Below are 57671 nucleotides of genomic sequence, written 5' to 3' on the forward strand. Positions count from 1 at the left end.
CTCGGGGTCTGGGTGTCGACGCCGGTCGGTCAGGCGGGGTCGGCCGCGCCGGCCGGGTCCCTGGTGGCGGCGTGCATGGTCTCGGTCAGCCGGTGCAGCGTCGCGATGAGCTCCGCGGCGGCCTGCTCGTCCGGCAGGCCCATGCCCGCGGCGATCGACGCCGGGACGTGCGCGAGCTCGCCGCGGATCGAGCGGCCGCGGTCACCGAGGGTGATCGTGACGACGCGCTCGTCGGGGCTGCGGCGCTCGCGGCGGACCAGGTCGGACTGCTCCATCCGGCGGAGCAGGGGAGAGAGCGTGCCGGAGTCGAGCTGCAGGTGGTCGCCGAGGCCCGAGACGGTCTGGTCGCCCTCGATCCACAGGGTCACGAGCACGAGGTATTGCGGGTACGTCAGGCCCCACGGTTCGAGCAGGGTGCGGTAGGCCTGCGTGGTCGCACGGCTCGCCGCGTAGAGGGAGAAGCACACCATCTCGTCGGTCACGGGCACGGCACAAGGATTGCACGCAACCGAGTTGTGCGCAACCTACTTGACGCCTCCCGCCTCTGCTCCGGACCTCGGCGTCGGCGTCTGGCCGGTGCGCCCGGATCGCCCAGCACGCTCGACGGCCGGGACGGTTAGGCTGACGTGACCCACGATGACCAACAGCGACCTCGACAACACCACGACCCCCCGGACCGGAACGGCGTCGTCCCACGGCAAGACGATCCTGATCGGTGAGCACGCCGTGGTGTACGGCGCACCCGCACTCGTCCTGCCGGTGCTCGACGCCCGGGTCGTCGCGACCGTCACGCCGGTCGCCGCGGACGCCGCACGACCGGGGCACTCCCTCGAGTCGACGGTGCACACCGGGCCGCTCGACCTGGCTCCGTCCGCCGTCATGCCGACAGTCACCGCCGTCACCGCCACCCTCGAGCACTTCGGGGTGACCGACCGCCACTTCCACGTCCGCGTCGACAGCGAGGTCCCGACCGCCCGCGGCATGGGGTCGAGCGCCGCGGTGGCCGCCGCCGTCACCGCCGCGGTCGCCGACGCCCTGGGCGAGACACTCGACGTCGAGGCCCACCACGAACTCATCCAGACCTGCGAGCGGGTCGCGCACGGCCGGCCGTCCGGGCTCGACGCCCGCGGGGTCGTCGCGTCCGCCCCGGTCTGGTTCGAGGGCGGCCACATCGGACCCGTCGCCCTCGGCGCGCGCTTCACGTTCGTCGTCGCCGACACCGGCGTCCCCGGGCACACCCGCGAGGCCGTCGCCGCGGTGCGCGCCCTGCACGACGCGGACCCGGCGCGCATCGGCGCCGTCGTCGACCGGATCGGCGACCTGGCGCGACGCGCGCGGGGGACACTCGAGGACGGCGACGCCCAGGCGCTCGGTGTCACCATGGACGCCGCGCACGGCCTGCTCGCCGCACTCGACGTGTCGAGTGACGACCTGGACCGGCTCGTCGACGCCGCTCGAGCAGCGGACGCCCTCGGCGCGAAGCTGACCGGCGGCGGCCGGGGCGGGTGCGTGCTGGCGCTCGCCACCGACGACGACCACGCGGACCGCATCGCGGCCGCACTCCGCGGCGCAGGGGCCGCAGCCACCTGGACCACCACGATCGGAGCCCGCGCTTGATGACCGCCACCGCCGTCGCGCACCCCAACATCGCCCTCGTCAAGTACTGGGGGAAGGCGGACGCGCGGCTCGCGCTGCCCGCCACGGGCAGCGTCTCGATGGGGCTCGACGTGTTCCCGACGACGACGACCGTCACGCTGGACGGCGGCTCCGGTGACGGTCAGGAGGCGCGTGATGCGTTCACGCTGAACGGCCAGGTCGTCGAGGACGGTGCGCTGGTGCGGGTGCAGCAGTTCCTCGACCTCGTGCGCGAGCTCGCCGGCTCGTCCGAGCGCGCCTCCGTCGTCTCCGAGAACACCGTCCCGACCGGTGCCGGACTCGCCTCGAGCGCGTCCGGTTTCGCGGCGCTCGCGACCGCGGCCTCGGCGGCGTACGGGCTCGACCTGTCGCCGCGCGACCTGTCCCGGCTCGCCCGCCGCGGCTCGGGGTCGGCCACCCGCTCGATCCCCGGGGGTGTCGCCGTGTGGCACGCCGGCGACGACCAGGGCTCGTTCGCCGAGCCGGTCCCGGCGCCGCCGATGGCCATGGTCGTCGTGACGATCGACGCCGGCCCGAAGTCGATCGGCTCGCGCGAGGCGATGCGCCGCACGATCGCGACGTCGCCCTTCTACCCGGCCTGGGTCACGTCGACCACCGAGACGGTCGGCGAGATGCTCGACGCCTGCGCGGCCGGCGACTTCACCCGCATCGGCGAGCTCACCGAGAGCAACGCCCTGCGCATGCACGCCACGATCGAGGGTGCCTTCCCGCCGATCCGCTACCTGAACGCCCGCAGTGTCGCGGTGTTCGACGCCGTCGCCGAACTGCGCGCCGTCGGCCTGCAGGCGTACGCCACGGCCGACGCCGGCCCGAACGTCGTCGTGCTGTGCCGGCCCGACGACCGCTCGGCCGTCGCGACCGCGCTCGCGTCCTTCGGCGACGTCATCGAGTCCGGCACCGGACCAGCCGCACGGGTCCTCCGCTCCGAACAGTCCGGGAGCAGTCCCGACCAGAAGGAGTCCGCCGAGTGATCGAGTTCCGCGCCCACGGCAAGCTGTTCGTCGCCGGCGAGTACGCCGTCGTCGAGCCGGGCCAGCCGTCCGTCCTCATCGCCCTCGACCGCGCCATCACGGCGAAGGTGTCCGAGGGGCACGGGTCGGGCAGCGTGCACTCCGAGGAGTACGGCCACCTGCCGCTGACGTGGACCCGCGGCGCCGACGGTCTCGCCCTGGACCGTGAGCGCCACCCGTACGACTACGTGATGGAGACGATCGACCTCGTCGAGAAGCTCCGCGCCGAACGCGGGATCGACCCCCGGTTCCACGACCTGCGCATCGAGAGCCAGCTCGACGACGCGAGCGGCCGGAAGTTCGGCCTCGGGTCGTCGGCCGCGGTGACCGTCGCGACCGTGGGCGCCCTCGACCGCTTCTACGGCATCGGCCTGACGCAGCGGCAGCGCTTCCAGGTCGCCCTGCTCGCCACCATCCGGGTGAACCCCCGCGCCTCCGGCGGCGACCTCGCCGCGAGCACCTTCGGCGGCTGGCTGCGCTACAGCGCGCCGGACCGCGAGCGCCTCGCCGCGATGCTCGACGACCACAGCGTGTCCGACGTGCTCACCGACGCCGACGCCTGGCAGGGCTTCGACGTCGAGCGGCTCCCCGCCCCGGAGAACCTGCGGCTGCTCGTCGGCTGGACCGGTTCGCCGGCGTCGACCACGAAGCTCGTCGACGTCGTGCGTCGGCACCGCAACGGTGGGTACCAGGCGTTCCTCGACGAGAGCCGCAGCTGCGTCGACGACCTGACCACGGGCCTCCAGACCGGCGACGCCGAGCGCACGCTCGACGCGCTCCGCCGTGCACGCGTCCTGCTGCAGCGACTCGGCGCGTCCGTCGGGTCGCAGATCGAGACCGAGCGTCTCGCCACCCTGTGCGACGTCGTCGAGGCGGCGGGCGGGGCGGCGAAGCCGTCCGGCGCCGGCGGCGGGGACTGCGGCATCGCCCTCGTCCCGCTCGACACCGACCCCGCCGGCATCCACCGCGCCTGGGAGGCGCACGACATCAGACACCTCAGCGTCGCGGTGCGAGCACCAGAAGGAGCCCTCGATGAGTGACCTGCTCACACCGATCCCCACCAAGTGGGTCGGCCCGATCCGCGTCAGCGGCAACGCCGTGCAGGGGGAGCACGAGGTGCCCCTCGCCACCTACGAGTCGCCGCTCTGGCCGTCCGTCGGCCGCGGCGCCCGCATCTCGCGCCTGGTCGAGGACGGCATCGTGGCGACGGTCGTCGACGAGCGGATGACCCGCTCGGTCGTCGTCCGTGCCGACAGCGCCGCCGCCGCCCACGTGGCCGCGGGGCAGATCCTCGCGCGCCAGGACGAGCTCGCCGCCATCGTGTCCGGGCAGAGCCGGTTCGCGAAGCTCATCGAGGTGCACCCGGAGATCGTCGGGGACCTGCTGTTCCTGCGCTTCGCGTTCACCACCGGCGACGCCTCCGGCCACAACATGGTCACCCAGGCGGCGGACAAGCTGCTGCCGGCGATCCTGGACTGGCAGCCGGGCCTGCGGTACGTCTCGGTGTCCGGCAACTTCTGCACCGACAAGAAGGCCACCGCGGTGAACGGCATCCGCGGCCGCGGCCGGAACACCATCGCCGAGATCGTGATCCCGGGCGAGGTCGTCGAGAAGCGCCTGCGGTCGAGCACCGCCCGCATCGTCGAGCTGAACATCGCGAAGAACCTCATCGGGTCGACCATCGCCGGGGCCCTGCGTTCGGCGAACGCGCACTACGCGAACATGCTGCTCGGCTTCTACCTGGCCACCGGGCAGGACGCCGCCAACATCGTCGAGGGCTCCCAGGGCATCACGAGCGCCGAGGACCGCGACGGCGACCTGTACTTCTCGACCTCGCTGCCGCACCTGATCGTCGGCACGGTCGGCAACGGCAAGGGCGGCGACCTGCCCGTCGTCGAGGACGCCCTGGTGCGCCTCGGCTGCCGCGAGGACCGCGAGCCCGGTGCGAACGCCCGACGCCTCGCCGCCCTGTGCGCCGCGACCGTCCTGTGCGGGGAGCTCTCGCTCCTCGCCGCCCAGACCAACCCGGGCGAGCTGATGGCCGCCCACGTCGCCATGGAACGCCGCGGCTCGCGCCCGGCCGGAGGTGCAGCATGACCGCGCAGCAGCCCGCACCGCAGCAGACCCTGATCGTCGGCATCCACGACATCGCCGTCGCGACCGGGCACCACGTGCTCGACCTCGACGACCTCGCCGCGACGACCGGCGTCGACCCCGCGAAGTACCACGTCGGCATCGGGCAGGACGCCTTCAGCGTGCCCGCCCCGGACGAGGACATCGTCACGATGGGCGCCGCGGCCGCGAAGGAGATCGTCGACCGCCACGGGGTGCAGGGCATCCGCACCGTGCTGTTCGCCACGGAGTCCGGCGTCGACCAGTCGAAGGCCGCCGGGGTCTTCGTGCACGGCCTGCTCGGCCTGCCGCAGAACGTCCGCGTCGTCGAGCTGAAGCAGGCCTGCTACGGCGGGACCGCCGCCGTGCAGCTCGCCCTCGGCATCGTCGCCCGGTCGCCGCACGAGCGCGTGCTCGTCATCGCGGCCGACGTGGCGCGGTACGACGTCGACACCGCCGCCGAGCCGACCCAGGGTGCCGGCGCCGCCGCGATCCTGGTGTCCGCCGACCCGGACCTCGTCGAGCTCGAGCCGGCCGCCGGTGTCTTCACCGCCGACGTCGACGACTTCTGGCGGCCGAACGACCGGTCGACCGCGCTCGTGGACGGGCGCCTGTCGGTGAGCGCCTACGTCGACGCGTTCGTCGGCGCGTGGGACGACCTGGCGGCGCAGGGCGGTCCGGCGTACCAGGACATCGCCCGCTTCGTGCACCACCAGCCGTTCACGAAGATGGCGCTCAAGGCGCACCGCAAGCTCACGCAGCACGTCGGCGTGCCGTTCGACGAGACCGAGCTCGCCCTCGGCTTCACGTACAACCGGCAGACGGGCAACACGTACACGGCGTCGCTCTGGATCGGTCTCGCGGCACTGCTCGACCTGGACGACGACCTGGCCGGGGAGCGGATCGCGCTCTTCAGCTACGGGTCCGGCAGCGTCGGCGAGCTCATCACCGGCATCGTGCGCCCGTCGTACCGCGAGCACCGGCGCACCGGCCGCGTGCGGCAGCTGCTCGAGGCCCGCGTGCCGCTCACCGTCGACGCCTACCGCGAGCTGCACGCCGCCGGGGCCGCCACCAGCGCGGACACCGAGCGGCCGCGGGTCACGGCGGCACCGTACCGGTTCGCCGGGGTGCGCGGCGGCGCACGGCACTACGAGGCCACCGCGACCGACTGACGACGGCAGGGCCGACACCGCCCACTCGCTCCGTGCGCCCGCTGCCGCTATCCTGGGCGCGGACGATGGAGGGGCGATGGCAGAGCAGCTCGGCGCGGGTGACGTGGTCGCCACGCTGGTCGACTCGCTGCCCCGTGCCCCGCGGCTGACCGACGTGGTCGACGGCGTCGGCCGCCTGGTCGGCAAGCCCACCCGCGTGGTGGACGTCGACGGACCGAGCTGGGGCCCGCTGACGGCCCTGGTGTCGCAGTTCGAGCACGAGAACCTCGTCCTCGTGCCGGCCGGTGCCCCCGCGCTCTACCGGATGCACTGCGTCCTGCACGAGCTCGGGCACCTCGCCAACGGCGACACCGGCGCCCCGACCACCTCGTCGATCGCCGCCTTCGCCTCCGGCGGGCACGTCTGCCGTCGGGCCCTCGACGGCGAGACCGGTCTGGTGAGCATCTCCGACGACGACGAGCACTTCGCCGAGCGGTTCGCGTACGAGCTCGCGACCGTCCTGCTCGGCGGCGCCTCGGGTGCCGACGAGCGGGCCTACGGCTGATGACCCTGCTGTACGCCGCCGCCTTCTGGTGCGCGGCGCTGATCTTCCTCGCCCGCACCCCGTACGTGCTGCGCAACCCACGGGGCCGCGCCGCCTGGGGCGCGACCGGCGTCGGGGCGCTCGGGCTGCTGACCCTGGGCAGCGTCGTGCCGCAGCCCACGCTCGACGGGTTCCTCGGCGGCACGAACGTCATCTACCTGGTGCAGAACGTCTGCGCGACCGCGGCGTTCTGGCTGATGCTCCGCGCGAGCACGTCCGACCTGCCGCGGCGCCCGCGCCTGGCGCACCCGCTGGCACTGCTGGCGATCGTCGTCGCGTTCACGGTGCCGTTCCTGCTGGTGCGCGACCGCGGCGGCACCGAGTTCCACTTCATCGTCGTCCAGATCCACCAGCCCGCGATGTGGGTCTGCGCATCGGTCTACCTGCTCGGCATCGCGGCGATCGCGGCGACGACGCTGCGGTACGGCGTGCTGCAGGACCGGGTCGCGCTCGTCGTGTTCCGCGTGGGACTCGCCCTCGTCGTGGTCGCCTGCCTCGACGAGGTCGCGTCGCTCGCCCTCGACCACTTCGAGGTCGGCCCGACGGCGTTGCGCGACGGGTTGCGGCTCGGGTTCGACCCGCCGTTCTACCTCGGCGTGGTGCTCATGGTGCTCGCGATGGCGTCGCTGACGTTCCGCCGCTGGGGCCGCGACGTGCGGTGCCGACGGCACAACCGACGGCTGCGGCGGATCACCCGTCGGCACGCCGTGCGCGCCGTCGAGCGCGGCGGTGACGCCCAGACCCGCACCTACGACCTCGTCATCGCGATCCGCGACGCCGAGGTGCAGGGCCGTGCGCTGGACGACGCCGAGCTCGCCCACGTCCGGTCGGCGGAGCGCACGCTGACCCGCAGTCTCGGCGGCTGAGCGCCGCCCCCTGGCGGCCGCGCCCCACCCGGGGCCCGCCCGCGCCCGGCTCGGGTCCCGCCCGGGTCCCGCTCGGATCCTGCCCGTGTTCCGCCCGCACGGCTCCGAGGGAGTACAAGGAGCCATGGGCCAGCTCATCTACGACGGCGAACCGCTCGACCTCCGCATCGACGACCGCGCACTCACGCACCTGCAGATCGTCATCGTGAACATGCTGCGACGCGACCACCGCTTCGCGTTCTCGTGGCGCGACGACGTGGTGCACGGCGACGGGCGCAGCACGATCTGGCTGCACCCCCAGGTCAGCCTGCACTTCAAGTTCACCGGCAGTCGCACGCCGTCGATCAACCGCAGCTGGCTCGAGGACCTGTACGCGGCGGCCACCTCCGGCTCCGGCCTCGTGCTGACGCCGGAGCCGTCCGACACGAGCACCGCGGCGGACTCGGCGTGGTCGCGGGCGGTGGCGGCGGGTGACGCCGGCGACGCGTCGGACCACACGGCGGGGAACACCGGCGGGTAGCACGGACGCGGTTCCCGGTCAACGGGTACCGGATCCGGATCGGTCGACGTACGGTGACGTCACCGCGGTTCGCTGCCGTCCCAGTGCCGGCATCCAGGGAGTCGGTACGGGCACGATCCGCGGCAGGAGGGGACCCGAACAATGAACACGAGGCGGTGTGCGCCCGGAGCCGACCAACCACCGGCAACCGCGCGACGCACACGGTGGGAGTCCTGGATCAGGGGACTCGCCACCCGGCAGGCCGGGCTGCGACGCCCGGTCGACCGCCTCGGGATCACGGGCTCGTCGGCCGGACCTCACCGGCCGATGCCCTCCGCGGGGACCACCTCGGCCGTCGGATTCGGGTTCCGCGGCCGGGGTGGCTCCCGCACGACCTCCGGGGCGGCTGCTCAGTAGACGTCGCGGACGTACCGCTTCGCCCGGCGCAGGTCGGCCAGGTAGGCCTGGGCGTCGTCGTCGTCCCGACCCCGGCCGCGCCGGATGACGTCGAGCAGCGCCGCCTCGACATCCTTCGCCATGCGCGAGGCGTCGCCGCACACGTACACGGAGGCGCCCTCCTCGAGCCAGGCGAACAGCTCGTCGGCCTGCTCGCGCATCCGGGTCTGCACGTAGACCTTCTCGGCCTGGTCGCGCGAGAACGCCAGGTCGAGCCGGGTGAGCACGCCCTGCTCGCGCAGGTCGGTGAGCTCGTCCTCGTAGACGAAGTCGGTCTCGCGGTGCTGGTCGCCGAAGAACAACCAGTTGCGTCCCGTGGCCCCGGCTGCGGCCCGCTCGTGCAGGAAGCCGCGGAACGGCGCGATGCCGGTGCCCGGGCCGATCATGACCATCGGCGCGGACGGGTCCGCCGGCACGCCGAACGACGCGTTCGGCTGCAGGTAGACGTCGACGGTGCCGCCCGGCGCGACCCGGTCGGCGAGGAACGTCGACGCGACACCGGCGTGCATCCGGTGCGGGTCGCCGTACCGGACGGAGGCCACGGTCAGGTGGACCCGACCCGGGTGCGCCAGCGGGCTCGACGAGATCGAGTACTGGCGCGCCTGCAGCGGCCGCAGGTTCGGCAGCAGTTCGTCGAGGCCGGGTGCCGCCGACCCCGCGTCGCGGAGCAGGTCGAGCACGTCGCGTCCCCAGAGCCACCGGTCGAGCTCGTGCTTGTCGCCGTGTGCCACGACGGCCGCGAGCTCGCTCGACGGTGCGCGCTGCACCAGGTCGGCGATCAGGTCCTTCGACGGCGTCCGGACCTCGCGATCGGTCCGCAGGACCTCGGCGACCGGGAGCCCGTCGACCGTCTCGCCGCCGTTCGCACCGACCTGCTCGAGCAGTTCGGCGACGAACACCTCGTCGTTCACCGGGACGACCGCGAGCGCGTCGCCGGCGGCGTACTCGATGCCCGAGTCGCCGAGGTCGAACTCGTGGTGGCGGATCTCCTTCGCGCTGTGCGGCGCCGACAGCAGCCGGTTCTCCACCAGCGTCGCCGGGAACGGGTTGCGCTTGGTCCACTGCGCCCCCGGCCGGGAGGCCCGCCCCGCCCCCGCCCCGCCGGTCGCGGTCGCGCCGTCGCCGGCTCCACCGCCCGTGGTCGCTCCGGGGGTGCCCGTCACGCCGGCCTCGGCCGCCAGCCGGTCGAGCACCGCCGCGGACCACAGCGCGGCCGGGTCCTCGAAGTCGACGTCGCAGTCCACCCGGTCGTGGATGCGGGACGCGCCGAGCTGCTCGAGGCGGGTGTCGAGGAGCTTGCCGGCCTGGCAGAACTCGTCGTAGCTCGTGTCGCCGAGCCCGAGGACCGCGTACTGCAGCCCCTCGAGCCGCGGCACGGTGCTCGCCTGGAACGCGTCCCAGAACAGGCCGGCGTTGTCGGGCATCTCGCCCTCGCCGTAGGTCGAGGTGACGACGAGCACGTGCGACATCCCGGCGAGCTGCTCGGGGGTGACGGCGTCGAGGGCGCTGGCCCGACCGCCGAGTCCGCGGGCCCTCGCGCCGGCGACGAGCTCGTCGGCCAGGAACTCGGCGTTGCCGGTCTGGGTGCCGAAGAGCACGTCGATCGTCGTCGTGGGCGCGTCGGGTGCGACCTTCTTGCCGGCGGCGGCGATGCCCGCGATGAACCCGGCGAGCCAGGACTCCTGGGTGGCCGAGAACGGTGCGTCGACCGGGATGAGCGATCCGGTCGGGGGCAGGGTGCTCACGCGGTGACCGCCTCGGTCGGCGCCTGCGGTGCGCGGCGGGCGATGTCCTCGAGCGCCGCGGTCGCGAGCAGCTCGTCGAAGCGCGCGGCACGCAGCCGGCCGGCGTTCTTCGCGTTCTGGTGCATGATCCACCCCGTCGTGCCGGGCGCGTCCATGCTGCGGTTGTTCCGCTGCGTGAGGGCGCGCTTGGAGTCGTCGAGCCGCTTGACCGCGATGAGCGTCGCGAGCTCGTCGTCGGCGAACCGGTCGAACGTGCCGCGCAGGTACTTCACGACGCGCTGCTTGACGGCGAAGTCCTCGGTCAGCACCAGGTTCCGCACCGCCTCGGTCACCCGCGGGTCACCGGCGCCGGCACCGGGCACCCGTTCCTGCGCCACGTCCTGGGCGACGCCGAGCACGGTGTACGACGCCAGGAGCGAGAACATGTCCTCGCCCTGGTCGCCGAGGGCGGGCGCGCGGCCGTCGAGCACGGTGCGCTGGTCGCGGTAGTCGACCTTGAAGGCGCGGAGCTTGTCCGTCGCGACGGAGGCCGCGAGTTCGTCGAGCAGCTCCGGTCGGGTCGCGGCGGCGAGGATCGCGTCCGCGTCCTGGCTGAGCAGGAGTGCCCGCGGCATGCCGACGTACACGTGCCCGCGGGTGGTCGCCCACGCGAGGAGCAGCCGCTCGGCGAGGGCCGAGCCGGTCGCCTCGAGGTGCCACTCGAGCAGCAGGCGGGCGGCGTCCTCGTGGAACGCGCCGCGCTCCGTGTCGGTGACGGGGAACACCAGGAGCGAGTCCGTGCTGGCGCGCTCGGCGACCTGGCCGGTCGGGTCGTACTGGTACAGGAACCCGCCGGACATGCCGTTGCCGAGGCCCTTGCCGAAAGCGCCGAGGTTGAACACGGCACCGCCGGTCATGTACTCGCAGCCGAAGTCGCCGACGCCCTCGACCACCGCGGTGGCCCCGGAGTTCCGGACGGCGAACCGGTCGCCGGCCTCGCCCTGCACGAAGGTGCGGCCGCCGGTCGCGCCGAACAGCGCGAAGTTGCCGACGAGCACGTTGCCGCCCTGCTCGGCGCTGCCGCCGCCGGGCGCGCGGACGACGATCCGGCCCCCGCTCTGGCTCTTGCCGACGCCGTCGTTGGCGGTGCCGGTGTGCTCGAGCACGATGCCGTCGTTGGTGAAGACGCCGTACGACTGCCCGGCCGAGCCGTGCGTGCGGATCGTGACCGCGCCGTCGACGAGCCGGCGGCGGCCGCGGTCGTCGGTGGCGATCGCCGGACGGGCCGACAGGTCGACGTCGCGCAGCTCGTGGTTGAGCAGGCGCTCGACGTCGATGCCGAGCTGGCCGCCGACCGACTTGTCCGCGTTGCCGAGGACCACGTCGTCGATCAGCACGGCGTGCTCGTGCCCGTCGACCAGCGCCGTCCGGACTCGCTCGATGAGCGCGTCGTCGGTGCGGTAGTCCTTCTCGAGGTACTCCGGGTCGGTGACGACCTTCTCGGGCACCTGGGCGAGCAGGGCACGGGCGTCGAGCCGGCCGACGCTCGCCGGGTGGTCGAGGAGCTGCAGCAGGTCGGTGCGCCCGCGGGCCTCGCGCAGGGAGCGCAGACCGAGACGGGCCAGGATCTGCCGCACGTCGTGGGCGATGTTGAGCAGGTACTGCGCGAGCGCGCGGGGGTCGCCCTCGAACGCCTCGGCGTTCGTGGTGAGGCCCGCCGGGCACTGCACGTTGCAGTTCTTCGCCATCACGCAGCCGAGCATCATGAGCGCGGTGGTGCCGAACTCGAACGAGTCCCCGCCGAGCAGGGCGCTCGTGACGACGTCGCTGCCGGTCTGGTGCGCACCCGAGCAGCGGAGTGTGACCTTCTGGCGCAGGCCGTTCGCGACGAGGGCCTGGTGCACCTCGGCCACGCCGATCTCCGCGGAGCGTCCGGCGTACTTCAGGCTCGTGACGGCCGCGGCGCCGGTGCCGCCGGTGTTGCCGGCGACGTTGATGACGTCGGCGCCGGCCTTCGCGACGCCGACCGCGATGGTGCCGATGCCCTCGGACGACACGAGCTTCACGACCACCCGGACGCGGGCGGCCTTGCAGTCGTGGATGAGCTGCGCGAGGTCCTCGATCGAGTACGTGTCGTGGTGCGGCGGCGGCGAGATGAGCTCGACGCCGGGCGTCCCACCGCGGGCCGCGGCGATGTCCACCGTGACCTTGGGCGCGGGCAGCTGCCCGCCCTCGCCGGGCTTCGCGCCCTGGCCGATCTTGATCTCGAGCTCCTCGAGCATGGGGTCGGCGAGGTAGCCCGCCCAGATGCCGAACCGGCCCGAGGCGAACTGCTTGATGCGCGAGCCGCGGATCGTGCCGTAGCGGGAGTGGTGCTCGCCGCCCTCACCGCTGTTCGACATGCCGCCGACCATGTTCGTGCCGTGCGCGACGGCCTCGTGGGCGGTGGCGACGAGCGCACCGTGGCTCATCGCGCCGGACGCCAGGGTCCGGGTGATCTCGTGGGCCGGCTGGACCTCGTCGAGCTCGACGCTCGCCGGGGCGCTCTGCAGCAACGCGAGCAGCGCGACGGCCGCACCGGTGGCGCGGAGCGTCACCTGGGTGTCGTCGACGGCGTCGACGTCGATCTGCCCCGGGTGGAGCAGCGCGAGGCCGTCCGCGAGGGCCTGGTGGCGCAGTGCGCCCGTGGGTCCCGTCGACGTGAGCTCCAGGCAGAAGCGAGCCGTGCCTCCCGGGAGACCGTCGGGGGACGCCGGACGCGAGCCGGAGAGCCCGCGCACGGTGACGCTGGCGTTGCCGCTCGTCGAGAAGCGACCGAGCTCGCGGGCGAAGTCCTCTGCCGTGTCGATGCCGGTGACGTCCGCGGGCAGCGCGAGGACGTCGCGGAGCGCGGCGGGACGACGGGACCGCTCGTCGTGGGTCGTCTGCAGGAACGTGACGTAGCCCGGCGTGATCCGGTGCTGGTCGATCTCGGCGTCGCTCAGCCGGTCGTACCCGGTGTTCCGGTACGCGGCGTCGGTGATGCCGAACGAGTCGTCGAGCTGGCCGAGCGTGAGCAGGCGCAGCGCGTCCGAGTCGCCGGAGCGCTCGAAGGCCGGGCGCTCCTCGGTCATGCCGCCGAACCCGCGGACGCTCGCGACGCCGAACGAGTGGCCGGCGCCGTCGGAGCGTTCCTTGAACAGCCCGAGCAGCGGGACCTGGCCCTCGGACGCCACCGAGCGGGCACGCTCGTGCCAGTCCGTCGCCGCCTGGGCGATGCGCGCGAAGCCGACGCCGCCGACCGGGGCCTGCATGTGCGGGAAGATCCGCGCGAGCACGTCGTCGCCGGTGTCGAGGTAGTTCGGCTCGAAGAACTCGCCACCGATGTAGCTCTCGGCGGTGCACAGGCCGACCCGGCCCATGGTCTTCGCCAGGGCCTTCTCGGCGGCCTTGCGGAACCGCTTGAGCGCCAGGTCGGTCGCGGTCAGCTCGCCGGCGGGGGCGGGTGCGGCGGGGTACTTCTCCTCCGCACGCAGCCGAGCGCTCAAGCTGTACACAGCGGCGGCACCGAAGCCCAGCGCGGTCGCGACGTGGTGTGACGACGGCAGCTGACCGCTCTCCGCGACGACGGACACCCGCAGGCGCAGACCGGTCTCGATGAGCCGCTGGTTGACGGCGGCCACGGCCAGGATCACGGGGAGGGGTGCACGGGTCGACGACACCGCGCGGTCGCTGACCACGGCGATGCCGCCGGTCGTCGCCGCGAACGCCTCGATCGCGTCGCACAGGGCGTCCAGCGCGCCGCGCACCGCGTCGGCGTTCGCCTGCTCGTCGTCGGGCACCGGCACGTAGAGCATGTCGAAGCGCTCGAGCGGCACGACGTCCTGGTCGCGCAGCCGCACCATGTCGAGGTGGCCGAGGATCGGCGACTCCACGACGAGCTGCCGGCTCGTCGAACCCGTACCGTCCGGTTTCGCGCCCAGTGCGACGCGCATCGACATGCCGTCGGCCTCGCGGATCGAGTCGAGCGGCGGGTTCGTCACCTGGGCGAAGCGCTGCGAGAAGTACTTCGCCATGCCGCCCTCGGTGTCGCTCAGGGCGTTGATCGCGTTGCCGTAGCCCATCGCCGAGATGCGCTCCGACCCGTTCTGCAGCATCGGGTCGAGCATGAACCGGAAGCTCTCCTGGTTGAGCGAGTACGCCACGTACCGGCCCGCGAGCGACAGGTCGCCCTCGTAGCCCAGGGTGTTCCTGGTGCGGTCGTAGGCGGGCGCGGGCAGGTCGTCGAGGTGCACACGCGCGGCGTCGAGCAGCGTGCCGTAGTCACGGCGGGCCGCGAGCATGCGCAGCACCTCGTCCGTGCGCATGCGGGTCCCGGTGCGGTGGTCGACGACGAGCATGCCGCCGGCCTCGATGCGGCCGCGGTGCACGACGTCGTCCGCGGGGAACTCCACCTGGCCGGCCTCGGACGCCACCATCAGGTACTCGGCCGTCTCGGTGGTGCGCAGCGGGCGCAGCCCCAGCCGGTCCAGGCGGGCGCCGACGACGTCGCCGTCGCTGAAGATCACGGCGGCGGGGCCGTCGTTCTTCTCCTCGTACAGCGAGAAGTACTCGAGCATGTCCCGGACGTCCGGGGTCAGCGTGCGGTCGTTCTCCCACGCCGGCGGCATGAGCGACACCACGGCCTCGACGATCTCGAGCCCGTCGTCGAACACACGGCTCTGCAGGGTCTGGTCGAGCCGGCTCGAGTCCGACTGCCCGGGCGGACGCACGATGCTCCGGGTGCGGGCACGCGCGAGCGCCTCGTCCGACAGGCGGTTCTTCCGGTCGGTGTTCAGCTCGCCGTTGTGCGCCATCAGGCGGAACGGCTGCGCCATCGTCGGGTGCGGCTCGGTGTTCGTCGAGAACCGGGTGTGGAAGTACAGCGTCCGGACCGAGTGCCGGGGGTCGCGCAGGTCGGTGAAGTACCCGATCACCTCGCCCGAGTTCAGCCGGCCCTTGAGGATCTGGGTCCGCGCGCTGAGCGACAGCGGGTACAGGGCGGCGTGGTCGGCGTGGTCGGCCGCGGCCTCGCCGTAGGACACCGCCTCGATCGCGAGCAGGGCGCGGTTCGCGGCGGCGTCGACCTCGGTGCGCTCCCACGACTCCGGCGCGCGGAAGACCCACTGCACGATCGGCAGCTGGTACTGCTCGGCCTCGGGCCGGGCGACCGAGTGGTCGACGGGGACGTCACGGACGAGCAGCAGCTCGAACCCCTGCTGCTCGATGGCGTCGGTGACGGTCTGCTGCGCACGGGCGCGCTCGGCGTCCGCCGTCGTGCCTGCGCCGCTCGGCACGAAGCAGTTCGCGACGCCGAAGTGACCCGCGCGGAGCTGCTCGCCGGTGATCGCGCTGAAGAACTCCACCGACAGGTCGATGCTGACACCCGCGCCGTCGCCGACGCCCTCGGCGGACTTGCCGCCGCGGTGCGGGATGGAGCAGAGCGCTTCGTCGCCCTTGCGGATGACGTCGTGGCTCGGCGTCCCGTCGAGACGGGTGATGAAACCGACGCCGCAGTCGCTCGACTCGCGGGCAGGGTCGTAGAGACCGAAGGAGGTGGGGTTCACGGGAGGGTCCAGAGGGGCGTTGCCGGCAGCGGACGGCGCGGGCTGCATCGGTGGAGCGCTCGCCGCGGGCAGACCGGTGGTGGCAGTCGGGCCCTGTGGGGTGGTGGTGCGGTAGGGCGATGCTACGGCTTGGTATACCGCGGCCGCAACAAACCGGCCGGACGGGTGGCGTGCGGGGCGTGGGCGGGGTGCGGGTGGGGTGCGGCGCGGGCGCGGCGCGGGGTGTGGGCACCGGGCGACCGGCGTGGGGCCGACGCCGTCGGCCGGTGCGAGGACGGTTCGCACGATCGAAGTGCGACGGCGCCACGGATCGGGGCGGTTCGGCACCACTGTGGTTGTGCGAGCCGACGATCCGACCAGCCGGCCCGGCCGTCCGCCGCCGCCCGCCGCACCCCGCCGCGGCGAACTCCTGGTGAACGAGCGAACACGACACGTGTTGCACGGATACGTTCGACGCACGATGACGACCGAGCGCGATGACGCACACCGATCGGCCATGCTGCTCCCGGGGGAGCTGCTGGGGCTGTCGCTCGACGAGCGGTGCGCCGAGTTCGAGGCGCTCCTGCTCGCACCACCGCTGCACGGCATCCGGCCGGACGGCCACGACTGGCTCCGGCAGCGGTACGCCGAGATCGTCCCGATCGTGCTGCCGGCGGCGCTGCGGGCCGTCGAGCGCGGTGAGCCCGTCGACCGCGACTGTCTGGCACGGCTGCGCGAGGTCGCCGCCGCACGGGCCGAGGACCCGCGGGTGGACGTCTCGGTGGTGCTCCGCGGGGCACTGCCCGCGATCCGGGTCTTCGCTCTCGTCATGCACACGGCGACGCGCGACCACGCGGCCACGGCGGACCGTGCCGCGCGGACCATGCTCGCGATGAGCCGGGCGTCGCTGGTGGCCCACGAGCTCGGCTCGTGCTGGGCCGAGTCCTGGTCGCACCAGCGTCGACGGGCCGCGGCCGATGCGTCGGCGACGGTGACGACGGGGGAGATCGACCTGGTCGCCGAGGCGCCCGGTCTCGACGACACCGAGGAGCGGATGCTGGCGCTCGCGGCCCACGGTCTGTCGAACGACGCGATCGCGCGCGAGACCTCGTACAGCCGCCAGGCGGTGGCGTGGCACCTCGGACGGCTCATGCGGACGTGGAAGGCGCCGAACCGGACCGCGCTGGTGTCGATCGCCTTCGTGAAGGGGTGGATCCGCGCGCGGTGCTCGGAGCGTCCGGATGCCGTCTGGCCGCCGTCGCTCGGCCCGGGGACGGACGCGCACGACGACGGCCCCTGAGACCGGGGTCCCAGGGGCCGGACGTCGTGCGCGGCGGGTCAGCCGCCGTTGACGCTGATGACGTTGTCGATGCGCTCGATGTTGCCGAACGCACCCCAGTTCAGCCAGCCGCCGTCACCGTTGTTGGTGATCCGGCCGGCTCCCTTGAACCAGTAGATGACGTAGTTGCCGCCCTTGATGTCGATCGACTGGGCGTCGGCGACGTCGCCCTCGACCGTGATGTCCTGGTTCTTGTTGACCACCGCGACGGTGAGGCGGTCCGGGTTGCCGGCGTTCCAGTAGCCGACGTCGAGTGCGGCCTGCACGGCACCGCCCCGGTCGCCCTGGTCGTTGACCGCGTCCTTGATGGCGTTGACGAGCGCCACCGGGTCGAGGTTGACGTTGACGTTCCCGCCGAGGTCGGCGGTGGAGGAGCTCGGCGCCGGTGCCGGCTCCGCGGCCTGGGCGGGAGCGGCGACGAGGGCGCCTGCGATGACCGCGCCGCTGAGGGCGGTGCCGGCGAAGAGCTTGACGGACTTGGACTTGAACGAGTTCATGATCGTGTTCCCATCTCTGCATCGGTGACCCGTGTGGGTCGTCTTGCTCGGACAGGAACCAGCCTGCGTCGGCTCCGGCCGGGATGCACGTGATCCGGCCCGACGTTGGACGATCGTCTGACGACCCGCCCGCGGCGGCGCACACGTGGCATGCTCCGCGCGCCTGGCCGCCCGGCGCAGGCCGCTCGGACCGGCGCCCGGTGCGAGCGCCGCTCGCACAACCGGAACGACCCCGCGCCGGGCGATCCCGCGGTTCGGGGTGACCTCGGTTGTGCGAACCGCGCCGCCGCGGCCGCCGCGCGCCGCACCCGCCGCGCGCCGCACCCGGCGCGCGCCGCACCCGCCGCGCGCCGCACCACGGCCGCAGCGCGCCCGCGCCGCGCCCCCGGTCAGTGCGGCAGCAGCACCTGCACGACGGCGACGATGACGAGCGCAGCGATCGGCACGCCCGCGATCCACAGGCCCGCCCGCACCTGCGTGCGTCTGATCGTCGGCGGGGCGTGCGAGGAGCGGGCGAACTCGGTGGCCGCCACGAGTTCGGGGGCGGCAGCCGGGGGAGCCGGTTCCGGCTGGGGGCGGTCGTCCTCGAAGGCCGGGACCTCGACGACCAGGTCGGCCGGGTCCGGTCGGCCGGGCAGCTCGTCGTACCGGTTCGTCATGCGGGCCTCCTCGTCGTGACCGTCCACCCAGTATCGCGCTCCGACACCGGCCGCGCACGGCCCTCCGCCCGCCGCGGTCAGGCGTACCGCTGTGCCGCGCGCAGCGCCGATCCGGTGTACGACCCGCCGAACAGGAACACGTGCAGCAGCAGCGGCGCGAGCTGGTGCAGTTCGACGCGCTCCTGCCAGCCGTCGGCGAGCCGGGACTCCCGGTCGTAGGCGGCGAGCACCGTCTCGAGCCGGGGCAGCCCGAACAGCCCGAGCAGCGCCAGGTCCGTCTCGGCGTGGCCGCCGTGCGCGATCGGGTCGATGAGCACCGCCCCGGTCGGCTCCGACGAGTCGGTCGGCCAGAGCACGTTGCCCGCCCACAGGTCGCCGTGCAGTCGCGCCGGTCGGTCGCCGACGAGCGCCGGCTGCGGCGACCCGAGGGTGCCGTCCTGCACCCGGTCGGCGACCCGGTCGAACACGGCGGCCTGGTCGTGGTCGAACCCGCCGGCGTCGACGATGCGGCGGACGAAGTCCCGGATGCGGTACTCGGCGAAGAACTCGCCCCACGTGGCCGGCGCGCGCTCGGCGCTGACGAACGGGGTGCGCGAGCGCCCCATGCGCAGCGGCGACCCGGCCGGCCAGCCCGCGGGCGGCGCGCCCCAGTGGTCCGCACCGGCGGCGTGGGTGTGCGCGAGGGAGCGTCCGAACCGCTCCGCCTGCGCGGCGGTGGGGGAGCCGTCGGAGACCAGTTCGAGGTCGAGCACCGTCCGGCTCGGCCGTCCGAGCACCCGCGCCGTCCTGGTGCCGCCGTCCGGCTCGGCAGCCGCGAGCCACTCGAGTCCAGCCGCCTCGGCGGCTGCCTCGTCGGGGGTGGTGAAGGTCTTCACGTGCGTCTCGGCCATCGCCCCATCCTGCCGACGACCGCGGCGTGCCCGTTCAGCGCCCGGTCACCCGGCGGCCCGCCCGCGCCGGGCCGCGTGCACGACCAGCGCGAGCTGCACCCGGTTCTCGACGCCGAACTTCTCGTAGACGTGGCCGATGTGCGTCTTCACCGTGGCGAGCCCGACGAACAGGTCGGCGGCGATCTGCGCGTTCGACGCCCCGTTCGCGACGGCGAGGGCGACCTCGGTCTCGCGCTCGGTGAGCAGCGCGAGCAGCCGCCGCTCCGCCGCCCCGTCGGTGTCGGGGCGCACCGGTCCGGCGTCCGGTGCCGCGGCGAAGGCGATGACCCGGTCGAGCACGGACGGCGACAGGATCGACCGGCCGGCGGCGACGGTGCGCACGGCCTCGACGAGCTCGTGCGGCGGGGTGTCCTTGAGCAGGAACCCGCGGGCACCGCTCCGGAGGGCGCCGAGCACGAGGTCGTCCCCCTCGAACGTCGTCAGGACGAGCACGGCGAGTTCCGGCCGACGCCGCAGTTCGCGAGCGGTCGCGACCAGGCCGTCGCAGCGCGGCATCCGGATGTCCATGAGCACGACGTCGGGTTCGGTCGCCGCGATGACGCCCTCGGCCTCGAGCCCGTCACCGGCCTCGCCGACGACGTCGATGCCGACATCGCCGCTGAGCAGCAGCCGGAGGCCGGCGCGCACGAGCTGGTCGTCGTCGACCAGGACGACCCGGACCGGTGCGGTCACGCCGTCCACGGCAGCACCGCCTCGACGGTCCAGACGCCCTCGGCCCCGGCCCCGGCGCGGAAGGTGCCGCCGACGAGCCGGGCGCGCTCGGCGAGGCCGCGCAGCCCGTGCCCGACGTCGATCGTGCCGGCGTCGGCGGCGTCGTCGGTCGACGCGACCGGGTTCGTCACGACGACCCGCAGGGCCGGGGTGGGGAGCAGGTCGAGCACCACGTCGACCGGCCGCCCGGTCGCGTGGCGGCGGGCGTTCGTCAGGGCCTCCTGCACGATGCGGTACGCGTGGCGACCGACGACGGCCGGCACCGTGTCGAGGTCGCCGAGCGTGGCCCGGACCGTCGTCCCCGCGGCGCGCGCCTGGTCGAGGAGCGCGGGCAGGTCGCCGAGCGTCGGCTGCGGAGGCGCGGTGCCGGTGACCTCGTCGCCCCCGGTGGACGCGGGGTCGCGCAGGACCCCGAGCACGTCGCGCAGGTCGGTGAGCGCGGCGTGCGCCTCGGCGCGCACCACGCCGGCCGCGGCCGCCGTCTCGTCGGGGGAGAGCGCGGGACCGCGGTACTCGAGCGCCCCGGCGTGCAGCGCGACGAGGGACAGCCGGTGTCCGAGCACGTCGTGCATCTCGCGGGCGATGTGCGCGCGTTCCTGCTCGCGGGCGCGGTCCTCGCGGAGCTGCTGGTCGCGTTCGAGCAGGGCCGCGCGTTCGCGGAGCGACACGACGAGGGCGCGGCGCTGGCCGACGCCGATGCCGATGGCCGCCAGCAGGGCGACGACGACGGCGGCGGCCACCACGACCTGCCACAGCGGTGTGGCGTCGTCCGGCACGAGCAGGCCCTCGTACACGATCGTGGCGACGACCATCACCGCGCTCGTCACGGCGATCTCGACGACGCGACGGCGGGTGGCGACCGAGACCACCGCGAGTGCGGCCGCCCCGATCGCCAGCGTCGAGACCGTGCTCAGCGCGACGACCACGATCGTCACCAGCAGGGGCGCACGGTGTCGGAACGGCACGAGCAACAGGGCGAGGACCCCGCACAGCAGGTCGGCGACGAGCAGACCGCCGACACGGGCGTCGCTCCACCCCGCGGTGTCGAGCGTCCACCAGACCAGGGCGAAGGCGGTCACGCCGGCCAGCGCGGCGACGGCCAGCCGCCAGGTCTCCGCCCAGATGCGTCGACCGACGGGGACGGCGGGCAGGGTCGCGGTCGTGGTCATGCTCCGAGCCTAGGAAGCCGGGGCGGTCGGCGGATCCACCGAAGGTCGTACGCGCTCAGACCGCGTCGACGAGCGCCCGGGCCAGCGGGTGCCACTCGCGCGACACCGGCCCGCTCAGCACGAGCGTCCGTTCCAGTCGTCGGGCCATCGGCACCATGACGAGGTCCGGCGGCAGCATCACGCGTCCGAGCGTCGGCACGATCGAGACGCCCTCGCCCCGTTCGATCATGCCGAACATGGTGCTCATCTCCCGCACGCGGTGGGCGTAGCGGAAGGGACGCCCCTCGAGCTCGTGCAGCTTCTGGATCTGGTACTCGCAGCCGCCACCACCGGCGACGAGGCCGTCCTCGTGCAGGTCGTCGAGCGAGAGCGCGGGCAGCTCGGCGAGCGGGTGGTCCCGACGGACGACCGCTGCCATCTCGTCCTGGGCGACGACGACCCCGCCGACGGGGACCGGCGAGGGGTCGACGAGCACGGCGGCGTCGACGGTGCCGGCCTCGAGCCACTCGGGCATCTCGTCGTCGTCCCCCTCGTAGACCTGGACGTCGACGTCCGGCAGGGTCACCGCCCACAGCTCGCGGAGTCGCGGCAGCAGGCCCTGGCAGACGGTGGGGACGGCCGCGAGTCGCACGGTGCCGCGGGCCGAGGCGGGCCGGACCACCGCCTCCAGGGCGTCGACGGAGGCGAGCACGCTGCGGGCGTGGGCCAGCAGACGCTCGCCGAGGGGTGTCGGGGTCGCGACGCCGCCGCGGCGGACCACCGGTCCGCCCACCTCGCGCTCGAACCCGGCGACGGCGTGCGACACCGCGGACTGGCCGACGCCGAGCTCGGCGGCGGCCGCCGTGAACGAGCCGGTGTCGAGCGTCGTGACGAACGCCCGCAGCTGCGGGACGGAGACGGTCATGCGTGCTCCTCATGTCGGTATGAGCGACATGCGTTCGCGACATGCCGCCCGGTTGTCGAGACTGTACCTCGTGAACGCCGCCCTCTACGTCCTCGTCGCCCTCACCTGGGGTTCGAGCTTCCTCTTCGCGAAGATCGGACTCGACGGCCTCGCGCCCCAGCAGGTCGCCACCGTGCGGACCGTGCTCGGCGCCGTCACGCTCGTCGTGGTGCTGCTCGCGACCCGGCGGCGCTGGCCGCGGGAACCGCGGGTGTGGGTGCACCTGGCCGTCGTCGCGGTGTTCCTCAACGCGCTGCCGTCGTCGCTCATGGCGTGGGCCGAGCAGACGGTGCCGTCGGGACTCGCGAGCATCTACAACGCGACGACCCCGATCATGACGCTGGCCGCCCTCGCGGTGCTCGTGCCGTCCGAGCGGCTGCGCGGCCGGCAGGTGCTCGGGATCGTGCTCGGCATCGTCGGGGTGCTCGTGCTCGTCGGCCCGTGGGACGTCCTCACCGACCCCGAGGTCCTGGCGAGCGTGCCGGGACAGGTCGCGCTGCTCGGCATGACGGCGTCCTACGGCGTCGGGCTCGCCTACCTGCGCCGGGTGGCGGTGGCGAGCGCGTACGACCCGGTCACGTTGGCGACGGTCCAGCTGACGCTGGCGTCGGGGATGCTCCTGGTGGTCGCGCCCGTCATCGCGACCGGTCCGGTGCAGCTGGACGGGAGGATCGTGGCCGCGATGGTCGCGCTCGGTTGCGTCGGGACGGGGCTGGCCTACGCCTGGAACACGCGCCTGGTGCAGGCGTGGGGCGCGGGTCGCGCGTCCACCGTGACCTACCTGACGCCGGTGGTCGGGGTGGCGCTCGGCGTGCTCGTGCTCGGTGAGCGGGTGCGGTGGAACGAGCCGGTCGGCGGCCTGGTCGTGCTGCTCGGCATCGCGCTCGCGTCCGGGGTGCTCGGGCGTCGCCGGACGGCGGTGCGGACCGCGGTCTGACGGCGGGGCCCCGTGGCGTGCGGCGCCGACGTCCGGTGCCGGGTCAGTCCTCGTCGAGGTGCGCCGACAGCGGCGGACCCGGGTGCAGCACGCCGTTCACGATCGCCTGGATCGCGAACTCGCTCGCCGCGGCGAGGTCGACGGCCGACGGGTCGAGCAGCCACTGCAGCTGCAGGCCGTCCATGACCGCGAGGACCGCCGCCGAGGCGTGGTCGACGGTGCGCAGGTCGGTCACGCCCTCGGCTGCGCAGAGCGCACGGAACGCGTGGTCGACGTCGGACCGCAGGGTCCGGTACCGCTGCTCGAAGTAGGCGCGCGCCGGGTGGTCGTCGGTCACGGACTCGGACGACAGGACCGTGTAGACCTGCACGATGCCGGGCCGGAGGCTGTTGCGCAGCACGGTCGACACGAAGTGCACGAACAGGCCGGCGCCGCCCGGCATCTGCTTGCCGTCGAGGTCGGCGACGTCGTCGCGGTCGCGGAACTCGATCACCTCGAGCAGCAGGGCCTGCTTCGAGCCGAAGTGGTGCAGGACGCCCGCGCGGGTGATGCCGACCTGGTCCGCGATGTCGGCAAGGGTGCCGTTCGTCGAGCCCTTCGCGCCGAACGTGTCGACCGCCGCCCGGAGGATGTCCTGCCGCTTGCGTTCGGTCTCGGGTCGTGGCGTGGCACTGCTGGCAGTCGTGGTCATCGCACCGGTCTCCCGCCTTCGAGTCGCTCGTCACACTACACCGGATCGTTACTTGCTTTCTGGTCAGTAAGTACGTTACGTTCTGCCGCAGTCGCCTGTTCAGCAGGCCACGGAAACGACGAAGTTCCCGAGGGAGAAGCAATGAGGCTCAAGAAACACCTGATCACGGCGACCGCAGTCGCCGCGCTGGGCGCCATGGTGCTCACCGGATGCTCGAGCGGCGGCCAGGGCGGCTCCGGCGGCTCGGGCTCGTCGACCCTGACGATCGCCAAGCCGGACGGCGCTGCCGTCCTCGCGACGCAGATCAACAACCCGTTCATCAGCACCGGCTCCGGCATGTCCCTCGGGTACGACCGCATGATCTTCGAGCCGCTCGCGATGGTCAACCCGGTGGGCGACAACCAGACCACCCCGTGGCTCGCCTCGAAGGTCACCTGGAACGACGACTACACGAAGCTCACGGTCACCCCCCGCGAGGGCGTGAAGTGGAGCGACGGCGAACCGTTCACGGCGGACGACATCGTCTTCACGTACTCGCTCATCAAGGACAACCCCGCGCTCGACCTCGGCGGCCTGAAGCTGACCAGCATCGAGAAGGACGGCGGCGACGTCGTCATGGACTTCAGCGAGTCGAAGTTCGTGAAGCAGGGTGACGTGCTGCACGTCAGCATCGTCCCCGAGCACCAGTGGAAGGACATCGCGGACCCGACGAAGGACGCGGTCAAGGACGCCGTCGGCACCGGTCCGTACACGATCTCGACCTTCTCGTCGCAGGGCGTCGTGCTCAAGGCCCGCTCGGACTACTGGGGCGGCAAGGTCCCCGTCGCGCAGCTGAAGTACCTCGAGTACAACGACAACACCGGCCTGCTGCGCGGTCTGCAGAACCGTGAGACCGACTGGGCGCAGATCTTCATCACCGACTTCGAGAAGAACTACGTGCAGAAGGACCCGGAGCACAACGTGTTCTGGGGCGCCAACATCCTCAGCCCCGACATGATCGTCGTGAACACCACGAAGGCACCGTTCAACGACGTCGCGCTCCGCAAGGCCGTCAACATGGTCATCGACCGCAAGGCGCACGCCGAGAAGGCCCGCAGCAACGCCGGGCCCGAGCTGAAGAACGTCACCGGCATCCCGCAGCCGACCGGCGACCAGTACATCGCCGACGAGTACAAGGACCAGGAGTTCTCGATCGACGTCGACGGCGCCAAGAAGGTGCTGACCGACGCCGGCTACACGTGGAAGAGCGGCGCCCTGACCGACCCGTCGGGCAAGGCGGTCTCCTTCACGCTGCAGAACCCGCAGGGCTGGAACGACTACGTCACCGGCATCCAGCTCATCGCCACCCAGGTGGAGAAGACGCTCGGCGCCGACGTCAAGGTCGCGACCCCCGACGCCGACACCTGGACCTCGAACGTCGCCACCGGCAACTTCGACGCCGTCCTGCACTGGAGCGGCTCCGGTTCGAACCCGTGGCACATCTACGACGACACGATGAACGGCGCCTACCTGGAGCAGGAGTCCGGCGGCAAGGTCGCCGACAACTTCGGCCGTTACGACAACCCGGAGGCGACCAATCTGCTCAAGGAGTACGCCGCGGCCTCGGACGACGCGACGCGCAAGGAGGCGCTCGACGAGGTTCAGAAGATCTTCGTCGAGGACGTCCCGGCGATCCCGATCGGCACGCACCCGCAGCTCGGTGAGTACAACACCCGGAACTTCACCGGGTGGCCGAGCGAGGAGGACCAGTACGCCACGGCCGACCCGACGCAGCCGTGGGCCGTCCAGGTCCTCATGCAGCTGAAGCCGGCGAAGTAGCACCTCCACTCCAGTCCGGGGCGGGGCACGGACCACCGCGTCCCGCCCCGGACGTCGCGGTCAGCAGGAAGGCGACGAGCACATGACCGACACACTCCTCTCCGTGCGCGACTTCTCGGTCGTGTACGACGTCGACCCGCCGGTGCGCGCGGTCAAGGGCGTCACCCTCGACATCCAGCGCGGCGAGATCGTCGGTCTCGCCGGCGAGAGCGGATGCGGCAAGACCACCCTGGCGTACGGGGTCCAGCGACTCCTGCGGCCGCCGGCCGTCATCACCGACGGCAGCGTCGTGTTCCACGACCGTTCAGGCGAGGACGTCGACGTCAACGCGCTCGACGTCGAGGCCATGCGCCGCTTCCGCTGGGACAAGATCTCGATGGTCTTCCAGGGCGCGATGAACGCGCTCAACCCGGTGGCGACGATCGGCGCCCAGCTCGACGACGTGTTCGTCGTGCACCGCCCCGACCTGGACCGCAAGCAGCGCCGTCGTGCCGTCGTCGAGCTGCTCGACATCGTCAAGGTCGGCGCGCAGCGCTTCCGGTCGTACCCGCACGAGCTCTCCGGCGGCATGCGGCAGCGCGTCATGATCGCGATGGCGCTCGCGCTCCGTCCGCAGCTCATGATCATGGACGAGCCGACGACCGCGCTCGACGTGCTCGTCCAGCGCGAGATCCTCAGCCAGATCTCCCAGCTCCGCCACGAGTTCGGGTTCTCGGTCGTCTTCATCACCCACGACCTGCCGCTCCTGCTCGAGATCAGCGACCGCATCGCGATCATGCGCGAGGGCGAGATCGTCGAGCTGGCGACCGCCGAGCGCATCTGGAACGACCCGCAGCACGACTACACCCGCAAGCTCCTGGCATCGTTCCCGCGTCTGACCGGGGAGAAAGGGGTGGTCGTACGATGACGACCCTCGAGTTCACCAACGTCACGAAGGTCTACAACGTCCGGGGCTCCGGACAGCTCAAGGCCCTCGACGACGTCAGCTTCACGCTGTCCTCCGGGCAGACCATCGGGCTCGTCGGCCAGTCCGGCAGCGGCAAGTCGACGATCGCGAAGATCCTCACGCAGCTGGAGCGGCCGACGTCCGGGCAGGTCCTGCTCGACGGGTCGCCGATCCCGACCTCGGGCAAGGGACTGCGGAAGTACCGGCAGCAGCTGCGCATGGTCTTCCAGGACCCCTTCGCCTCGCTGAACCCGTACCACTCGATCCGCCACCACGTCGAGCGGCCGCTGCGACTCGACCGGGTCGTCCCGCGCGACCAGGTCGACGACGAGGTCCGTCGGCTGTTGGAACGGGTGCGCCTGGACGCCGACGCGGTGATCGACCGTCGCCCGCACGAGCTCTCCGGCGGTCAGCGGCAGCGCGTCGCGATCGCCCGTGCCCTGGCGTCGCGTCCCTCGCTGCTCGTCGCCGACGAGCCCGTGTCGATGCTCGACGTCTCCATCCGCCTCGGCGTGCTCAGCCTGCTCGCCGAACTGCAGCGCGAGGAGGGGCTCGGCGTCCTCTACATCACGCACGACCTCGCCACGGCGCGGCACTTCAGCGACGAGATCGTGGTCCTCAACCAGGGCCGCGTCGTCGAGAGCGGCCCCGCCGACGACGTCATCCTGCGCCCGCAGGACCCCTACACGCGCGAGTTGCGCTCCGCTTCGCCCGACCCCGAGAAGCACTTCCGGGACCTGTCGGCACAGTCATCAGGAGGTGCGCGGTGAGCGCCGAACTGCAGACCCCGGTCGACCCGACGCTCGTCGGCACGACCGCGACCGGCACGGACGGGCAGCGCAGCCGCGTCCCGTGGCGGTTCATCGGTGGCCGCGTGCTCTTCTACGCGTTCACCCTCTGGGCCGCGATCACGATCAACTTCTTCCTGCCGCGCATGCTCAAGGGCGACGCGGTCGACGCGTTCATGGCCCGCAGCCAGGGGCAGCTGACGCCGGACGCCGAGAAGTCCCTGCGGGCACTGTTCGGCCTGGACACCTCGGTGCCGCTCTGGCAGCAGTACCTCGACTACTGGAACATGCTGCTGCACGGCAACCTCGGCATCTCGATCTCGACGGGCCTCGCACCGGTCGGTGAGGCCATCGCCTCGGCGCTGCCGTGGACGCTCGGCCTCGTCGGCTTCGCCACGATCATCTCGTTCCTCATCGGCACCGCTGTCGGCGCGGTCATCGGCTGGCGCCGCGGCAGCAGCCTGGACGCACTCGTCCCGATCACGACGTTCCTCGGCACCGTGCCGTACTTCTGGCTGGGCCTCATCTTCATCGCCGTGTTCTCCACCGCCCTCGGCTGGTTCCCGGCCGGCCACGCCTACGAGATCGGCGTCGAGCCCGGGTGGAACGGCCCCTTCATCCAGGAGGTCGCGTCGCACGCGGTCCTGCCGGTCGTGACGATCGTCATCGTCTCGCTCGGCGGCTGGGTGCTCGGCATGCGCAACATGATGCTCACCGTCCTCGACGAGGACTACATCACGGTCGCGCAGGCGAAGGGCATGCCGAACCGTCGCGTGCTGTGGAAGTACGCCGCGCGGAACGCGGTGCTGCCGCAGATCCAGAGCTTCGCGCTCGCCATCGGGTTCATCGTCGGCGGCACGCTCGTCATGGAGATGGTGTTCTCCTACCCGGGCATCGGGCTCCTGCTGCTCAACGCCACCAACGCGAAGGACTACGCGCTGATGCAGGGCATCTTCCTCGTCCTCGTCCTGGCGGTCCTCGTGGCGAACGTCATCGCCGACATCGCCTACGCCGTCCTCGATCCCCGTACCCGTCAGACGGAGGCCTGATCATGAACAGTCCAGCCGAGAAGACCCCCGTCCTCGTGCAGCCGGTGGGCGCCGGCGCCCCGGAGACCGCGGCCGTCCTGACCACCGAGCCGGCAGGCCCCCGCCGCGGCGGCGACAAGACCTTCTGGTCGCAGCTGCGGGCGTCGACTGCGATGTTCGCCAACCCGAAGTCCGCCACCGGGCTCGTCATCCTCGGGGTGTTCGTGCTCGTCGCGGTCTTCGCCCCGCTCATCGCCCCGGCCGACCCGCAGGCACAGAACCTCGACGCGACGCTCGAGCGGCCGTCGTTCCGGCACCTGCTCGGCACCACGCACATCGGGCAGGACGTCTTCAGCCAGCTCGTCTACGGCACGCGCGGCGTGCTGGTCGTCGGGTTCCTCGCGACCATCATGGCGACCGTGGTGGCGATCGCCGTCGGCGTCACCGCCGGGTACCTGCGCGGGTGGAAGAGCGAGTCGCTGTCCGCGCTGTCGAACGTGTTCCTCGTCATCCCCGGGCTCCCGCTGATGATCATCGTCGCCTCGCAGTTCCAGGACCCGCCGCTCTGGGTCGTCGCCGCCGTGCTCGGCTTCACCGGCTGGGCGTGGGGCGCCCGGGTGCTCCGCGCGCAGACCATGTCGCTCCGCAACCGCGACTTCATCCAGGCGGCCCGCGCGAACGGCGAGCCGCTGCACCGGATCATCCTGGTCGAGATGCTGCCGAACCTCATGGCGATCATCGCCTCGAGCTTCGTCGGCACGATGACCGCGGCCGTCCTCGGCCTGACGACGCTCGCGTTCATCGGGGTCATCCCGGTGTCGAACCTGAACTGGGGCACGATCCTGTTCTGGGCGCAGCAGAACAACGCGTTCCCGGACTACTGGTGGTGGTACATCCCGGCCGGGCTCTGCATCGCCCTGCTCGGTGTGGCGCTCTCGCTCATCAACTTCGGCATCGACGAGTACGTCAACCCGCGCCTGCGCTCCGCCGGTGAGCGTGCCCGTGCGATGAAGCGCAAGGGCATGAACGTCAACGCCGCCGTCACCCAGGTCCGTCCGGTCCGCACGGCCGCCGACCCGGACGACCGCAATCCGTCAGGGGATCGCGCATGAGCACCACCGCACCCGCCGCCGCGACCGACGGGCGGCCGGACGGCGCCCCGGCCTACACCGCCCCGTCCCTGCCGACCGCCGACCGCGTCGCCGACCTGCTCGCCCGGATGACCGTGGAGGAAAAGGTCGGGCAGATGCTGCAGCTCGATGCCCGCGACGACCTGCGCGACCACGTCCTGCGGCGAAACGTCGGCTCCGTCCTGCACACGTCGCCGGAACGCATCCTCGAGGCGAACCGGCTCACCGCTGAGACGCGCCTGCGGATCCCGCTGCTCGTCGGCGAGGACTGCATCCACGGGCACTCGTTCTGGCCGGGGGCGACGATCTACCCGACCCAGCTCGGCATGGCCGCGTCGTGGGACACGGACCTCGTCGAGCGGGTGGCGCGTGCCACCGCCCGCGAGGTCGCCGCCACCGGCGTGCACTGGACCTTCTCGCCGGTGCTCTGCATCGCCCGGGACCTGCGGTGGGGGCGCATCAGTGAGACCTTCGGCGAGGACCCGTTCCTGATCGGCGAGCTCGCCAGCGCGATGGTGCGCGGGTACCAGGGCGACGGCCTCGACGACCCGACCGCGATCCTCGCCACGGCGAAGCACTTCGCCGGCTACTCGGAGACGCAGGGCGGCCGGGACGCCAGCGAGGCCGACATCTCGCGCCGCAAGCTCCGCAGCTGGTTCCTGCCGCCGTTCGAACGCGTCGCCCGCGAGGGCTGCCGCACGTTCATGCTCGGGTACCAGAGCACCGACGGCGTCCCGATCACCGTGAACGACTGGCTGCTCAACGAGGTGCTGCGCGGGGAGTGGGGCTGGACGGGCACCCTGATCACCGACTGGGACAACGTCGGCCGCATGGTCTGGGAGCAGCAGGTCCAGCCGGACCACGCCCACGCGGCCGCCGCCGCGGTGCGCGCCGGCAACGACATGGTGATGACCACGCCCGCGTTCTTCGAGGGTGCCCTCGAGGCGGTCGAGCGCGGCATGCTCGACCCCGACGCGTTCGACGCCGCCGTGGCGCGCATCCTCACGCTCAAGTTCGACCTGGGCCTGTTCGAGGACCCGCGGCTGCCCGCCGCCGACCTCGACGACGTCATCGGGACCGACGAGCACGCAGCCCTCAACCTCGACGTCGCGCGCCGGTCGATCGTGCTGCTCGAGAACGACGGCACGCTGCCCCTCGACGAGTCGGAGCCGCTCCGGGTCGCGGTCGTCGGACCGCTCGCCGACGACGCGCAGACGCAGCTCGGCGACTGGGCCGGCGGGTCCGGTCAAGCGGGCTGGCTCGACGGCCAGCCGCGGTCCATGATCACCACCGTGCTCGACGGCCTGCGCGGGATCGGTTCGTGGGACGTCCAGTACGCGGTCGGTGCCGAGATCCTGAGCCTCGAGCAGGACCCGCAGGGCGCGACGTTCCCGGACGGGCAGCCCCGGCCGCCGGTCGTCGTGCCGGCCCCGTCCGACCCGGCGCTGCTCGCCGAGGCCGTCCGCGCCGCCGAGGAATCGGACGTCGTCGTCGCCGTGGTCGGCGACCGCATCGAGCTCGTCGGCGAGGGGCGCTCCACCGCCACGCTCGACCTGATCGGCGGCCAGGGCGCGCTCCTGGACGCCCTCATCGCGACGGGGAAGCCCGTCGTGGTCGTCCTGCTCGCCTCGAAGCCGCTCGTGCTGCCGCCGTCGGTGGCGGACGCCGCCGCGGTGGTCTGGGCAGCGAATCCCGGCATGCTCGGTGGTCGGGCGCTCGCCGAGCTGCTGGCCGGCCGGGTCGAGCCCTCGGGGCGCCTGCCGATCTCGTTCGCCCGGCACGTCGGGCAGCAGCCGACGTACTACAACCAGATCCGCGGGCAGCACGGTGACCGGTACGCCGACCTGACCCAGGAGCCGGCGTGGGTCTTCGGCGAGGGCCGTTCGTACACCACCGTCGAGTACACCGACCTGGCCGTCGTCGACACCGAGCTCGGCCCGGACGACACCGTCGTGGCCGAGGTCACCGTCCGGAACACCGGCGCGCGGCCGACCCGTGAGACGGTCCAGCTCTACGTCCGCGACGCGGTCACGAGCGTCAGCTGGGCGGACCGCGAGCTCAAGGCGTTCCGGCAGGTGGACGTCGCCCCCGGCGCCGCGGTGCGGGTGCGGATCGAGCTCCCGGTCGCGGACTGCTCGATCGTCGACGCCGCAGGCGTGCGCCGGGTCGAGCCCGGAGCCTTCGAGGTGCTGGTCGGACCGTCCTCGCGGCCGTCGGCACTGCACGCCGCGCGCTTCACGGTGACGGGCTGACCCGGTCACGCGGTCGGCGTCGGTCCCGCGACCGTACGCTGACCGTGTGACCGACTCCGGCAGACCCTCGACCGCCCGGCTGCTGTTCGCCTCGTCCCACCCCGGGCCGACGGTGACCGTGACGGTCCTGGCCACCGTGCTCGCCGCGGCCGTCGGGCACCCGGTCTGGCTCGTGGTGCTGGTGGCCGCGGCGGTCGTGGCCGGGCAGCTCTCGATCGGCCTGGCGAACGACTGGATCGACGCCGACCGCGACCGTGCCGTCGGACGGAGCGACAAGCCCGTCGCGCGCGGACTCATCGACGTCCGCACCGTCCGCACGGCGGCGTTCGTGACCGCGGCCGTCGCCGTGCTGCTGTCGATCGGCCTCGGTCCGGTCGCCGCGGTCGCGCACCTCGTGCTCGTGGCGGCGGGCTGGGCCTACGACGCCGGGCTGAAGCGCACGATGTGGTCGGTGGCGCCGTTCGTGGTCGCGTTCGGCGCGTTGCCCGTCGTCGCCGTCGCCGCTGGTCCGGCCGGGCAGTGGCCGGCGCCGTGGGCGGTCGCCACCGGCGCGGTGTTCGGCATCGCGATCCACTGCACCAACGTGCTGCCGGACCTGGTCGACGACGCCGCCACCGGGGTCAGGGGCTTCCCGCACCGGCTCGGGCTGCGCGGCGCGGGTGTGACGGCGTTCGGCGCCCTCGTCGTGGCGGCGGTCCTCGTGCTCGGGGGCCAGCTCGCCGGGGCCGACCCGGTGCGCGGCGTCGGCGTCGTGCTCGCCGTGGGCGGCACCGCCGTGGTCGTCGTCCTGGCGGCGGTGGGCGTGCGGCTCGTGGTCGCCGGTCGGGCCTCGCGGACGCTCTTCCGGCTCGTCATCGCGTCGTCGCTCGTCCTCGTGGTCGAGCTCGGGCTGGCCGGGGCGCGCCTGGTCGGGTGACGCCGGCCGTGACCCGACGCGACGTGCCCGGCCCGGCTCGGCCCGGCCGGCGCGGGGGAGCCGACCAGACGACCGACGTGCGCCGTCAGGCCCAGCGCATGGCGTAGAGCCGGGCCAGGCCGTGCGCGGTCGGGAGCGCCAGGGCGGACCGGAGCACGGCCTCCCGGGCGACCGCCGCGACCGGGCCGAGCGGACGCCCCGTCGCCATGTTCGCCTCGGCCTGGCGGGCGGCCCGGCGGGCCGACGCCTGTCGCCGGGAGGCGTACCGCGGCCACGGGCCGGCGGCACCGGAGGCGACCGCACCGGCGAGCAGGGGTGCGAGGTCGACGGCGTCGAGCCAGCCGAGGTTCATGCCCTGGCCGCCGATCGGGCTGATCTCGTGCGCCGCGTCGCCGACCAGGACGACGCGGCCGACCCCGACGCGGTCGGCGGTCCGCCGTCGGACGCCGAACGTGCTCGTCATGGTGCAGCTGGCGGGGTCGGGGTCGGCGCCCGTGCGGGAGCGGACGAGCGCCGCCAGGCGGGCGGCGGCCTCCGGGTCGGGCGTGCCGCGATCGCCCACGCCGGACGGTGTCGGGGCGTCGGCGGGCAGCAGGGCGACGTACCGACGGCGTCCACCGGGCAGCGGGAACGACTCCGTCACGCCGTCCGGTCCGACGTCGACGAGCGCTGCGGTCCGGGCCGAGGGGTCCTCGGGGTCGGCGAAGTCGCCCATCAGGTAGCGCTCCGGGTAGTCGCGGCCGGTCGTGCGGATGCCGAGCAGGGCGCGGACCGCGCTCCGGCCGCCGTCCGCGCCGACGACGAACGACGCCCGCAGGGTGGTCGTCGCACCGTCGGGGCCGACGCCTGAGGCGACGACGTGGTCCGGGTGCCGGTCCAGCCCGGAGACGGTCGTGCCGGTGGTCAGCGCTCCCGGCGCGAGTGCCTCGAGACGCTCGCGGAGCAGGGACTCGGTGCGGTGCTGGTCGAGCGTCGCGACGTAGGGGTGGGTGGTCGAGGCACGCGCGAACGACAGCGTGCCGAGCGTGCGGCCCCGGCTGCGTGCGACGCCCCGGCGGACGAGGACGGCCTCGGCGAGCACGGCGCCGGCCAGCCCGACGGCCGCGAAGGCGTCGAGCGAGGGCGGGTGGATGCCGATCGCGCGCGAGCCCACGGGCGGTTCCGTCCGACGTTCCCACACCCGGACGTCGAGCCCGCGGGCGGCGAGCAGGACGGCCGTGAAGAGGCCGACGGGTCCGCCGCCGACGACGAGGACGTCGGTGCGGTCACTGGTCACGGGCCGAGCCTACGGTCCGACGGGGTCGTGCGCGGGCGCGGCGGTGGCCCGGGCGGCGGCAGACCGCGCCTCGAGCCGCTTGCGGAAGCGTTCGACGGGCACCTCGACCGCGTAGGCGGCGCCGATCGACACGACCAGGACGGCAGCGACCAACCCGATCGTCCCCCAGACCCCGATCGCGAAGGTGCCGAGCAGGGCGATCACGAGCGGGTGCCAGAGGTACGCCGAGTACGAGACCCGTCGGCCGAACCAGGAGACCGGGGTCCACGCGAGTGCGGCGGAGACGGGGGAGCGCACCGAGACGAGGCCGCCGATGAGCAGTGCCGACACGAGCGCGGTCGCGGGCAGCACCACGCCGAAGGTCCAGGCGTGCTGGGTCCAGTCGTCGTCGATCCAGACGAGCACCCCCACCAGGAGCGCGAACCCGAGCCAGGTCGCCACGGTGCCGGCCAGACCGGCCGCGAGCACGCGGACCCGGGCGTCGTCGAGCAGCAGGGCGAGCGCGCAGCCGACCGCGAGCGGCACGACGCCGAGCACCGGCGAGAAGTAGACGTCCGGCGTGGCACCGCCGCTCGGGGTGCGGTAGCTCAGCCACGACGCGACCGAGCCGCCGACGACGAGTGCGCCGAGCCCGGTGAGCAGCCAGCGTCGCCGGGTCCGCAGCGTGGCGAGCAGCACCAGGACCGGCGGCCACACCAGGTAGAACTGCTCCTCCATCGACAGGCTCCACGTGTGCGCGAAGACCCCCTGCGTGGTGTCCCAGAACGCCCGGAACAGGTTGCCGGTGTAGGTGAGGGCGATGAAGGCGGCCTCTCCCGCCGAGAAGGTCGCGCCCTTGTAGTCGCCGACCCAGTTCCAGAGCAGGAGCCCGACGACCACGAACGCGAGCAGCGCCGGGTAAAGCCGGAGCAGTCGCTTGCCCCAGAACGTCCCGAGCCGCACCCGACCGGTCCGGCGCCGCTCGCCGAGCAGCAGCGTGGTGATGAGGAAGCCGGAGAGCACGAAGAACACGGTGACGCCGATGAAGCCGCCCTCGAACTGCGGCACGTGCAGGTGGTAGAGGACCACGACGAGGATCGCGAGGGTGCGCAGCCCGTCGAGGGCCGGCGCGCGGTGCGTCAGCGGCGGCGGCGGTGCGGTCGGGGACCCGGCAGCTCGGGCGTCCGCAGCGCGCGGGGGAGCACCGACCCGCGATCGCGCGGGCGTGAGCGTGTCCGTGGTCACGGTCCTCCTGTGCGGGGTCGGGCGGCCGGTCAGCCGCTCCCGGAGCTGCCTGCCGGGTCATCCCAGGGTGCTCCGCCCGCCCTTGAGGAACCTCAGAGTGCCCGCGCCTCCCGTCCGGCGCCGGTCCGGATCGCTGCGTTCAGTGAGCAGGAGACGTCGGGTGCCGTGGTCGGACCCGGCGTGTTCTGCTCACCGGGCGAGTGCGCGTCCCGTACGGGTGCGCCGCGCGCCGGCCGCCGGACGGGAGGCCCGTGGCGGTGCCGCCCACGGGCCTCCCGTCCGTCGTCGGTCCGGATCGCTACGTCCAGTGAGCAGAAGACGTCGGGTGCCGTGGTCGGACCCGGCGTGTTCTGCTCACTGGGCGCGCCCGCTCCGGCGCCGCGCGGGGAGGCCTCAACCCGCCGACCGCACCATGGCGGTGAGCGCGTCGAGCCGTTCGTGCACGAGCGTGCGGAACGGCCGGGCCTCGTCCGGGGCGATCCACTGCGCGAACGCCAGGTGGAACACGGTGACGGCGGTCTCCGCGGCCATCGTGGCGGTCGGCTCGGCCACGCCGCGTTCCCGCAGGAGCTCGCCCAGTCGTGCCGTCAGGGTCGCGAGCTTGCCGAGTTCGCGCTCGCCGAGGGCGGGGGTCGCGTCGATGACGACCTGCCGTGCCCGCGACCAGGCCCGTCGCTCCTCGGGGAAGAAGCCGACGGACCCCTCGAGGGCCAGGCGGACCAGGGCGAACGGGGCCGTGCCGTCCGGCGCCGAGCGGACGGCGTCGCTGAACATGCCGAGGAAGCCCTCCTGCCCGGCGAACAGCACCTCGGGCTTGTCGGCGAAGTGCCGGAAGAACGTGCGCTCCGTGACCTCGGCCTCGGCGGCGATCCGGGCGACGGTGGTCGCGTCGTAGCCCTCGCTCGTGAAGAGCTGCAGCGCGACGGCCTGCAGCCGTTCACGCGTTCCGGGTTGCCACCTGACCATGCCGAGAGTCTACTGATGACAGCGGCTGACATGGAGTGCTACGGTGACGTCAGTTCATGACATCACCGTCGTGGACGCCTGCGAAGGGAAGCACTCATGCACGTGTTCGTCACCGGGGCCTCCGGCTGGATCGGCTCCCACACCGTCGACGACCTGCTCGCCGCCGGCCACACCGTCAGCGGCCTCGCCCGTTCCGACGCCTCGGCCACCGCGCTCGAGGCGAAGGGCGTCGCGGTCGTGCGGGGCGGCCTCGACGACCTCGACGTCCTCGCCGGGGCCGCGGCAGCCGCCGACGGCGTCCTGCACCTCGCCAACAAGCACGACTGGTCGGACCCGGTCGGCACGAACGCCGCCGAACGCGCGGCCGTCGAGGCCCTCGCCGGCGCCCTCGTCGGCACCGACCGGCCGCTGGTCGTGGCGTCGGGCGTCGCGGGGCTCGCCCAGGGGCGTCCGTCGACCGAGGCGGACGCCAACCCGTTCGTCGGGCCGGACACCATGCGCGGCGGCAGCGAGAACCGCGGGTTCGACTTCGTCGACCAGGGCGTCCGCGCGATCGCGGCACGCTTCAGCCCGACGACGCACGGCACCGGCGACCACGGCTTCATCGCCGAGATCGTCGCGGCGGCACGGCGCTCCGGCGTGTCCGGGTACATCGGCGACGGGACGAACAGCTGGGCAGCCGTGCACGTCACGGACGCCGCACGGGTCGTCCGGCTCGGCCTCGAGCAGGCACCCGCCGGCACGCGCGTGCACGCCGTCGCCGAGACCGCGATCCCGACCCGGCAGATCGCCGAGGCCATCGGCGCAGGACTCGGGTTGCCGGTCACCTCGATCGACCCGGCGGACGCGGACGCGCACTTCGGGTTCATCGCCCGGTTCTTCGGCATGGAGATGTCCGCCACGTCCGAGGCCACCCGTGCGCTCCTCGGTTGGGAGCCGACGGGGCCTGGTCTGCTCGAGGACATCGCCGCCGGCGCCTACTCCGAGCCGCGGGTCGCGTAGCCGGGGCGACCAGCCGCCGGACGGGAGGGTCGTGGCGGCGCCGCCACGGGCCTCCCGTCCGGCGCCGGTCCGGACCACCGCACATGGTGAGCAGGAATGGTCGGGTGCCGTCGTCGGACCCGACCGTTCCTGCTCACGAAGCGAGCGGGCCGTGCCCGCGCCGCCCTGCTACTCGGCCTTCTGCATCTGCCAGGGCTCGGGTTCGCGGTCGCCGTTCGGACGCACGGGACGCACGTCGCCGACGATCGGGATCGCCCGCTTCCGCATGAACCACAGGTAGCGGACGAAGAAGTGCGACAGCGTCGACAGCCGGTTGCCGTTGCCGAGCAACGAGGCGATGTGCACCGCGACCCAGGCGAGCCACGCGACCGGGCCGACCATCGTGATGCCGCCGCGCAGCTGGGCGACCGCGGCGTTCGTGCCGATCGTCGCCATGGTGCCCTTGTCGAAGTAGGTGAAGTGCTCGGTGGACTTGCCGTCGAGCAGGCGCTTGATCTGCTTCGCGACGTGCTTGCCGCCCTGCAGTGCGGGCTGGGCCAGCTGGGCGAGCGCGTCGTCCTGCGCGGCGATGTCCCCGGCGGAGAACACCCGGTCGACACCCTGCACCGCGAGGTCGTCGCCCACCTTGATGCGGCCGCCGTGGGTCTGCGGCATGCCCCAGCCGGAGACCTCCTTGTGGGCGGCGACGCCGGTCGCCCAGATCACCTGCGAGGCGGGGATGAACTCGCCGTCGGCGGTGGTCACGCCGTCGCGCTGGACCTCGGCGACGCCCGTGTTCAGCCGGAGCACGACCCCGCGCTTCCGCAGGACCTTCGCCGCGTACCGGCGCAGACGCGGTGCGAACGGCTTGAGGAGCTCGCCACTGCGGTGGACGAGGGTGATCGAGATGTTGCCGCGCTCGATCTCCGGGTAGGCGCCGACCAGCGCCTGGTCGCGGAGCTCGGCGAGGGCGCCGGCCATCTCGACGCCGGTCGCGCCGCCGCCGACGATAACGATGCGGATCTCGTCCGGGCCCTGGTTCGCCGCAGCCTCTTCGAGGCGGGTGAACAGCTCGTCGCGGATCCGGAGCGCCTGCGAGCGGGAGTACATCGAGTAGGCGTACTCGTACGCGCCGGGGGTGCCGAAGTAGCTCGTGTTCACCCCGTTCGCGAGCACCAGGTAGTCGTACTGCAGGTGCTCGCCGTCGGACATCTCGGCGATGCGTTCGTCGGTGCGGATGCCGGTGAGCAGGCCGTGGCGGAACTCCGCGTTGGCCTGTCGGGCCCGCAGGCTCCGCAGGAAGTACGTCACGTCACCGGCGTTCAGCCCGCCCGTCGCCACCTGGTACATGAGGGGCTGGAACATGTTGTAGACGTGCCGGTCGACGAGCGTCACCCGGACCGGTGCGTCGGCGAGCTCCCGCATGGCGGCGACACCGGCGAATCCTCCGCCGACGATGACGACGTGCGGGCGGGTGTCCTGGGGCATGCTGGTTCCGGCTTTCCTCGGCGAGTGGGTCACCCACGAGGGTACGCGCGCTGTGGCGCGCTCCGGTCCACCGCCGACCGGGAGGCACGGGTCGGCTCCGTCAGGCGTCGCGCCTGGCGTAGGTGCTCACGACGTTCCCCTTGCTCGTCACGGTGCTGTCGACCAGCCGCAGGCGCGTGGGCGGGTCGGTCGGCTCGAACAGCCGGCGCCCGGCACCGGCGATCGCGGGGTGCACCATCAGCTGCAACTCGTCCAGCAGGCCGGCGAACAGCAGGTGCCGCACCACCGTGACGCTGCCGCACACCGCGATGTCGGCGCCGTCGCGCTGCCGGAGGTCGCGGACGAAGGTGTCGAGGTCGCCCGGGATCCTGGCGGCGTTCTGCCACGTCAGGTCGTCGCCCAGCGTCGTGGAGGCCACGTGCTTCTCGATCGGGTTGATCCACTGCCCGAACGGGTCGTCCGGGTGCGCCGGCCACCACTCGGCCCACTCGAGGTAGCTGTTCCTGCCGAGCAGGACGGTGTCGGTACGGGCCATGAAGGCGCCCATGCCCGCACCGAGCTCGTCGTCGAAGCTGTCGTACTGGAACCGGAACGGGTCCTGCACGACCCCGTCGACCGAGGTGAAGAGTCCCGCGGTGACCGTGCGCATGGTGCGGATCGTACGCCCGGTCCTCCCGGTCCGCGAGGACGCTGACCAGGTGCTGCGAGTGGTCGCGTAGCCTCGGTCCGTGCGCGCCAAGGTGGAGACCGTCCGGATCGGCGGCCTCGCCGTGCGCCTGCACACCGCGGCTCCCGCCGGTCGGGTCCGGGCCGACCTGGCCCCCACCGTCGTGCTCGTGCACGGCATCGGGATGTCGCACCGTTCCTTCGGGCGGTCGCAGCGCGCGCTCGCCGCGACCCACCGCACCGTGAGCGTCGACCTGCCCGGCTTCGGCGGGGTGCCCGGTGCCGGTCGTGCACTGTCGGCCGCGGAACTCGCCGACCTGGTCGTCGCGGCCGTCCGGTCGCGCGGCGCGGACGACCTCGTGGTCGTCGGGCAGTCCCTGGGGACACAGATCGCGGTCGAGGCCGCCCGCCGGCACGCCGACGCCGTCGGCTCGGTCGTGCTCGTCAGCCCCGTGGTGGCGTCCGACCGGCGGTCGCTGCTGCTGCAGGCGCTCGACCTGGCCCGTGACTCGCTGGTCGAGGGGCCGCGCATGAACGCCGTGCTGACCACCGACTACCTGCGGAGCGTGCGCCAGTACGTGCGCGAGCTCGCGCCGATGCTGCGCTACCGCATGGAGGACACCATCACCGAGGTCCGTCAGCCGGTCCTGGTCGTCCGCGGCTCGCTCGACCCGATCGCCCGGCACGGCTGGTCGGCCGGCATCGCCGCGGCAGCCCCCGTCGGCGCGTTCGTCGAGCTCGCCGGCGCCCACCACGTGCAGGAGCGACAGCCCGTCGCCTTCGCCCGGCTGCTCGGCGAGTTCCGACGTGCCCAGGCCCGCGAGGGCCTGCGGTGACCGAGGTGCTCCGGTCCGCCGACCGCGTGCCGCTGCTGCGACGCGCACGGTGGGCGGTGCTCGACTGGTGGTACGCGGTCGTGTGGCAGGTGCGGAGCCTCGGGCCGACCACGACCGACGACTACCGGACGGGTGACGGCCAGCCCGTCGTCGTGATCCCGGGCGTCTACGAGACCTGGCACTTCATGCGGCCGCTCATGGACGCCCTGCACGACCGCGGACACCCGGTGCACGTGCTGCCCGTGCTGCGGCACAACCTGCGCCCCGTGCCCGAGTCGGCGGACGAGGTCCTCGGGTACCTGCGTGAGCACGACCTGCGGGACGTGCTCGTCCTCGCGCACAGCAAGGGCGGACTCATCGGCAAGTACGCGATGACGCGACTCGACGACCACGCCCGCATCGACCGCATGGTCGCGGTCTCGACGCCGTTCGGCGGCTCGGGCTGGGCCCGCCTCGCGCCGGTGCGGCACCTGCGGGCGTTCCGGGCGTCGGACCCCGTGCTCGCCGCCCTCGCCCGGGAGCTCGACGCGAACGCGCGGATCACCTCGGTCTACGGCGTCTTCGACACGCTCATCCCGGAGGGCAGCGAGCTCGCGGGCGCGACGAACGTGCGGCTGCCGGTCGGCGGCCACTTCCGGATCCTCGGCGACGCGCGGACGCGGTCCGCGGTGCTGTCCGCTGCCGACCCGGGCACCGCGGCACCGGACCGGGACCCGGCCTGAACGATCGGCCCTGCGCCGAAGGGTCCGAGGACCGTCGCCGACGACGGCCCCGGGGCATCGCGTGCCCGGGTCTGGCCCGGCTCAGGCCCCGGGGCATCGCGTGCCCAGGTCTGGCCCAGTTCAGGCCCCGGGCAGGAACAGGCAGAACGGGTGCCCGTCGGGATCGAGCAGCACCCGGACGTCGTCCTGCGGCTGGAACGCTGCCTGCGTCGCACCGAGCTCCTCGGCGCGCGCGACGGCTGCCGGCAGGTCCTCGACCTGGAAGTCGAGGTGCAGTTGCATGCCGGGGGCACCGGGCGTGCCGGGCCAGGTCGGGGCGACGTACCCGGACTCGTACTGCACGGAGAGACCGGGGCCCTCGGCGGGGCGGATGCGGGCCCAGGTGGGGCCGTCCTCGTGGACGGTCCACCCGGTCAGGGCACCGTAGAACCGGGCGAGGGCGATCGGCTCCGGGGACTGCAGGACGGTCGCGGCGAGCGTCGGCATCGAGGCGTCTTCGCTGGTCATGCCGCGGAGCGTACGCCGATCAGCGGCCGGAGCCGTTCACCGGGCCGCCACGCTCGCGCGCTCGACGATGCGGTGCGGCACCACCACGGTCTCGGGCGGCCGGCCCCGGTCCTCGATCCGTCGGGTCAGCAGGTCGAGGGCCGCGGTCGCGAACGCCCGCCGGTCGAACGACACCGTGCTCAGCGCCGGGATCGCGTACGCCGCGCCGTCGATGTCGTCGAAGCCGATGACGCTGACGTCCTCGGGCACGCGGACACCCCGCGCCGCGAGCACGTGCAGCACCCCGAACGCGATCGAGTCCGTGAACGCGAAGACGGCGTCGGGGAGCGGGTGCGCGTCGAGCCAGGACGCGAAGGCCGTCGCCGCCGCGCTGGTCGTCCACGCCGGCAGCGGCACGCGGAGCGACGGGTCGGGGTCGACGCCGGCGGCGCGGAGGGCCTCGAGGTGGCCCTGCTCCCGCAGTTCGCCGGTGGCGGTCGGTGCCGACGCCCGGGGCGCCCCGACGATCGCGATGCGGCGGTGGCCCGCGGCGAGCAGGTGCTCGGTGACCTGTGCGGCGGCCGCTCGGCTGTCGACGTGCACCTGGTCGACGTGTTCGGGTTCGACCTCGCCGATGACGACGGTCGGGGGGAGCCCCTCGGTCGAGGCGAGCACGCTGCCGCTCAACGACACCGGGTTGAGCACGAGCCCGTCGACCAGGTGGGCGCGGGCCCGGGACACCAGGTCGCGCTCGCGGGCCGGGTCGTTGCCGGTCTGGTCGAGCTGCACGACCCACCCGCGGTCCCGGGCGAGCTCGACGAACAGCTGGGCGAGTTCGGCGGAGTAGGCGCTGCCCATCTCCGGCAGGGTCAGGGCGATGGCACCCGAGCGGCCGTTGCGCAGACCGCGGGCGGACAGGTTCGGGACGTAGTCGAGCTGGGCGAGTGCCTGCTCGACGCGCTCCCGGGTCTCCGGGCGCACCGCGACCCCGCCGTTGATGACGTTGGAGACGGTCTTCGGCGACACCCCGGCGAGGGCGGCCACGTCCCGCACGGTTGCGCGCATCGGGTCGAGCGTAGCGCCGCTGCCGGTCGCGGGTGCAGCGGGTCCGCTCCGCGCGGTTCGTGAGCAGCAACGGTCGGGTTCCCCCGGACGACCCGACCGTTCCTGCTCACGAAGCGCGCAGCCGCGCTCTCGACGCACCCCCGGACCGCCCTGCGGGCGGGTGTGCGCTCACTGGAGCGTGACAACCGTGGAAACAGATGGCAACGGATTGCCACGTTGTAACCGCGTCCGCCAGGGTCGCTCCAGGAATCCAACGGAGGAGGCCCCGAGTGACGACGCTCGACGACCGCGCGACCATCACCGCGCAGACCGCACCACCCCCGGACCCCGGGCTCCGCCGCCGCACCACGTGGCAGCGGATCCGACGCGACCGGGTCCTGCTGCTGATGGGGCTGCCCGGCCTCGCGCTGCTGCTCGGCTTCCACTACCTGCCACTGCTCGGCAACCTCATCGCGTTCCAGGAGTACCTGCCGTTCGTCCCGCTCGGCCGCAGCCCCTGGGTCGGGTTCGAGAACTTCTCGGTGGTGTTCGACGGCGACGCCGAGTTCCTCGGGGCGCTGCGGAACACGCTCGTCATCACCCTCGTGCAGGTCGTCTTCGTGTTCCCGGCACCGATCGTCCTGGCGCTCATGCTCAACTCGCTGTTGTCGGAGCGGGTCAAGGGGGTCGTGCAGTCGATCCTGTACCTGCCGCACTTCCTGTCCTGGGTGATCGTCGTCGCGGTGTTCCAGCAGATCCTCGGCGGCTCCGGGCTCGTGAACAACGCGATCCGGGCGGCTGGCGGCGACGCGATCGACTTCCTCGGCAACCCCGACGGGTTCATCGCCCTGCTCACGAGCCAGGTGATCTGGAAGGACACCGGCTGGGCGACGATCCTGTTCCTCGCCGTCCTCAGCTCGATCGACGCGAGCCTGTACGAGGCGGCGAAGATGGACGGCGCGAGCCGCTGGCGGCAGCTCTGGCACGTCACGTTGCCGGGCATGCGCGGGATCATCGTCCTGCTGCTCATCCTGCGCCTCGGGGACTCGCTCACGGTCGGCTTCGAGCAGATCATCCTGCAGCAGCAGGCCGTCGGCCGTGCCGCCAGCGAGGTCCTCGACACCTACGTCTACAACAACGGCGTGCTCGGCGGCCAGTGGGGCGTCGCCGCCGCCGTCGGACTCGTCAAGGGTGTCGTGGGCGTGCTGCTCGTGCTCGGCGCCAACAAGCTCGCGCACGTCTTCGGCGAAGCGGGCGTCTACCGGAAGGAAGCGCGATGACCGCCACGCACACGGTGACCGTCCCCGGGCAGCGGAAGCGGAAGCGCGGCGGGCCGGACGCCGCACCGCTGCCCGGCCGCCTGCTCACCGGCACCGTCCTGTTCGTCATCTGCCTCGTCGTCATCCTGCCGTTCGTCGGCATCGTCTCGACGAGCCTGGCCCCGACCGCGCAGGTGAACGACGCCGGCGGGTTCGTGCTGTGGCCGGAGGGCCTCGACCTCGGTGCCTACGAGAGCATCTTCGCCGGCGGGGTCGTCACCCGCGCACTCGTCGTGAGCATCGGCATCACGACGGTCGGCACGCTGATCAGCCTGTTCGTCACCGCGATGCTCGCCTACGCGCTCAGCCGCCCCGGCTCGTACGGCTCGGGCGTCGTGCTCGGCCTGGTGCTCGTCAGCCTGCTGTTCGCACCGGGGCTCATCCCGAACTACCTCGTCGTCAAGCAGTTCGGCCTGCTCGACTCGTACTGGGCGCTCATCCTGCCGACGGCACTCAGTGCGTTCAACGTCATCGTGATGCGGTCCTTCTTCATGGCGATCCCGCAGGAGCTGCTCGAGTCGGCCCGCATCGACGGCGCCGGCGACTTCGCGGTGTTCTGGCGGATCGTGCTGCCGTTGTCGAAGGCCGTGCTCGCGGTCATCGGCCTGTTCTACGCGGTCGGGTACTGGAACGCGTTCTTCAACGCCCTGCTCTACATCAACGACACCGCGAAGTGGCCCCTGCAGCTCGTGCTCCGGACCTACGTCATCAACAACGCGCAGCTCGGCGGCTCCGATCTCGGCGCCTCCTCCGACGCGTTGCCCCCGCAGGCGTCGATCCAGATGGCGATCCTCGTCGTCTCGATCGTGCCGATCCTCATCGTCTACCCGTTCCTGCAGCGGCACTTCGCCAAGGGTGTCCTGACCGGCGCGGTGAAGGGCTGACCGACGTGACCACCAACGGCATCACCCGCCGCGCGCTCATCGCGGGCGGTCTCGGGGTCGCGGCCACGGGCCTCCTGGCTGGCTGCTCGACCGTGACCCGCTCGACCGACGTCACCGCCATCAACCGCGCGGTCACCCTGCCGGACCACGTGCCGTGGACCGGAGGTCCGCGACCGGCGCTGCCGCAGACGAGCCCGCTCATGCCGAGCGCGTTCCGGAGGATCCCGGCGACGCTCGTGCCCACCGACGGCACGCCCGGCGACGGCTCGACCGTGCACGGCAGCGTCCCCACGAACTCGCCCGTGCCGCCCTCCAAGGGTTCGAACCCGTACTGGCAGGGCCTCGACGAGCGGATGGGGATCGACCTCGACCTCACCATCACCCCGAACGCCGACTTCGGCAACAAGTTCGCCACCCAGGTCGCCGGCGACACCCTCGGCGACGTCTTCACCGTGTTCGGGTCGTTCCCGTACCTGCCGCAGTTCCTCGAGGCGAAGGCGGCGGACCTCAGCCCGTACCTGTCGGGCAGCGGGGTGCGCGACTACCCGTACCTGGCGAACCTGCCGACGGCGTCGTGGCGGGGCACGGTGTTCTCCGGCGGCATCTACGGCGTCCCGGTCCCGCGCGGACCGCTCGCGTCGCAGGCGCTGTCCCGCCGCCAGGACCTGTTCGCGCAGCTCGGCGTCGACCCGTCGTTCTCGTCCGTCGACGAGTTCGTGCAGCTCTGCCGCGAGGTCTCCGACCCGCACCGCAACCGCTGGGCGCTGGCGTCCGTCCCGACCAACGCCCTCGCGCCGATGTTCGGCCTGCCGAACCAGTGGCGGCAGGAGGGCGGGCGCTTCACCCACATGTACGAGCTCGACGAGTACCAGGACCTGCTCGAGGTGTCGCGGAAGCTCGTCGCCGAGGACCTCGTCCACCCGGACAGCATCACGGCCTACAACGGCAAGGTCTGGTTCGTGCAGGGCTCGGCGCTCATGCTCTGCGACACCTACACCGCCATCCCGGGGCTGCTGCAGCAGGCGACGCCCGGCAGCGGCTTCGAGCTGACGATCGCGCCGTTCGTCGGTCCGGCCGGATCCGAGCCGGAGCCGTGGCTCGGCGACCCGAACAACACCATCAGCGCCGTCGCCGCCGGCTCCGAGGAACGCGTGCGGGTCCTGCTCGAGGTGCTCAACTGGTGCGCGTCGCCCTTCGGTACCGAGGCCTGGACCTACCGCAAGTTCGGCATCGAGGGTCGCGACTTCGAGTACCGGGACGGCGCCCCCGTCCTGACGAAGACCGGCAACAGCGAGACCGCGCTCGGTGAGTTCCCGCTGCAGTACTTCACCGAGTGCCCGCTGCCGCTGTTCTACGCGGGGCACCCGGAGATGACCGACACCGTGCACGACTCGCTCGCGTCGTGGGTGGACCGGGGTCTCGCCAACCCCGCGTACGGCCTGTACTCGCCGACGAACTCGACGAAGGGTCCGGCACTCGGCACCTTCGCGACGAACGCGATGAACGACGTGCTGCTCGGGCGGGCGAAGGTGTCGTCGTGGCGGTCCGTCGTGCGCGAGTGGCGTCGCCGGGGCGGCGACGCCGTCCGCCGGGAGTACCAGCAGGCGCTGGCGGCGCGCTCCTCCTGACCACGGACGGGCGGCCGTCGGTCGCTTCTGTGCAAGCGACAGGTTCCTGCGGATCGTCGGCGGCAGACTGTCGCTTTCGCGGCCTGTTTCCGGTCGGGAGGCACGGGGCGGGTTGGTCACGTGCCTCCCGTCCGTCTGTCGGTCACCACCCGACGGTGCGGGGCGGGCTGGGAACGTCGGAGGCGAGCGAGCGCGTCAGCGGCGGGCAATCTCGTCAGCGCGGGGTGACCGCCAGGTTGCGCCACTGCGCCTCGACGGCGTGCTCACGGACCCCGACCGCGCCGCTCGTCGTGCTGCAGGAGCCGAAGTCGGCGCTCGCCTGCACGACGGTGCCACCGGCCGAGGGAGAGGCGGTGGCCGTGACCACGCAGCCGACGACGGCCACCGTGACGTGCCACCACTCGCCGAGCCGGGCCGGACGGGGCAGGGCCGTCGACGCCCCGGGCACCCACCGACCGGCGTCGTGCTGCCCGACGACGAGGCTCGTGCCGCTGATGCCGGCGGAGAACCCGCGGAACGCGTCCGTACCCGCTCCGGCGTCGTTCACCCGCGTGATGAACCCGGCGTCGGTGGCGGCGGTCGGTTCCCGCATCAGGCGCACGTCGCCGGTCAGCGTCATGTCGCCCCACGAGCGGTTCAGCACCTGCTTGTCGCCGACGTTCTGGTCGGCGGTGTTGAGGATCGTCTCCTGCTGCTGGTCGAAGGTCCACGAGCCGCCGTACGTCGCGGCCGCCGAACCGTCGTTGAACGATGCGGTCGCGAAGGTCGAGTTGTACGGGGAAGGGGTCACCGACGGCTTCGGAGCCCCCTGGGTCGCGGTCACGAACCGGTAGCCCGCCTTGCTGTCCTGGTTCCGCAAGCCGATCGCACCGGCGGTCAGGCACGTGTCCGAGGAGTCCGTGTAGGTGGCGCGGGTCCAGTCGTTCGCGCCGACGGTGGTCTGCCAGGCCATGATCGTGCACCCGGACGCCTGGACGACCAGGTGGTAGAACTGCCCGCGCCGCAGGTCGCCGGGGATCGTGGTGCGCGCCAGCGACGGCGAGTAGGTGCCGTTGCGCATCCGACCGATGAACAGTGCGTTCGTCGACAGGTCGATCGCGGCGTAGTACGCGTTCATCGCGTCGGTGCCGGCAGCGGGCGACGTCACCCGGACGAGCAGACCGGCCTGGTTGCCCTCGTTCACCTGCACGTCGCCCTGCATCGTGTAGTCCGTCCACTCCGGGTTGCCCGTCACGGCCTTCGGGCCGTCGGTGCCGCCGCAGGACTCGATGAACTTGCCGTACCCGAAGGTCGTCGTGGTCGCCCAGCAGCCGTTGTAGGTGGTCCAACCGGCCTGGCCGCCGGCGAAGGAGTCGCGGTACGGGAACGTGGTGCGGTTGTAGCTCGACGCGCTCGCCACGGAGTTCGTCGGGTGCGCGAAGGTCGCCGTGTAGGCGCCGTCGGTGGTCGGGAACAGGCCGGCGACGACGACCCCGAGCGCGAGCAGGGCCACGACCAGGGACCGCCACGGACGGCGCGTCCGCGCGGGTCCCGGGACCGTCGCGCTCACCGTGGGTCCTCCGCGGCCGGGGCGGCGGACCCGGCGGCGTCGACCAGCGGCGCGGTCGTCCGGCCGACGACGAACGCGACGACCACCGGGACGGCGCAGACGAGCCCGAGGACGACCCACCCGGTCGGGGACAGGTCGAGCCGCGACGCGACGTGGAAGACGCCGTCGGTGTCGCCCGGCACGGCGAGCTCGGCGGTCCCGCCGCTCAGCAGGTGCGCGGACCCGCCGTCGGTGACCGTGGCTCTGATCGGGAGCACGCCCGTCGACACGACCCGTGCGACGCCGTCCCCCGTGTCGGCCGAGGTGCCGAGCAGCTGGAGCGCCACGAACGGCCGCAGGACCGCGCCCACCACGGCGACCGACAGGGCGGCACCGAACAGCCGCAGTGCCGACCGGAGGTCGCCCGGGGCGAGGAAGCCGGTGGCGAACCACACGAGGGCCACCGCGGCGACGATCCAGGGGAGCGCGCGGCCCGCCCACCCGACGACCGGCAGGACGGCGACGACCTGGCCGACGGTGTCGGAGGGGTCGAGGAGCCAGGCGTCGGGCGAGGCGTTCACGTCGCCCTTGGTGCGGATGCCCGACGGCCCCGACGCGTCGATCCGGTGCGTGTACCGGTCGCCGCCCGCTCCCGGACGGAAGGTGATGACCTCGCCCACCGCGAGGTCGCCCGCCGTCGCCGGCCGGGTGACGACGAGGCTGCCGACGGGCGCCGCGGTGCCCATCGACGGCGTGCGGACGTCGAACACCCGCACACCCGACAGGGCTGCGATCGTCAGGGCGCCCACCCCGAGCACCACGAGCAGCAGGACCACCCCGACCCGGACCGAGACGCCGGTGCCCCGCCCTCGGCGACGACCGCGCGCGGGCAGCACGGCGGCCCCGGGGCCGTCGACGACGACGGTCCCGGGGCTCTGGAGGCTGCTCGTGCTCATCGGCTGTCAGGGATCGACGACGGCGTCGTCGACCGTCCCGCTCAGGCGGTGAAGGTCCAGGTGAGCGGCTGGGAGAGCGAGAGGCCGGCGGTGTTGTTGGCCGAGTTCGCCGGCAGTGCGACGGTGATCTTCGCGGTCCGCACCTCGGACGGCTGCAGCGGGTACGGGATCGTGGTCGACGTGCCGGCGAGGCTCGCCGGGGTCGTCGCGTCGGGCAGCACGTCGGCGTCCAACCACTTCATGGTCACGATCACCTTCTGGCACAGGTCGACGCTGCTCCCCGACGGGGTGGTGGCGCAGGAGCCGCCGGACAGCGTCATCTGCTTCGGCTCCGCCTTGCCGCTGTTCTTGAAGGTCACGGTCGTGGTCTTGCTGTCGCCGGGGCGCAGCGTCTGCCCGCTGTACAGGTTGGGCGTCGAGCACGTGGCGGAACCGGAGGCATCGGTGGTGCAGGTGGTGCTCGACCCGGCCTCGTTCGTCTCGGCGACGTCGACCGACGCGGTCGAGACGGTGTTGTTCGGGTGCAGGAAGCTCGCGGTGTACGCCGAGAGGGTGCCCGAGAAGGACATGGACAGGGCGATGGCAGCTGCGATCCCCGCGCCGATGACGAGCGGGCTGAACCGCTTGCGACCAGCGGTGGTCGCGACGACGTGCTTGGACATGGCTGTGCTGTACCTCCGAGAGGCCCGGGTCGGGTCAGGGGCACCGCGCGCGACCCACTGGCCGGCGCACGGAGCAGCGCCCCCGGGGATGGGCGCTGCGTACTGAGTGGTATTCAGTCCTGCACGCGACTGTAGGCACGCTCAGACCACGCCGTGTCCCCCAGAGCGCGGGCAGACAGGTCCGTGCATCCCTCGGCCGAGGGGTGTCCGGGGCCGGTCGTGCCCCCGGATCAGGGGGCGATCCAGCCCGGCTCCCCGAGGAGTTCCTCGACCTCGCGCACGAGCCGGGCCGCGTGGAAGCCGTCGGCGGCGGCGTGGTTCACCTGCAGGGCCATCGGCAGCAGGACCCGGTCGCCGACGGTGCGGTACCGACCGAGCGTGATGATCGGCAGCAGGTGGTCCCACCCGTCGGCGATGTGCAGGGCGAAGCCGGTGAACGCGGCCCAGGGCAGGCTCGACACGTCGAACACGTTCCGCGGGCGGTCCTGCTGCGGGAACATGCGGGTGTCGTGCCGGTGCTCGGCGATGGTCGCGACGGCGTCGTCGTGGAACCGGCGGAAGTCGGCGTCGTGGCGGACCACCAAACCCGAGAACGTCTCGGTCTCCGGGTGGAACACGGTGAACTCCGGATGGACCACGTCCCACACCGCGGGGGACCCGTCCGGCAGGAGCTGCATCCGGAACTCCGGGTGCCGGTTCACGACGGTGCTGATCGCCCAGAGCTGCGCGGGGTAGGTCCGCACACCGGCACGACGGACCGCCTCGACGAACCGGGTGACGTCGAGCTCGACCGTCATCTCGTACGAGCAGGGCACCCGCCGCCGGTAGTGCTCGAAGTGCTCACGCCGGGCCCAGCGGTCCGTGTCGATCGGTTCGAGGTGTGCGTCGGACGGGGTCATCGGACCAGCATGGCCGTCCGGTGCCGCAGCCGCTCAGTCCGTCGGGTGCACGAGGCAGAACGGGTGACCGGCCGGATCGAGGTACACCCGGAACGTCGCCGTCCCGGAGCCCGTCGCCGTCGCCCCGATCGCCAGGACCGCGGTCTCGCCCGCGTCGAGGTCGTCGACCTTCACGTCGAGGTGGCTCTGCTGCGGGACCGCCTGGCCCGGCCACTCCGGCGCGCGGTACTCGTCGACCCGCTGGAACGCGAGGATCGGACGGTGGTCGGTGAAGGGGAGCGCGACCTCCGCCCAGTCCTCCTCGAACTCGACGATCTCCCCGCCGAGCAGCTCGGCGTAGAAACGGGCGAGGGCGCGGGTGTCCGAGCAGTCCAGGACGACGACGTCGAGTGTGCCGATCATGGCCGACACGCTAGCCCCGTCAGCGCGCCGCTGCCAGGGCCTTCGTGATCCGCTGCAACGAGACCGTCTCGGCGGTGCCGAGCTCCTGCGCGAACAGGCTCAGCCGGAACTCCTCGAGCATCCACCGGGCGTGCACGAGTTCCGGGTGGGCACCGACGGCGGGCGGGAAGCTCCCACCGGCGTCGACGTACCGGTCGGTCGCGACGGTGACCTCGCGCATCCACGTCGCGTCGCGACCGGGGTTCTGCAGGAGCTTCTGGACACGAGCCTCGACGCCCTGCAGGTACACCCGGACCCGCCGGAGCCGGTCGAGCCCCGCGTCCGAGACGAAGCCCGGGTACACGAGGCGTTCCACCTGCTGGCGCATGTCCGTCAGGGCGCCGAGCAGCGACATCGAGTTCGCCTGCTTGAGCGCGCGCTCCGCGGACCGCTGCGCGGCGAACACGGCGGCGAGCTCGGAGACGGCCGCGAACATCGTGTCGACGACCGTGGCCGACACGGCGTCACGGACGGCCTCGAACCCCGCCTTCGTGAACACCAGGCCGTCCGGGTGCGCGCGACGGATGCCGGCGTCCACCACGGCCGCGAGCACGTCGTCGAACAGCGCCGCCGTCGACGGGTACGGGCTCGCGGCGAGCGCGAGCTTCTCCTGCGCGGTCAGGTGCGACTGGATGTACGACACCGGCGAGGGCACCGCGAGCATCACGAGCCGCCGCACCCCGGCGGGCATCCGGACCTGGCGGTCCGCCGGGGTCGCGAGCAGCTGCACGCCGACCGTCGCCTTCGGCCCCGAGCCCTCCTCCACCAGCGCCGGGTAGGCGCGGATCACGCCGCCCGCCTGCTTCGTGTCGAGGGTCTGCGGCAGGTCGTCCGTCGGCCACGTGGTGAGACCGGAACGCTCCACCGTCCGACCGGCGGTGGCGTCGGCGACCTGCGCCGGGCCTCCCGGTCGGTTCCGCCCGCGTTCCTGCGTCGCCCGGGCGACGCTCTCCTGGGTGCGGTCCTTCAGCTTGGTCTGCAGCGCCGACAGGTCCTTGCCGGCCTCGACCCGCCGTCCCCGCTCGTCGACGACCGCCCACGTGGGCAGCAGGTGTGCGGGGACCCGGCTCAGGTCGAAGTCCGACTCGGACACCGGCACGTAGGTCATCCGCTGGATGGCCTTGGCGAGGGTGGCGCGGAAGGACTCCGTCGGCTCGGTGGGGGCGTCGTCGGGCAGCTCGGCCACGATCTTCTCGGCCCAGTCCGCCGCGGGCACGACGTTCTTGCGGATCTGCTTCGGCAGCGACTTGATGAGCGCGGTGACGAGCTCCTTGCGCAGGCCGCGCACCTGCCAGTCGAAGCCCTCCTCACGCATCCGGGGGAGCAGCGCGAGCGGCACCTGGACGCTGACGCCGTCGTCCTGGGCTCCCGGCTCGAAGCGGTACCGGATGGCGAGTCGCTGGTCGCCGCTCCGCCACTGGGTCGGGTACTCCTGCTGGTCCTGCGCGGCCTCGGCGGCGTCCTCGTCGAGCAGGTCGGACCGCTGCATCGTGAGCAGGTCCGGCTCGTCGCGTCGCGCCTGCCGCCACCACCCCTCGAAGGCGCGGGTGGTCGCGACGTCGGCGGGGACGCGGGCGTCGTAGAACTCGTAGACGTTCTCGTCGTCGAGCAGGATGTCGCGGCGCCGGGTGCGCTCCTCGAGCTGCTCGAGTTCCTTGCGGAGCTTCCGGTTGGCACGGTCGAACGCCTGCTGGGAGTCCCACTCGCCCTCGACCAGGGCGTGCCGGATGAAGAGCTCGCGGGAGTGCTCCGGGTCGATGCGGGAGTACTGCACCCGGCGACGCTGCACGATGGGGACGCCGAACAGCGTCACCCGTTCGTACGCGACCACGGCGCCCTGCTTCTTCTCCCAGTGGGGTTCGCCGTACGTGCGCTTCAGCAGGTCGCCGGCGAGGGGCTCCACCCACGCGGGGTCGATCCGACCGACGGTGCGGGCGAACAGCCGGCTGGTCTCGACGAGCTCGGCGGCCATCACGGCGTCCGGCTGCTTCTTCGCCAGCACGCTGCCCGGGAAGACCACGAAGCGGGTGTTCCGGGACCCGAGGTAGTCGCGCTTCTCACGGTCGCGCAGACCGATCTGGCTGAGCAGTCCGGACAGCAGCGACCGGTGCACCGCATCGCCGTCGTCGGAGCGGGACTGCCCGACCCGGACGTCGACCTGCTTCGCGGCGCGGGAGAGCTGCCGGTACAGGTCCTGCCACTCGCGGATGCGCAGGTAGTTGAGGAACTCGGCCTTGCACAGGCGGCGGAAGGCGCTCGACGAGAGCTCCTCCTGCTTGTCCTCGATGTGGTTCCACAGGTTGAGCAGCGTGAGGAAGTCGCTGGTGGGGTCGGCGAAGCGGGCGTGCAGCTGGTCGGCGTGCGCACGCTTCTCGAGGGGACGCTCGCGCGGGTCCTGGATGCTCAGGGCGCTGACGACGGCGATGACCTCGCGGCCGACCCCCTGGCGCCCGGCCTCGAGCACCATCCGTCCGAGCCGGGGGTCGATCGGCAGACGTGTCAGCTGCCGGCCGGACTTCGTGATCCGACCGTCGGTGTCGACGGCGCGGAGCTCGCGGAGCAGGTCGAGGCCGTCCTTCACGCCGCGGGAGTCCGGCGGCTGCAGGAAGGGGAACGACTCGATGTCGCCGAAGCCCAGGGAGATCATCTGCAGGATCACCGCGGCGAGGTTCGTGCGGAGGATCTCCGGGTCCGTGTACTCGGGCCGGCGGCCGAAGTCGTCCTCGGAGTAGAGCCGGATCGCGATGCCGTCGCTCGTGCGCCCGGCACGCCCGGACCGCTGGTTCGCGCTCGCCTGGCTGATCGCCTCGATCGGCAGCCGCTGCACCTTGGCCCGCGGCGAGTACCGCGAGATGCGGGCCGTGCCGGTGTCGACGACGTACTTGATGCCGGGGACGGTCAGGCTCGTCTCCGCCACGTTGGTCGCCAGGACGACCCGGCGACGGACGCCCGGGGTGCTGCGGCGCTCGAACACCCGGTGCTGGTCGGCGGCGGACAGCCGGCCGTAGAGCGGCAGGACCTCGGTGCCCGGGTAGCGCTTGCCCTCGATGGCGTCCTGCGCGTCGCGGATCTCGTTCTCGCCGGACAGGAACACCAGGACGTCGCCGGGGGCCTCACGATCCAGCTCGTCGAGCGCGTCCGTGATGCCCTGCATGACGTCGCGGTCGTCGGGCGTCCGGCCGCCGCCGCTGTCGTCGGTGCGGGGGTCGTCCTCGTCGTCGGAGCCAGCGGAGCCGTCGGCGTCCTTCGGGTCCTCGGCGACGAGCGGCCGGTAGCGGACCTCGACCGGGTAGGTGCGGCCGGAGACCTCGATGATCGGGGCGCCGCCGAAGTGCTCCGAGAAGGACTGCGGATCGATCGTCGCACTCGTGATGATGAGCTTGAGGTCGGGACGGCGGGGGAGCAGGCGCTTCAGGTACCCGAGCAGGAAGTCGATCGTCAGCGAGCGCTCGTGGGCCTCGTCGATGATGATCGTGTCGTAGCGCTTCAGGTCGCGGTCGAAGTGGATCTCGTTGAGCAGGATGCCGTCGGTCATCAGCTTCACCCGGGTGTTCGACGACACCTTGTCGGTGAACCGCACCTGGTAGCCCACGAGGTCGCCCAGCTCGCCGCCGAGCTCCTCGGACACCCGCTCGGCGATGGTGCGGGCGGCGATCCGGCGGGGCTGCGTGTGGCCGATGTGCTCGCGCCCGAGCTCGAGGCAGATCTTCGGCAGCTGGGTCGTCTTGCCGGACCCGGTGGCCCCGGCGACGATGACCACCTGGTTGTCACGGATGGCGGCCGCGATGTCGTCCCGTCGCTGCGAGACCGGCAGCTCCGGCGGGTAGGTGATGACGAGCGGCGAGGAGGACATGAGCATTCCAGGATACCGTCACACGGTCTGTGCGGCGAGTTCCGTGACCGACCGGGCGGGCAGCGCGCACACGCGGTCGTGGCAGACGAAGGCCGCGGGGTCGAGCGACGCCCGCTCGTCGAACAGTGCGAAGCCAGCCGCCGACCAGTCGCGCGCCTGCTCCGGGGTCACCCGTGCGACGACGGTCCCCGGCCGACGGGCGCCCCTGACGGCGTCGCGCAGCGGGTCGTTCGGGTCGGAGGCGACGACGACGACCTCGCGCGACGGCCGCTGCAGCGCGAGGGCGACGCCGAGGGCATCGGCGTGGCCGAGCGGCCGTTCGGTCCCGGTCACGGCACGGTCGGCGACGAGCCGGGTCGCGGCGACGCGGTACCCGTCGTCGCCGGTCAGTGCCGCGAGGGTCGCCGCAGCGGCGGCCAACGCCACCGTGCCCGACCGCACCGCGGTCTGCGGCTGCTCGCCGGTCGCGGTGCCCGCGGCCGCCAGGACGGGGTCCACGTCGAAGCGCGCCGCGACGCCGTCGTCCACCAGGGACCGCGCCGCGACGGCGAGTCCGGCGTCCCCGGTGACGAGGGCGAGTTCGAGCAGCCCCTCGGCCAGGAGCCCGACGTCCTCGACGGTCGGCGGCGCGCTCGACGCCCCCCGCGAGGTGCCCGACCGGACGACGACGTGGCCGTCGCGGACGTGGGCACGCAGGACGGCGTCGGCGGCACCGCGGGCGAGGTCGACCATCTCGTCGTCGCCGTGGCGGGCGCCGGCGATCGCGAGCCCACGGATCGCCAGGCCGTTCCAGCCGGTCAGGACCTGGTCGTCGAGGGGCGGGGGATCGAGCAGCGCGCGTTCGGCGAGCGGACGTCGGTACCACTCGCCCTCGACCCGCCGTCCGTCGATCGTCGACTCGCTGTCCTGCGCCGCGACGAACGCCCCGTCCTCGCGACGCAGCGTGTCGCGGAGGAAGTCCGCGATGCCCCGGGCCTGCTCGGCACCGGCGACCGCGAGCAGCCCCGCGTTGTCGTACAGCATCCGCTCGTAGTGCGGCACGCTCCAGTCACGCCGGGTCGCGTACCGGAAGACACCGCCGTCGGCGTCGGTGAGCTCGGACCCGCGGATCGCCGCCAGCGACCGGTCGAGCAGCGCGGCGGCCTCGGCGTCGCCGTCGGCTGCCGCGTCGCCGAGGAACTCGAGCAGCGGTGCCCCCGGGAACTTCGGTGCCCCGCCGAAACCGCCGTACGTGGTGTCCTCGGACCGCAGGAGCTGACCGGTGACGGCGCGGACCCGGTCGACGGACGGGAGGCGCGGGTCGCCCCCGGCGGGTTCGTCGCCGACCAGCGCGGCTGCGTCCGACTCGGCTCCCTGCCGGATCGCGGTCGCGATCGCCGTCGCGTTCGCGTCGACCTCGTGCCGGCGCTCCGTCCACGCGTCGAGCACCGCCGCCAGGATCTGCCGGAACGCCGGGACCTGGCCGACGGGGGTGGGCGGGTAGTAGGTGCCGGCGAAGAACACGTGCCCGTCGGGCGTCAGGAACGTGGTCAGCGGCCACCCGAGTTGCTGGGTGAACGCGCTCGCCGCGGCCATCAGGCTGGCGTCGACGTCGGGGTTCTCCTGCCGGTCGACCTTGACGGCGACGAAGTCGCGGCGGAGCAGCGCACCGACCTCGGGATCGGCGAAGCTCTCGCGAGCCATGACGTGGCACCAGTGGCAGGTGGCGTACCCGACGGAGACCAGGACGGGCACGTCGCGGCGCCGGGCCTCGGCGAAGGCGTCCGGCCCCCACTCGCGCCAGTCCACCGGGTTGTCGGCGTGCATCCGCAGGTAGGGGCTGACCGAGGTGCCGAGTCGGTTGTCGTTCATGGCTCCCAGCGTGCCCCGTCCCGACTGGGTGGGTCGCCGTCTCGGAGGATCTGTGGACGGTTGCCGGCCGTCCACAGGGACCACCGGGGGATCAGGCGGGCAGCCACCCCGTGAGCGACGCGAGGTGGCGTGCGACCTGCTCGGGCGTCCGGCCGTCCGTGTCCACCCGGGTGACGGTGTCCGGGATGGCCGTGTCGAGCCTCCTGGCCGTCCGCGTGCTGTGCGCGAGCTGCGCCGACGGGACCACGCCGCCGGACCGACGGCCCAGCCGCTCGGCGGTGACGTCGTCACCGGCCCGGAGCAGGACGGCGGTGACCACGGGGTCGTCGCCGACGGCGGCGGCCAGCCGGTCCTGTTCGAGCACGGACACCGTGTTCGTGAACACCAACCGGTGGTGCCCGAGATCCCGGTACGCCGACCAGAGCAGGGCGAGGTTCCGCTCGGCGAGGCGGACCTCGGGGTGTGCGACGTGCGGTGCCGGGTGGGCGAGGTCGAGGACGTCGCCCTCGATCACCGCGTGGTGCACGTCGGCGCCGACGAGCAGGTCGTGCAGGGCCTCGGCCACCGTCGACTTGCCGACACCCGAGCGCCCGCCGAGGAACAGGACCTCGGGGCGGCCGGGCGCGACGTCGGCCACGGTCAGCCCAGGCCGAGGGAGAGCAGTGCGAGCGCGGCGTCCTCGGGGCCGTAGTCGAACATGCGGTCCCAGAACGGGTCGGCGGCCCACGGCACGTCGCTGCCCGCCGGGACCGCGTGGGCGGTCTCGACGAGCCAGTCGAGCTCCGGCAGGACGGCGGACGCGAACGTCGGCGGCTGCCACCCGAGCGCGCGGGCGGCGGTGGTGTCCAGGACGAACGGCGACGGCGACGACCACGGCGTGGTGCCGACGAACGCCGGCGCGTCCTGGTCGAGCAGGACCTCGTCGAACCGGTGGTCCAGGTGTGCGGCGATCGTCCGGACGATCTCGAGCGCGTCCGGGGCGGAGTCGTCCGCCACGTTCAGGATGCGACGGTCCGGCGCGTCGGCGACCAGGCGGACGAGCGAGCCGATGCCGCTCGCGGCGGTCGTGTGGTCGACGCTGCGGCCGGCGTCGGCGAGCAGGACGCGCTCGCGGCCGTCGAGGACCCGGCGGACGACGAACCACTCCCGCGGGCGGCCGATGCCCACGCCGTACACCTTGGACGGGCGCAGCACCGTCACCGGGGCGCCGTGGTCGAGCAGGACCTGCTCCGCGGCGACCTTCGCCGCACCGTAGCCGTCACGACTCGTCGGGTCGCCGTCGCCCGCGGCCACCGTGGGCTGGAGCTCGGTGACGGCCCCGCCGAACACCGGCTTGTCGAGGGAGTTCGCGTGCCGACCCTGCTCGTCGACGTAGACGGAGCGCGACGAGACGAACACCGAGGACCCGACGTCGTCGAGGAACGGCAGGAGCTGCACGGCGTCGTCACGGGTCAGGCCGACCGTGTCGACCACCAGGTCCGCTCCCGGGCGCAGCAGGTCGCGCAGGGTGCTCGTGTCGCGCCGGTCGCCCGCGGTGAAGGTCAC

49 protein-coding genes (1 of these 49 cut by a window edge) are annotated in these 57671 nt (G+C 72.9%); 23 read left to right on the forward strand and 26 right to left on the reverse strand.

All coding sequences use genetic code 11. From position 1 onward, the window contains the following. Window positions 1-29: 29 nt before the first annotated feature. Entirely contained in the window at window positions 30-470 is a 441-nt protein-coding gene (locus tag BIU97_RS12475; protein ID WP_071263009.1) for a MarR family winged helix-turn-helix transcriptional regulator, read from the reverse strand. A 166-nt stretch (window positions 471-636) separates the two neighbouring features. Between BIU97_RS12475 and mvk the strand changes: the two genes are divergently transcribed. The 8 genes from mvk (at window position 637) to BIU97_RS12515 (ending at window position 7919) form a co-directional block, all read left to right on the forward strand. After that, window positions 637-1617 carry a mevalonate kinase gene (mvk, locus tag BIU97_RS12480; protein ID WP_083404895.1) on the forward strand — a complete coding sequence of 327 codons (981 nt, stop codon included), beginning with the start codon at window positions 637-639 and terminating at the stop codon, window positions 1615-1617. Further along, window positions 1617-2627 (forward strand): diphosphomevalonate decarboxylase, encoded by a 1011-nt coding sequence (gene mvaD, locus BIU97_RS12485; protein ID WP_071297833.1) that lies wholly within the window; start codon window positions 1617-1619, stop codon window positions 2625-2627. The genes mvk and mvaD overlap by 1 nt, the downstream gene beginning before the upstream one ends. Beyond that, complete coding sequence (locus BIU97_RS12490; protein ID WP_071262671.1) at window positions 2624-3706, forward strand: phosphomevalonate kinase; 1083 nt, start codon at window positions 2624-2626, stop codon at window positions 3704-3706. Before mvaD ends, BIU97_RS12490 begins: the two co-directional genes overlap by 4 nt. After that, window positions 3699-4763 carry a hydroxymethylglutaryl-CoA reductase gene (locus BIU97_RS12495; RefSeq protein ID WP_071262670.1) on the forward strand — a complete coding sequence of 355 codons (1065 nt, stop codon included), beginning with the start codon at window positions 3699-3701 and terminating at the stop codon, window positions 4761-4763. The genes BIU97_RS12490 and BIU97_RS12495 overlap by 8 nt, the downstream gene beginning before the upstream one ends. After that, window positions 4760-5950: a hydroxymethylglutaryl-CoA synthase gene (locus tag BIU97_RS12500; RefSeq protein WP_071297834.1), complete on the forward strand. Its 1191-nt coding sequence runs from the start codon at window positions 4760-4762 to the stop codon at window positions 5948-5950. The genes BIU97_RS12495 and BIU97_RS12500 overlap by 4 nt, the downstream gene beginning before the upstream one ends. A gap of 76 nt (window positions 5951-6026) precedes the next feature. Further along, a complete protein-coding gene (locus BIU97_RS12505) occupies window positions 6027-6494 on the forward strand; it encodes a hypothetical protein (RefSeq protein WP_071262668.1) in 468 nt (155 codons plus the stop codon). Next, window positions 6494-7399, forward strand: coding sequence for a hypothetical protein (locus tag BIU97_RS12510; RefSeq protein ID WP_071262667.1), 906 nt, complete (start codon window positions 6494-6496; stop codon window positions 7397-7399). The genes BIU97_RS12505 and BIU97_RS12510 overlap by 1 nt, the downstream gene beginning before the upstream one ends. 124 nt (window positions 7400-7523) lie before the next feature. Continuing rightward, window positions 7524-7919 (forward strand): DUF7882 family protein, encoded by a 396-nt coding sequence (locus BIU97_RS12515; protein WP_071297835.1) that lies wholly within the window; start codon window positions 7524-7526, stop codon window positions 7917-7919. Between the two features lie 389 nt (window positions 7920-8308). On the opposite strand, the gene BIU97_RS12520 is transcribed toward BIU97_RS12515, so the two are convergent. Continuing rightward, window positions 8309-10099 carry a sulfite reductase subunit alpha gene (locus BIU97_RS12520; RefSeq protein ID WP_083420925.1) on the reverse strand — a complete coding sequence of 597 codons (1791 nt, stop codon included), beginning with the start codon at window positions 10097-10099 and terminating at the stop codon, window positions 8309-8311. After that, window positions 10096-15663 carry a glutamate synthase-related protein gene (locus BIU97_RS12525; protein ID WP_071297836.1) on the reverse strand — a complete coding sequence of 1856 codons (5568 nt, stop codon included), beginning with the start codon at window positions 15661-15663 and terminating at the stop codon, window positions 10096-10098. Before BIU97_RS12525 ends, BIU97_RS12520 begins: the two co-directional genes overlap by 4 nt. A gap of 460 nt (window positions 15664-16123) precedes the next feature. Here BIU97_RS12525 and BIU97_RS12530 point away from each other — a divergent pair, with 460 nt between their 5' ends. Further along, window positions 16124-16942 carry a helix-turn-helix transcriptional regulator gene (locus BIU97_RS12530; protein WP_071297837.1) on the forward strand — a complete coding sequence of 273 codons (819 nt, stop codon included), beginning with the start codon at window positions 16124-16126 and terminating at the stop codon, window positions 16940-16942. Window positions 16943-16980: 38 nt separating this feature from the next. On the opposite strand, the gene BIU97_RS12535 is transcribed toward BIU97_RS12530, so the two are convergent. The 6 genes from BIU97_RS12535 to BIU97_RS12560 all read right to left on the reverse strand — a co-directional run bounded on the left by BIU97_RS12535 (window position 16981) and on the right by BIU97_RS12560 (window position 21871). Further along, a complete protein-coding gene (locus tag BIU97_RS12535) occupies window positions 16981-17478 on the reverse strand; it encodes a hypothetical protein (RefSeq protein ID WP_071297838.1) in 498 nt (165 codons plus the stop codon). Between the two features lie 389 nt (window positions 17479-17867). Further along, entirely contained in the window at window positions 17868-18137 is a 270-nt protein-coding gene (locus tag BIU97_RS12540; RefSeq protein ID WP_139196026.1) for a hypothetical protein, read from the reverse strand. Between the two features lie 77 nt (window positions 18138-18214). After that, window positions 18215-19027: a fructosamine kinase family protein gene (locus BIU97_RS12545; protein WP_071260455.1), complete on the reverse strand. Its 813-nt coding sequence runs from the start codon at window positions 19025-19027 to the stop codon at window positions 18215-18217. A gap of 45 nt (window positions 19028-19072) precedes the next feature. Beyond that, on the reverse strand, window positions 19073-19768 hold the full coding sequence (locus BIU97_RS12550) for a response regulator transcription factor (RefSeq protein WP_083420926.1): 696 nt from the start codon (window positions 19766-19768) through the stop codon (window positions 19073-19075). Further along, a complete protein-coding gene (locus BIU97_RS12555) occupies window positions 19756-20967 on the reverse strand; it encodes a sensor histidine kinase (RefSeq protein WP_071297840.1) in 1212 nt (403 codons plus the stop codon). The genes BIU97_RS12550 and BIU97_RS12555 overlap by 13 nt, the downstream gene beginning before the upstream one ends. 55 nt (window positions 20968-21022) lie before the next feature. Next, the gene (locus tag BIU97_RS12560; RefSeq protein ID WP_071297841.1) at window positions 21023-21871 is read right to left on the reverse strand and encodes a LysR family transcriptional regulator; all 849 of its coding nucleotides are present in this window, start codon (window positions 21869-21871) and stop codon (window positions 21023-21025) included. Between the two features lie 70 nt (window positions 21872-21941). Here BIU97_RS12560 and BIU97_RS12565 point away from each other — a divergent pair, with 70 nt between their 5' ends. Further along, the gene (locus tag BIU97_RS12565; RefSeq protein ID WP_083420927.1) at window positions 21942-22847 is read left to right on the forward strand and encodes a DMT family transporter; all 906 of its coding nucleotides are present in this window, start codon (window positions 21942-21944) and stop codon (window positions 22845-22847) included. Window positions 22848-22890: 43 nt separating this feature from the next. Here the strand turns inward: BIU97_RS12565 and BIU97_RS12570 are convergent, their stop codons facing one another. After that, on the reverse strand, window positions 22891-23538 hold the full coding sequence (locus tag BIU97_RS12570; RefSeq protein WP_071260462.1) for a TetR/AcrR family transcriptional regulator: 648 nt from the start codon (window positions 23536-23538) through the stop codon (window positions 22891-22893). Window positions 23539-23679: 141 nt separating this feature from the next. Here BIU97_RS12570 and BIU97_RS12575 point away from each other — a divergent pair, with 141 nt between their 5' ends. The 7 genes from BIU97_RS12575 (at window position 23680) to BIU97_RS12605 (ending at window position 32416) form a co-directional block, all read left to right on the forward strand. Beyond that, complete coding sequence (locus tag BIU97_RS12575; RefSeq protein WP_071297842.1) at window positions 23680-25356, forward strand: ABC transporter substrate-binding protein; 1677 nt, start codon at window positions 23680-23682, stop codon at window positions 25354-25356. Window positions 25357-25438: 82 nt separating this feature from the next. Beyond that, window positions 25439-26263, forward strand: coding sequence for an ABC transporter ATP-binding protein (locus BIU97_RS12580; RefSeq protein ID WP_071260467.1), 825 nt, complete (start codon window positions 25439-25441; stop codon window positions 26261-26263). Continuing rightward, window positions 26260-27072, forward strand: coding sequence for an ABC transporter ATP-binding protein (locus BIU97_RS12585; protein WP_071297843.1), 813 nt, complete (start codon window positions 26260-26262; stop codon window positions 27070-27072). Before BIU97_RS12580 ends, BIU97_RS12585 begins: the two co-directional genes overlap by 4 nt. Then, window positions 27069-28139, forward strand: coding sequence for an ABC transporter permease (locus BIU97_RS12590; RefSeq protein ID WP_071260472.1), 1071 nt, complete (start codon window positions 27069-27071; stop codon window positions 28137-28139). The genes BIU97_RS12585 and BIU97_RS12590 overlap by 4 nt, the downstream gene beginning before the upstream one ends. A gap of 2 nt (window positions 28140-28141) precedes the next feature. After that, the gene (locus tag BIU97_RS12595; protein ID WP_083420928.1) at window positions 28142-29230 is read left to right on the forward strand and encodes an ABC transporter permease; all 1089 of its coding nucleotides are present in this window, start codon (window positions 28142-28144) and stop codon (window positions 29228-29230) included. Continuing rightward, window positions 29227-31500: a glycoside hydrolase family 3 N-terminal domain-containing protein gene (locus BIU97_RS12600; protein WP_083420929.1), complete on the forward strand. Its 2274-nt coding sequence runs from the start codon at window positions 29227-29229 to the stop codon at window positions 31498-31500. The genes BIU97_RS12595 and BIU97_RS12600 overlap by 4 nt, the downstream gene beginning before the upstream one ends. A gap of 46 nt (window positions 31501-31546) precedes the next feature. Then, entirely contained in the window at window positions 31547-32416 is an 870-nt protein-coding gene (locus tag BIU97_RS12605; RefSeq protein ID WP_071297844.1) for a UbiA family prenyltransferase, read from the forward strand. An 85-nt stretch (window positions 32417-32501) separates the two neighbouring features. On the opposite strand, the gene BIU97_RS12610 is transcribed toward BIU97_RS12605, so the two are convergent. The 3 genes from BIU97_RS12610 to BIU97_RS12620 form a co-directional block, all read right to left on the reverse strand. Then, window positions 32502-33692, reverse strand: coding sequence for an FAD-dependent oxidoreductase (locus BIU97_RS12610; RefSeq protein ID WP_071297845.1), 1191 nt, complete (start codon window positions 33690-33692; stop codon window positions 32502-32504). Window positions 33693-33701: 9 nt separating this feature from the next. Continuing rightward, window positions 33702-34916, reverse strand: coding sequence for an acyltransferase family protein (locus BIU97_RS12615; protein ID WP_071297846.1), 1215 nt, complete (start codon window positions 34914-34916; stop codon window positions 33702-33704). A 393-nt stretch (window positions 34917-35309) separates the two neighbouring features. Next, window positions 35310-35882 carry a TetR/AcrR family transcriptional regulator gene (locus tag BIU97_RS12620; RefSeq protein WP_071260486.1) on the reverse strand — a complete coding sequence of 191 codons (573 nt, stop codon included), beginning with the start codon at window positions 35880-35882 and terminating at the stop codon, window positions 35310-35312. A gap of 96 nt (window positions 35883-35978) precedes the next feature. On the opposite strand from BIU97_RS12620, the gene BIU97_RS12625 reads away from it, so the two are divergent. Continuing rightward, on the forward strand, window positions 35979-36884 hold the full coding sequence (locus BIU97_RS12625; RefSeq protein WP_071297847.1) for an NAD-dependent epimerase/dehydratase family protein: 906 nt from the start codon (window positions 35979-35981) through the stop codon (window positions 36882-36884). A gap of 168 nt (window positions 36885-37052) precedes the next feature. Here the strand turns inward: BIU97_RS12625 and BIU97_RS12630 are convergent, their stop codons facing one another. Together BIU97_RS12630 and BIU97_RS12635 are read right to left on the reverse strand one after the other, a co-directional pair. Further along, a complete protein-coding gene (locus BIU97_RS12630) occupies window positions 37053-38351 on the reverse strand; it encodes an NAD(P)/FAD-dependent oxidoreductase (RefSeq protein ID WP_071297848.1) in 1299 nt (432 codons plus the stop codon). Between the two features lie 100 nt (window positions 38352-38451). Beyond that, the gene (locus BIU97_RS12635) at window positions 38452-39000 is read right to left on the reverse strand and encodes a dihydrofolate reductase family protein (RefSeq protein ID WP_071297849.1); all 549 of its coding nucleotides are present in this window, start codon (window positions 38998-39000) and stop codon (window positions 38452-38454) included. A 79-nt stretch (window positions 39001-39079) separates the two neighbouring features. Here BIU97_RS12635 and BIU97_RS12640 point away from each other — a divergent pair, with 79 nt between their 5' ends. Beyond that, on the forward strand, window positions 39080-39853 hold the full coding sequence (locus BIU97_RS12640) for an alpha/beta fold hydrolase (RefSeq protein ID WP_071297850.1): 774 nt from the start codon (window positions 39080-39082) through the stop codon (window positions 39851-39853). Continuing rightward, window positions 39850-40575, forward strand: a complete 726-nt coding sequence (locus tag BIU97_RS12645; RefSeq protein WP_254782988.1) for an esterase/lipase family protein — start codon at window positions 39850-39852, stop codon at window positions 40573-40575. The genes BIU97_RS12640 and BIU97_RS12645 overlap by 4 nt, the downstream gene beginning before the upstream one ends. A 120-nt stretch (window positions 40576-40695) precedes the next feature. On the opposite strand, the gene BIU97_RS12650 is transcribed toward BIU97_RS12645, so the two are convergent. Further along, window positions 40696-41082 carry a VOC family protein gene (locus tag BIU97_RS12650; protein ID WP_254782989.1) on the reverse strand — a complete coding sequence of 129 codons (387 nt, stop codon included), beginning with the start codon at window positions 41080-41082 and terminating at the stop codon, window positions 40696-40698. 36 nt (window positions 41083-41118) lie between these two features. Further along, window positions 41119-42126: a LacI family DNA-binding transcriptional regulator gene (locus tag BIU97_RS12655; RefSeq protein ID WP_071260501.1), complete on the reverse strand. Its 1008-nt coding sequence runs from the start codon at window positions 42124-42126 to the stop codon at window positions 41119-41121. 269 nt (window positions 42127-42395) lie between these two features. On the opposite strand from BIU97_RS12655, the gene BIU97_RS12660 reads away from it, so the two are divergent. From BIU97_RS12660 to BIU97_RS12670, 3 genes are read left to right on the forward strand one after another with little or no spacing between them, the layout of a single operon-like run. Beyond that, the gene (locus BIU97_RS12660; RefSeq protein ID WP_441294396.1) at window positions 42396-43385 is read left to right on the forward strand and encodes an ABC transporter permease; all 990 of its coding nucleotides are present in this window, start codon (window positions 42396-42398) and stop codon (window positions 43383-43385) included. Next, complete coding sequence (locus BIU97_RS12665) at window positions 43382-44308, forward strand: carbohydrate ABC transporter permease (protein ID WP_083420932.1); 927 nt, start codon at window positions 43382-43384, stop codon at window positions 44306-44308. Before BIU97_RS12660 ends, BIU97_RS12665 begins: the two co-directional genes overlap by 4 nt. A gap of 5 nt (window positions 44309-44313) precedes the next feature. Next, window positions 44314-45936 (forward strand): hypothetical protein, encoded by a 1623-nt coding sequence (locus BIU97_RS12670; protein WP_083420933.1) that lies wholly within the window; start codon window positions 44314-44316, stop codon window positions 45934-45936. A 214-nt stretch (window positions 45937-46150) separates the two neighbouring features. Here BIU97_RS12670 and BIU97_RS12675 read toward each other — a convergent pair whose 3' ends face one another. The 9 genes from BIU97_RS12675 to BIU97_RS12715 all read right to left on the reverse strand — a co-directional run. After that, window positions 46151-47485: a family 16 glycoside hydrolase gene (locus BIU97_RS12675; protein WP_071297851.1), complete on the reverse strand. Its 1335-nt coding sequence runs from the start codon at window positions 47483-47485 to the stop codon at window positions 46151-46153. Further along, window positions 47482-48420, reverse strand: coding sequence for a hypothetical protein (locus tag BIU97_RS18135; RefSeq protein WP_071297852.1), 939 nt, complete (start codon window positions 48418-48420; stop codon window positions 47482-47484). Before BIU97_RS18135 ends, BIU97_RS12675 begins: the two co-directional genes overlap by 4 nt. A 41-nt stretch (window positions 48421-48461) precedes the next feature. Next, the gene (locus tag BIU97_RS12685) at window positions 48462-49082 is read right to left on the reverse strand and encodes a hypothetical protein (RefSeq protein ID WP_071260510.1); all 621 of its coding nucleotides are present in this window, start codon (window positions 49080-49082) and stop codon (window positions 48462-48464) included. A gap of 230 nt (window positions 49083-49312) precedes the next feature. Beyond that, window positions 49313-49981, reverse strand: a complete 669-nt coding sequence (locus BIU97_RS12690) for a CatA-like O-acetyltransferase (protein ID WP_071297853.1) — start codon at window positions 49979-49981, stop codon at window positions 49313-49315. A gap of 33 nt (window positions 49982-50014) precedes the next feature. Further along, window positions 50015-50383 (reverse strand): VOC family protein, encoded by a 369-nt coding sequence (locus BIU97_RS12695; protein ID WP_083420952.1) that lies wholly within the window; start codon window positions 50381-50383, stop codon window positions 50015-50017. Between the two features lie 19 nt (window positions 50384-50402). Further along, the gene (hrpA, locus tag BIU97_RS12700; RefSeq protein ID WP_071297932.1) at window positions 50403-54275 is read right to left on the reverse strand and encodes an ATP-dependent RNA helicase HrpA; all 3873 of its coding nucleotides are present in this window, start codon (window positions 54273-54275) and stop codon (window positions 50403-50405) included. Between the two features lie 18 nt (window positions 54276-54293). After that, complete coding sequence (locus BIU97_RS12705; RefSeq protein WP_071297855.1) at window positions 54294-56126, reverse strand: thioredoxin domain-containing protein; 1833 nt, start codon at window positions 56124-56126, stop codon at window positions 54294-54296. Window positions 56127-56217: 91 nt separating this feature from the next. Then, on the reverse strand, window positions 56218-56763 hold the full coding sequence (locus tag BIU97_RS12710; protein ID WP_071297856.1) for an AAA family ATPase: 546 nt from the start codon (window positions 56761-56763) through the stop codon (window positions 56218-56220). A gap of 2 nt (window positions 56764-56765) precedes the next feature. Next, window positions 56766-57671 carry the 3' portion of an NAD-dependent epimerase/dehydratase family protein gene (locus BIU97_RS12715; RefSeq protein WP_071297857.1) on the reverse strand. Its footprint extends 162 nt past the window's final position, so the window shows 906 of its 1068 coding nt (coding positions 163-1068); the start codon falls outside the window, past its right edge; its stop codon occupies window positions 56766-56768.

Source organism: Curtobacterium sp. MCBA15_009 (assembly GCF_001864895.1).
Lineage (GTDB): Bacteria > Actinomycetota > Actinomycetes > Actinomycetales > Microbacteriaceae > Curtobacterium.

Excerpts from the sequence above, each read along its gene's own strand:
- mvaD (WP_071297833.1), top strand. The coding sequence starts at position 1,617 with ATGACCGCCACCGCCGTCGCGCACCCCAACATCGCCCTCGTCAAGTAC.
- BIU97_RS12655 (WP_071260501.1), bottom strand. The coding sequence starts at position 42,126 with ATGCGCGCAACCGTGCGGGACGTGGCCGCCCTCGCCGGGGTGTCGCCG.
- BIU97_RS12625 (WP_071297847.1), top strand. The coding sequence starts at position 35,979 with ATGCACGTGTTCGTCACCGGGGCCTCCGGCTGGATCGGCTCCCACACC.
- BIU97_RS18135 (WP_071297852.1), bottom strand. The coding sequence starts at position 48,420 with ATGAGCACGAGCAGCCTCCAGAGCCCCGGGACCGTCGTCGTCGACGGC.
- BIU97_RS12595 (WP_083420928.1), top strand. The coding sequence starts at position 28,142 with ATGAACAGTCCAGCCGAGAAGACCCCCGTCCTCGTGCAGCCGGTGGGC.
- BIU97_RS12495 (WP_071262670.1), top strand. The coding sequence starts at position 3,699 with ATGAGTGACCTGCTCACACCGATCCCCACCAAGTGGGTCGGCCCGATC.
- BIU97_RS12555 (WP_071297840.1), bottom strand. The coding sequence starts at position 20,967 with ATGACCACGACCGCGACCCTGCCCGCCGTCCCCGTCGGTCGACGCATC.
- BIU97_RS12575 (WP_071297842.1), top strand. The coding sequence starts at position 23,680 with ATGAGGCTCAAGAAACACCTGATCACGGCGACCGCAGTCGCCGCGCTG.
- BIU97_RS12530 (WP_071297837.1), top strand. The coding sequence starts at position 16,124 with ATGACGACCGAGCGCGATGACGCACACCGATCGGCCATGCTGCTCCCG.
- BIU97_RS12585 (WP_071297843.1), top strand. The coding sequence starts at position 26,260 with ATGACGACCCTCGAGTTCACCAACGTCACGAAGGTCTACAACGTCCGG.
- BIU97_RS12560 (WP_071297841.1), bottom strand. The coding sequence starts at position 21,871 with ATGACCGTCTCCGTCCCGCAGCTGCGGGCGTTCGTCACGACGCTCGAC.
- BIU97_RS12685 (WP_071260510.1), bottom strand. The coding sequence starts at position 49,082 with ATGTCCAAGCACGTCGTCGCGACCACCGCTGGTCGCAAGCGGTTCAGC.
- hrpA (WP_071297932.1), bottom strand. The coding sequence starts at position 54,275 with ATGTCCTCCTCGCCGCTCGTCATCACCTACCCGCCGGAGCTGCCGGTC.
- BIU97_RS12695 (WP_083420952.1), bottom strand. The coding sequence starts at position 50,383 with ATGATCGGCACACTCGACGTCGTCGTCCTGGACTGCTCGGACACCCGC.
- BIU97_RS12570 (WP_071260462.1), bottom strand. The coding sequence starts at position 23,538 with ATGACCACGACTGCCAGCAGTGCCACGCCACGACCCGAGACCGAACGC.
- BIU97_RS12535 (WP_071297838.1), bottom strand. The coding sequence starts at position 17,478 with ATGAACTCGTTCAAGTCCAAGTCCGTCAAGCTCTTCGCCGGCACCGCC.
- BIU97_RS12690 (WP_071297853.1), bottom strand. The coding sequence starts at position 49,981 with ATGACCCCGTCCGACGCACACCTCGAACCGATCGACACGGACCGCTGG.
- BIU97_RS12705 (WP_071297855.1), bottom strand. The coding sequence starts at position 56,126 with ATGAACGACAACCGACTCGGCACCTCGGTCAGCCCCTACCTGCGGATG.
- BIU97_RS12620 (WP_071260486.1), bottom strand. The coding sequence starts at position 35,882 with ATGGTCAGGTGGCAACCCGGAACGCGTGAACGGCTGCAGGCCGTCGCG.
- BIU97_RS12650 (WP_254782989.1), bottom strand. The coding sequence starts at position 41,082 with ATGACCAGCGAAGACGCCTCGATGCCGACGCTCGCCGCGACCGTCCTG.
- mvk (WP_083404895.1), top strand. The coding sequence starts at position 637 with ATGACCAACAGCGACCTCGACAACACCACGACCCCCCGGACCGGAACG.
- BIU97_RS12500 (WP_071297834.1), top strand. The coding sequence starts at position 4,760 with ATGACCGCGCAGCAGCCCGCACCGCAGCAGACCCTGATCGTCGGCATC.
- BIU97_RS12580 (WP_071260467.1), top strand. The coding sequence starts at position 25,439 with ATGACCGACACACTCCTCTCCGTGCGCGACTTCTCGGTCGTGTACGAC.
- BIU97_RS12540 (WP_139196026.1), bottom strand. The coding sequence starts at position 18,137 with ATGACGAACCGGTACGACGAGCTGCCCGGCCGACCGGACCCGGCCGAC.
- BIU97_RS12505 (WP_071262668.1), top strand. The coding sequence starts at position 6,027 with ATGGCAGAGCAGCTCGGCGCGGGTGACGTGGTCGCCACGCTGGTCGAC.
- BIU97_RS12510 (WP_071262667.1), top strand. The coding sequence starts at position 6,494 with ATGACCCTGCTGTACGCCGCCGCCTTCTGGTGCGCGGCGCTGATCTTC.
- BIU97_RS12515 (WP_071297835.1), top strand. The coding sequence starts at position 7,524 with ATGGGCCAGCTCATCTACGACGGCGAACCGCTCGACCTCCGCATCGAC.
- BIU97_RS12475 (WP_071263009.1), bottom strand. The coding sequence starts at position 470 with ATGGTGTGCTTCTCCCTCTACGCGGCGAGCCGTGCGACCACGCAGGCC.
- BIU97_RS12665 (WP_083420932.1), top strand. The coding sequence starts at position 43,382 with ATGACCGCCACGCACACGGTGACCGTCCCCGGGCAGCGGAAGCGGAAG.
- BIU97_RS12630 (WP_071297848.1), bottom strand. The coding sequence starts at position 38,351 with ATGCCCCAGGACACCCGCCCGCACGTCGTCATCGTCGGCGGAGGATTC.
- BIU97_RS12545 (WP_071260455.1), bottom strand. The coding sequence starts at position 19,027 with ATGGCCGAGACGCACGTGAAGACCTTCACCACCCCCGACGAGGCAGCC.
- BIU97_RS12635 (WP_071297849.1), bottom strand. The coding sequence starts at position 39,000 with ATGCGCACGGTCACCGCGGGACTCTTCACCTCGGTCGACGGGGTCGTG.
- BIU97_RS12600 (WP_083420929.1), top strand. The coding sequence starts at position 29,227 with ATGAGCACCACCGCACCCGCCGCCGCGACCGACGGGCGGCCGGACGGC.